The sequence below is a fragment of the Streptomyces sp. NPDC021115 genome (assembly GCF_044333065.1).
Classification (GTDB): Bacteria; Actinomycetota; Actinomycetes; order Streptomycetales; family Streptomycetaceae; genus Streptomyces.
In genome coordinates, this window is sequence record NZ_JBIRQF010000018.1 from 57,672 (window position 1) to 115,342 (window position 57,671).

General features: G+C 72.4%; 46 protein-coding genes (2 of these 46 cut by a window edge). 27 read left to right on the plus strand and 19 right to left on the minus strand.

The genetic code is table 11. From position 1 onward, the window contains the following. The 9 genes from ACH4TL_RS36165 to ACH4TL_RS36205 form a co-directional block, all read left to right on the plus strand. A protein-coding gene (locus ACH4TL_RS36165; RefSeq protein ID WP_398326566.1) for a type I polyketide synthase crosses the window boundary here: on the plus strand, window positions 1–3,415 show its 3' portion. It extends 2,639 nt beyond the left edge of the window; the window shows 3,415 of its 6,054 coding nt (coding positions 2,640–6,054); its start codon lies beyond the left edge, outside the window; the stop codon is at window positions 3,413–3,415. Beyond that, on the plus strand, window positions 3,415–4,713 hold the full coding sequence (locus ACH4TL_RS36170) for a cytochrome P450 (protein ID WP_398326569.1): 1,299 nt from the start codon (window positions 3,415–3,417) through the stop codon (window positions 4,711–4,713). Before ACH4TL_RS36165 ends, ACH4TL_RS36170 begins: the two co-directional genes overlap by 1 nt. Next, window positions 4,706–6,682, plus strand: a complete 1,977-nt coding sequence (locus ACH4TL_RS36175) for an amino acid adenylation domain-containing protein (RefSeq protein WP_398326572.1) — start codon at window positions 4,706–4,708, stop codon at window positions 6,680–6,682. Before ACH4TL_RS36170 ends, ACH4TL_RS36175 begins: the two co-directional genes overlap by 8 nt. Before the next feature lie 5 nt (window positions 6,683–6,687). Then, a complete protein-coding gene (locus ACH4TL_RS36180; protein ID WP_398326575.1) occupies window positions 6,688–7,905 on the plus strand; it encodes a cytochrome P450 in 1,218 nt (405 codons plus the stop codon). Between the two features lie 41 nt (window positions 7,906–7,946). Further along, window positions 7,947–8,771, plus strand: a complete 825-nt coding sequence (locus ACH4TL_RS36185; RefSeq protein ID WP_398326578.1) for a HipA family kinase — start codon at window positions 7,947–7,949, stop codon at window positions 8,769–8,771. Beyond that, window positions 8,744–9,163, plus strand: coding sequence for a DUF3037 domain-containing protein (locus tag ACH4TL_RS36190; protein WP_398326581.1), 420 nt, complete (start codon window positions 8,744–8,746; stop codon window positions 9,161–9,163). The genes ACH4TL_RS36185 and ACH4TL_RS36190 overlap by 28 nt, the downstream gene beginning before the upstream one ends. Window positions 9,164–9,312: 149 nt before the next feature. Beyond that, entirely contained in the window at window positions 9,313–10,074 is a 762-nt protein-coding gene (gene fabG, locus ACH4TL_RS36195) for a 3-oxoacyl-ACP reductase FabG (RefSeq protein ID WP_398326584.1), read from the plus strand. A gap of 19 nt (window positions 10,075–10,093) precedes the next feature. After that, window positions 10,094–10,858, plus strand: coding sequence for an SDR family oxidoreductase (locus ACH4TL_RS36200; RefSeq protein ID WP_398326587.1), 765 nt, complete (start codon window positions 10,094–10,096; stop codon window positions 10,856–10,858). A 102-nt stretch (window positions 10,859–10,960) separates the two neighbouring features. Then, window positions 10,961–11,686: a uracil-DNA glycosylase gene (locus ACH4TL_RS36205; protein ID WP_398326590.1), complete on the plus strand. Its 726-nt coding sequence runs from the start codon at window positions 10,961–10,963 to the stop codon at window positions 11,684–11,686. Here ACH4TL_RS36205 and ACH4TL_RS36210 read toward each other — a convergent pair. Then, window positions 11,671–12,078: a DUF3224 domain-containing protein gene (locus tag ACH4TL_RS36210; RefSeq protein WP_398326593.1), complete on the minus strand. Its 408-nt coding sequence runs from the start codon at window positions 12,076–12,078 to the stop codon at window positions 11,671–11,673. The two genes, ACH4TL_RS36205 and ACH4TL_RS36210, sit on opposite strands and share 16 nt — an antisense overlap. Before the next feature lie 128 nt (window positions 12,079–12,206). On the opposite strand from ACH4TL_RS36210, the gene ACH4TL_RS36215 reads away from it, so the two are divergent. Together ACH4TL_RS36215 and ACH4TL_RS36220 are read left to right on the plus strand one after the other, a co-directional pair. Next, window positions 12,207–13,178: a helix-turn-helix transcriptional regulator gene (locus ACH4TL_RS36215; protein WP_398326600.1), complete on the plus strand. Its 972-nt coding sequence runs from the start codon at window positions 12,207–12,209 to the stop codon at window positions 13,176–13,178. A gap of 128 nt (window positions 13,179–13,306) precedes the next feature. Then, window positions 13,307–13,768 (plus strand): hypothetical protein, encoded by a 462-nt coding sequence (locus tag ACH4TL_RS36220; protein ID WP_398326603.1) that lies wholly within the window; start codon window positions 13,307–13,309, stop codon window positions 13,766–13,768. A gap of 6 nt (window positions 13,769–13,774) precedes the next feature. Here ACH4TL_RS36220 and ACH4TL_RS36225 read toward each other — a convergent pair whose 3' ends face one another. Then, window positions 13,775–14,287, minus strand: coding sequence for a DinB family protein (locus ACH4TL_RS36225; protein ID WP_398326606.1), 513 nt, complete (start codon window positions 14,285–14,287; stop codon window positions 13,775–13,777). A 40-nt stretch (window positions 14,288–14,327) separates the two neighbouring features. Next, entirely contained in the window at window positions 14,328–14,972 is a 645-nt protein-coding gene (locus ACH4TL_RS36230) for a TetR/AcrR family transcriptional regulator (protein WP_398326608.1), read from the minus strand. Window positions 14,973–15,047: 75 nt separating this feature from the next. On the opposite strand from ACH4TL_RS36230, the gene ACH4TL_RS36235 reads away from it, so the two are divergent. After that, window positions 15,048–16,244 (plus strand): FAD-dependent monooxygenase, encoded by a 1,197-nt coding sequence (locus ACH4TL_RS36235; RefSeq protein ID WP_398326611.1) that lies wholly within the window; start codon window positions 15,048–15,050, stop codon window positions 16,242–16,244. A gap of 54 nt (window positions 16,245–16,298) precedes the next feature. Continuing rightward, window positions 16,299–17,216, plus strand: a complete 918-nt coding sequence (locus ACH4TL_RS36240; RefSeq protein ID WP_398326614.1) for a Gfo/Idh/MocA family protein — start codon at window positions 16,299–16,301, stop codon at window positions 17,214–17,216. Here ACH4TL_RS36240 and lnt read toward each other — a convergent pair. From lnt to ACH4TL_RS36270, 6 genes are all read right to left on the minus strand, one after another. Beyond that, window positions 17,176–18,810: an apolipoprotein N-acyltransferase gene (gene lnt, locus ACH4TL_RS36245; RefSeq protein ID WP_398326617.1), complete on the minus strand. Its 1,635-nt coding sequence runs from the start codon at window positions 18,808–18,810 to the stop codon at window positions 17,176–17,178. The two genes, ACH4TL_RS36240 and lnt, sit on opposite strands and share 41 nt — an antisense overlap. Next, window positions 18,807–21,248, minus strand: coding sequence for a SpoIIE family protein phosphatase (locus tag ACH4TL_RS36250; RefSeq protein ID WP_398326620.1), 2,442 nt, complete (start codon window positions 21,246–21,248; stop codon window positions 18,807–18,809). Before ACH4TL_RS36250 ends, lnt begins: the two co-directional genes overlap by 4 nt. 37 nt (window positions 21,249–21,285) lie before the next feature. Beyond that, window positions 21,286–22,293 (minus strand): ABC transporter permease, encoded by a 1,008-nt coding sequence (locus tag ACH4TL_RS36255; protein WP_398326862.1) that lies wholly within the window; start codon window positions 22,291–22,293, stop codon window positions 21,286–21,288. 17 nt (window positions 22,294–22,310) lie between these two features. After that, a complete protein-coding gene (locus tag ACH4TL_RS36260) occupies window positions 22,311–23,825 on the minus strand; it encodes a sugar ABC transporter ATP-binding protein (RefSeq protein ID WP_398326623.1) in 1,515 nt (504 codons plus the stop codon). Further along, the gene (locus ACH4TL_RS36265; protein WP_398326626.1) at window positions 23,822–24,847 is read right to left on the minus strand and encodes a sugar ABC transporter substrate-binding protein; all 1,026 of its coding nucleotides are present in this window, start codon (window positions 24,845–24,847) and stop codon (window positions 23,822–23,824) included. The genes ACH4TL_RS36260 and ACH4TL_RS36265 overlap by 4 nt, the downstream gene beginning before the upstream one ends. A 172-nt stretch (window positions 24,848–25,019) precedes the next feature. Beyond that, on the minus strand, window positions 25,020–26,321 hold the full coding sequence (locus ACH4TL_RS36270; protein WP_398326629.1) for an enolase C-terminal domain-like protein: 1,302 nt from the start codon (window positions 26,319–26,321) through the stop codon (window positions 25,020–25,022). A 272-nt stretch (window positions 26,322–26,593) separates the two neighbouring features. Between ACH4TL_RS36270 and ACH4TL_RS36275 the strand changes: the two genes are divergently transcribed. The 4 genes from ACH4TL_RS36275 to aspA are packed head-to-tail and all read left to right on the plus strand — an operon-like array spanning window position 26,594 to window position 31,274. After that, complete coding sequence (locus tag ACH4TL_RS36275) at window positions 26,594–27,253, plus strand: FadR/GntR family transcriptional regulator (protein ID WP_398326865.1); 660 nt, start codon at window positions 26,594–26,596, stop codon at window positions 27,251–27,253. A 29-nt stretch (window positions 27,254–27,282) separates the two neighbouring features. Continuing rightward, window positions 27,283–28,746, plus strand: a complete 1,464-nt coding sequence (locus tag ACH4TL_RS36280; RefSeq protein WP_398326632.1) for an amino acid permease — start codon at window positions 27,283–27,285, stop codon at window positions 28,744–28,746. Window positions 28,747–28,796: 50 nt separating this feature from the next. Beyond that, complete coding sequence (locus tag ACH4TL_RS36285) at window positions 28,797–29,831, plus strand: asparaginase (protein WP_398326634.1); 1,035 nt, start codon at window positions 28,797–28,799, stop codon at window positions 29,829–29,831. 39 nt (window positions 29,832–29,870) lie between these two features. Then, complete coding sequence (aspA, locus tag ACH4TL_RS36290; protein ID WP_398326637.1) at window positions 29,871–31,274, plus strand: aspartate ammonia-lyase; 1,404 nt, start codon at window positions 29,871–29,873, stop codon at window positions 31,272–31,274. A gap of 24 nt (window positions 31,275–31,298) precedes the next feature. On the opposite strand, the gene ACH4TL_RS36295 is transcribed toward aspA, so the two are convergent. Both ACH4TL_RS36295 and ACH4TL_RS36300 read right to left on the minus strand, forming a co-directional pair. Next, entirely contained in the window at window positions 31,299–32,615 is a 1,317-nt protein-coding gene (locus ACH4TL_RS36295) for a GAF domain-containing protein (protein WP_398326640.1), read from the minus strand. A 195-nt stretch (window positions 32,616–32,810) separates the two neighbouring features. After that, window positions 32,811–35,270 carry a SpoIIE family protein phosphatase gene (locus tag ACH4TL_RS36300; RefSeq protein WP_398326643.1) on the minus strand — a complete coding sequence of 820 codons (2,460 nt, stop codon included), beginning with the start codon at window positions 35,268–35,270 and terminating at the stop codon, window positions 32,811–32,813. A 333-nt stretch (window positions 35,271–35,603) separates the two neighbouring features. Here ACH4TL_RS36300 and ACH4TL_RS36305 point away from each other — a divergent pair, with 333 nt between their 5' ends. The 4 genes from ACH4TL_RS36305 to ACH4TL_RS36320 all read left to right on the plus strand — a co-directional run bounded on the left by ACH4TL_RS36305 (window position 35,604) and on the right by ACH4TL_RS36320 (window position 40,489). After that, a complete protein-coding gene (locus ACH4TL_RS36305; RefSeq protein WP_398326646.1) occupies window positions 35,604–37,973 on the plus strand; it encodes a molybdopterin-dependent oxidoreductase in 2,370 nt (789 codons plus the stop codon). 132 nt (window positions 37,974–38,105) lie between these two features. Beyond that, the gene (locus ACH4TL_RS36310) at window positions 38,106–39,089 is read left to right on the plus strand and encodes a trypsin-like peptidase domain-containing protein (protein WP_398326649.1); all 984 of its coding nucleotides are present in this window, start codon (window positions 38,106–38,108) and stop codon (window positions 39,087–39,089) included. 13 nt (window positions 39,090–39,102) lie between these two features. After that, window positions 39,103–39,987 carry a hypothetical protein gene (locus ACH4TL_RS36315; RefSeq protein ID WP_398326652.1) on the plus strand — a complete coding sequence of 295 codons (885 nt, stop codon included), beginning with the start codon at window positions 39,103–39,105 and terminating at the stop codon, window positions 39,985–39,987. Window positions 39,988–40,105: 118 nt separating this feature from the next. Next, complete coding sequence (locus ACH4TL_RS36320) at window positions 40,106–40,489, plus strand: hypothetical protein (RefSeq protein WP_398326655.1); 384 nt, start codon at window positions 40,106–40,108, stop codon at window positions 40,487–40,489. A gap of 12 nt (window positions 40,490–40,501) precedes the next feature. Here the strand turns inward: ACH4TL_RS36320 and ACH4TL_RS36325 are convergent, their stop codons facing one another. Further along, complete coding sequence (locus tag ACH4TL_RS36325) at window positions 40,502–41,824, minus strand: MFS transporter (RefSeq protein WP_398326658.1); 1,323 nt, start codon at window positions 41,822–41,824, stop codon at window positions 40,502–40,504. A gap of 31 nt (window positions 41,825–41,855) precedes the next feature. Beyond that, complete coding sequence (locus ACH4TL_RS36330; protein WP_398326661.1) at window positions 41,856–42,758, minus strand: type II CAAX prenyl endopeptidase Rce1 family protein; 903 nt, start codon at window positions 42,756–42,758, stop codon at window positions 41,856–41,858. A gap of 433 nt (window positions 42,759–43,191) precedes the next feature. On the opposite strand from ACH4TL_RS36330, the gene ACH4TL_RS36335 reads away from it, so the two are divergent. Next, window positions 43,192–44,661, plus strand: a complete 1,470-nt coding sequence (locus tag ACH4TL_RS36335) for an amino acid permease (RefSeq protein ID WP_398326664.1) — start codon at window positions 43,192–43,194, stop codon at window positions 44,659–44,661. 55 nt (window positions 44,662–44,716) lie between these two features. Continuing rightward, the gene (locus tag ACH4TL_RS36340) at window positions 44,717–46,333 is read left to right on the plus strand and encodes a GMC oxidoreductase (protein WP_398326667.1); all 1,617 of its coding nucleotides are present in this window, start codon (window positions 44,717–44,719) and stop codon (window positions 46,331–46,333) included. A gap of 71 nt (window positions 46,334–46,404) precedes the next feature. Here the strand turns inward: ACH4TL_RS36340 and ACH4TL_RS36345 are convergent, their stop codons facing one another. Together ACH4TL_RS36345 and ACH4TL_RS36350 are read right to left on the minus strand one after the other, a co-directional pair. Next, on the minus strand, window positions 46,405–46,632 hold the full coding sequence (locus ACH4TL_RS36345; RefSeq protein WP_398326670.1) for a DUF5133 domain-containing protein: 228 nt from the start codon (window positions 46,630–46,632) through the stop codon (window positions 46,405–46,407). Between the two features lie 56 nt (window positions 46,633–46,688). Beyond that, window positions 46,689–48,161, minus strand: coding sequence for an MFS transporter (locus ACH4TL_RS36350; protein ID WP_398326673.1), 1,473 nt, complete (start codon window positions 48,159–48,161; stop codon window positions 46,689–46,691). Window positions 48,162–48,397: 236 nt separating this feature from the next. Here ACH4TL_RS36350 and ACH4TL_RS36355 point away from each other — a divergent pair, with 236 nt between their 5' ends. Continuing rightward, window positions 48,398–49,591 carry a cytochrome P450 gene (locus tag ACH4TL_RS36355; protein WP_398326676.1) on the plus strand — a complete coding sequence of 398 codons (1,194 nt, stop codon included), beginning with the start codon at window positions 48,398–48,400 and terminating at the stop codon, window positions 49,589–49,591. A gap of 94 nt (window positions 49,592–49,685) precedes the next feature. On the opposite strand, the gene gcl is transcribed toward ACH4TL_RS36355, so the two are convergent. The 4 genes from gcl to ACH4TL_RS36375 form a co-directional block, all read right to left on the minus strand. Beyond that, window positions 49,686–51,464, minus strand: a complete 1,779-nt coding sequence (gene gcl, locus ACH4TL_RS36360; protein WP_398326679.1) for a glyoxylate carboligase — start codon at window positions 51,462–51,464, stop codon at window positions 49,686–49,688. A gap of 27 nt (window positions 51,465–51,491) precedes the next feature. After that, complete coding sequence (locus tag ACH4TL_RS36365) at window positions 51,492–52,388, minus strand: 2-hydroxy-3-oxopropionate reductase (protein ID WP_398326682.1); 897 nt, start codon at window positions 52,386–52,388, stop codon at window positions 51,492–51,494. A gap of 187 nt (window positions 52,389–52,575) precedes the next feature. After that, window positions 52,576–53,409, minus strand: coding sequence for a hydroxypyruvate isomerase family protein (locus ACH4TL_RS36370; protein ID WP_398326685.1), 834 nt, complete (start codon window positions 53,407–53,409; stop codon window positions 52,576–52,578). Between the two features lie 84 nt (window positions 53,410–53,493). Beyond that, window positions 53,494–54,876 (minus strand): NAD-dependent malic enzyme, encoded by a 1,383-nt coding sequence (locus tag ACH4TL_RS36375; RefSeq protein ID WP_398326688.1) that lies wholly within the window; start codon window positions 54,874–54,876, stop codon window positions 53,494–53,496. Between the two features lie 366 nt (window positions 54,877–55,242). On the opposite strand from ACH4TL_RS36375, the gene ACH4TL_RS36380 reads away from it, so the two are divergent. The 3 genes from ACH4TL_RS36380 to ACH4TL_RS36390 form a co-directional block, all read left to right on the plus strand. Continuing rightward, window positions 55,243–55,443: a DUF3311 domain-containing protein gene (locus tag ACH4TL_RS36380; protein ID WP_398326691.1), complete on the plus strand. Its 201-nt coding sequence runs from the start codon at window positions 55,243–55,245 to the stop codon at window positions 55,441–55,443. Beyond that, window positions 55,440–56,933: a sodium:solute symporter gene (locus tag ACH4TL_RS36385; protein WP_398326694.1), complete on the plus strand. Its 1,494-nt coding sequence runs from the start codon at window positions 55,440–55,442 to the stop codon at window positions 56,931–56,933. Before ACH4TL_RS36380 ends, ACH4TL_RS36385 begins: the two co-directional genes overlap by 4 nt. A 231-nt stretch (window positions 56,934–57,164) precedes the next feature. Then, window positions 57,165–57,671, plus strand: partial view of a polyprenyl synthetase family protein gene (locus ACH4TL_RS36390; RefSeq protein ID WP_398326697.1) — the beginning only. It continues 648 nt past the right edge of the window; 507 of the gene's 1,155 nt are visible here — the first part of the coding sequence; the start codon lies at window positions 57,165–57,167; the stop codon falls past the right edge of the window.

Consider the following 57,671-nt stretch of genomic DNA (forward strand, 5'->3'; position numbering starts at 1 on the left):
CGTCACCCCCGAAGGCCCCGGACACCCCGGCCCCGAGCACGTGTCCCCCGCCGCGGAGTCCCACCCGGCCCTGACCACGGACGCCTGGACATCGGTCTCCAGGCGGCTGTCCGCGAACGGCGCCGCGGCGATCGGCGAAACACTCGCCGCCGAACTGGGCCTGCCGGTCACGGACGACCGGCTCACCGGGCTCACCGCGCCCGTCGTCGTCGCCGAACTGCCGGACGACGACGACTGGACCGCGCCGACCGCACTCGCCGACCGGGCCCGTACCGCCGGAGTCCATCTGCTGCTGCTGGGCAGGGGAGTGTTCGACGTCCTGGACGACAGCACGGGACCGGCCGGCATCCGGTCGGCGGCCGCCGAATGGCTCGGTCACCGGGAGGCCGCCGGGGACCGGACCACGCTCCTGGACATCGGCCCCGCAGGCCGCCCGGACTGGCTCCCCGCCCCCCGGCCGGGGGCCACCCGCTACGCCTGGCGGGGCGGCGGCTGGTGGGCCCTGCTGTCCCAGCCGGTGCCCGTCGAACCGGTGACCGACACGCCCCGGGTGGCGCTGGTCACCGACGACCCCGACGCCACCGTGCTCGCAGCGGACCTCGCCTCGGCGGGGGTCAGGGTCGAAGCCCTGCTCGGCGGTGGGCCCCTGCCCGCGCGGCCGTCCCCCGGCGCGGTCGCGGCCGCGCAGACCTGGCGGCCCGGCACCGCCAGGCTCTCCCAGCGGCCCGAGCTGACGGCCGCGGTCGACCGCTACTGCGGCGGTCTCATCGCCCGTTTCGTCCTGGACCGCGCAGGACTGCGCGTGGGGGACCGGATCGCCGGTGCCGAACTGCGCCGTCGGCTCAACGCCGGTGAACGGCTGCCCCGTTTCATGGACTTCCTGCTGCGTTCCCTCGTCGAGGAAGACATCCTGCGGCCCGAACCGGCGGGCAGCGGCCAAGACGACGGCTACCGGGTCGTCACCGGTCCGCAGGAACTGCTGGCAGCGGGCGCCGGTCTCGGCGAGGTGGACGGTCTGCACCGGCTGCTCGAGCGCATCGCCGCCGAACTGCCCGCGGTCTTCGACGGCGAGAAGGAACCGGTCGCGGTGCTCTGGCCCGACGGTGACGACAGCATGCTGCGCTCCTGGCTGCCGGACAACCGGCTGGAGATCTACGACGGCGGGTTCTGCCTGAACGCCCTCCAGGAGACGATCCGTTCGCTCCACCGGACCTGGGGCGACCGCCCGCTGCGCATCCTGGAGGTCGGCGGCGGACACGGCCTGTTCACCTGGCAGCTGCTCGAAGGCTGGCAGGACCGGGACAACGTCGACTACCACTTCACCGACATCAGCACGCTGCTGGTGCGCAGGGCCGCCAACTACGCCCGTACCAACGGCATCGGCGGCATGCGCTTCTCCACCTACGACATGACCCGCGACCCGGTGGAACAGGGACTCGCCGCGGGCAGCTTCGACCTGATCATCGCGTACAACGTCATCCATGTCGCACCCTCGGTGCACACCGCCCTGGGACACCTGCGGAACCTGCTGTCACCGGCCGGTGCGCTCTCCCTCGTGGAGGTCACCGAGGTGACGCGCTGGAGCCATCTGCTGTGGGGACTGGCGCCGGGCTGGTGGGACTTCGACGACGACATGCGGAGCACCTCGATCGTCCTGGACCGGGCGACCTGGCAGCGGGCCCTCGCGGAGTCGGGGCTGTCGGAGATCACCGTGGTCCCGGACGGCACCCCCTCGGACCATACGCTGATGATCGCGGCGCCGTCCCCCACGGCGGACCAGGACCCCGCCACGCCGCCCGCCCCCGACGCGGACCTCGTGCTGTCCGTGCTGCGCTCGCCCGACGAGCGGGCGGCACTCGACGCCACCGCCCGCTGGAAGTCGCTGCGTTCCGAGGGACCGCTCGCGGCCACCCCGGGCGTGCTGCTGAGCACCGGCCCGCTGGACGGGGCGACCCGCGCCCTGCTGGACTCCCCGGCGGACGCGGACTGGACCCATCTGCATGCCGACCGGTTCGGCTCCGCGGTGCTCGGCGAGCTGCCCCGGACCCTGGGCCAGCCCTGGCTGCCGCGCACGGTCCGGTTGCGGCCACCGGAGCTTCCGGACGCCGTCCCGGCCTCCGCCACCCCGGCCATGGCCCCGACCGACGTACCGGAAGCCCTGCGGCCCGCGCCCCCGGCCCCGGCCGACACCCCCCGCCCGGAAGAGACCCCGCCGACGGCCCCGGCTCCCGAGGCGGCGGAGCCCGCCCCGGCGGACGACGGCCCGGGCGGGACCACCGCCGCGCTGGACGAGTTGTGGCGTCACGAACTGGGTGTGCCGCAGGCCCGGCCCGAGGACGACTTCTTCGCCCTCGGGGGCGAGTCGCTCGCCGCGGTCCATCTGCTGGCCCGGGTGCGGGACGTGTGCGGGGTCCAGGTGCCGATGTCCGACTTCACCCGCAACCCGACCTACGGATACCTCGCAGGCCTGGTCGGCTCCGTACCGGGCCCGCGGCCGGAACAGCACCGGCCGCCGCACCGGACACGGCAACCGAGCGCACCGCACCGGCCGGCTCCGGCCGCCACCACAGCGTCCGGCGCACCGAACCTCATGGTGCTGAACGACACAGGACAGGGCACCCCGCTCTTCTTCTCCGCCCCGGCCGCGGGCAGTGCGCTGTGCTACCGCGGACTCGCCGAACACGTCGGCGACCGCCCCTTCTACGGTCTGGAGACCCCAGGTCTGCACGACGGACGCGCGCCGCTGAGCCGACTGCGGGACATCGCGCACCACCATGTCGAGCTGATCCGGAGCATCCAGCCGGACGGCCCCTATCTGCTCGGCGGATGGTCGTTCGGCATGATGCTCAGCCACGAGATCGCCCGTCAGATCATCGCCGACGGCGGGGAAGTCGCCCTGCTGACCGGGGTGGACGGATACCTCCCGAACACCGGCGGAATGCCCATGGTCACCCGGCCCAGCTTCCTTCTCGGCGGCCTGGTCTACAAGACCCAGGCGGTGTTCGGGCTCGGCGGCGCGCAGCCGACGACGGGCACGAACGGCTCGGAGCCGGGCGACCGGATACTCCGTATCGCGGACGTGACCCGCTGGCGCAGGCAGCGGGCCAGGACCGGACGGCACGAGAAGACGGCCACCAACTTCGTCTCCGTGCACAACCGCAGCATCGACGCGATGTTCCGCTACGTCCCCCGACCGGTCCGCTGCCCCGCCGTCATCCTCAAGGCCGGGGTGAACGAGCGCACCCGCCTGCGGCTCCACCGTGACCTGAGCAGCCTCTACACCGCCGTGGAGGTGCGATCGGTCGCCGGTGACCACTGGACCGTGATGGACCGCCGCAACGCCCCGGACCTCGCCGGACATCTCAACCGGGCCCTGCGGCAGCACGACCCCCTGACGCGGAAAGAGAACCCCTGATGGTCACGATCGACCCGAAAACCTTCAACGACGACCCCTTCCCGCTGCTGCACCGCATGCGGGAGGAAGCCCCGGTCCAGCAGGCCGAGTTCCTCGACGGCCTGGGACGGCCACGCTGGCTGATCACCCGCTACGACGAGGCACTGGCGGCGCTGAACGACCTCCGGTTCAGCAACGACCTCTTCGCCGTCATGGGCCGGCGCGAGAACCCCCGGGGGCCGGACACCGGCCTGGTGGCCGAGGCGATCGAGCGAGCCGAGGCCGTACAGGGCCGGGCGATGGCCAACCTCGACCCGCCCGACCACACCCGGCTGCGCAAGCTGGTCGTCAGGGCGTTCAGCGCCAAGCGCATGGAGGCGCTGCGGCCCATGGTCCAGGACGTCACCGACACCCTGCTGGACGCGGTGGCCGGGCAGGACGAGTTCGACCTGCTGGAGGCGCTCGCCTACCCGCTCTCGATCCGCATGGTGTGCGCCCTGCTGGGTGTCCCGGCGGACGGCGTCGAGGTGTTCCGCGGCGCGGCCGCGGTGCTCGCGGGCTTCATGGACGACGACGACTGGGCCCGTGAGACCATCCGGAATCTGGAAGCCTTCGACGGCTATCTGCGGCAACTGCTGGCCGACAAGCGCGCGGATCCCCGCGACGACATGCTCAGCGATCTCATCCACTCCACCGAGGAGGGCGGCCGGCTCTCCGAGGAGGAACTGGTCGCGATGGCCGGTCTGATGATCTTCGCCGGGCACGAGACCACGGTTCAGTTGATCATCAACGCCGTCCTCGCCCTGCACCTGAACCCTGCGCAGATGACTGCCCTGCGCGCCGACCACGGGCTGCTGTCCGCCATGACGGACGAGGTGATGCGCTACGACGGGCCGATCAACCCGGGCATCAACAGGGTCGCCCTGGAGGACATCGAGATCGGCGGGGTGACCATCCCCAAGGGCTCGTCCGTCGTCATCGCCACCGCCGCCGCCAACCGCGACCCGCGGGCATTCAGCGACCCGGACCGCTTCGACATCACCCGGTCACCCGAAGCCACCCATCTGGGCTTCGGACACGGCATCCACTACTGCCTCGGAGCCAGGCTGGCCAAGATCGAGGCGGAGTGCGCCGTCGGAACCCTGCTGCGACGCTACGCAACGGTAGCCCTCGCCACGGAACCGGAGAACCTGCGGTGGCGCCCCGGATTCCTCCGTATGGCGGAGGAGTTCCGGATCCGGGTCGTCGACGCCCCGCCCCTGTCGGCGCACGTGCCGACGGTATCCCCCCACCGAGCAGGAGAGAACGCCCATGTCTGACAGCGGCGCCGCGAGCCACACGCTGGTCGAGAACACCGAGGGCGACCTCAGCGTCTGGCCCGTGACCCGGCCGGTCCCACGGGGCTGGCGGCCGGCCGGCCATCAGGGCAGCCACACCTCCTGCCTGTCGGAGGCCGACCGGCGCGGCCGCGAACGGCCCTCCGCAGCCCTCACACCGCCGGACGGCAACGAGGGCACCCTGCTGGAACTCTTCAGCCGTACGGTGCAACGCCATCCGGCCAGGCCCGCGGTCTCCGACGGCGAGCTCACCTACACCTACACCACCCTCCACCGGCACTCGGACGGGCTCGCCCAGGCGCTCCTCGCCCGCGGCGTCCGCCCCGGCGACCACATCGCCTACCTGCTGCCCCGTGGGGTCGCCCCCTTCGTCGTCCTGCTGGCCGCCCTCAAGACCGGGGCCGCGTATGTGCCGCTGGACCCGGCGGCTCCCGACGACCGGCTGCGGCTGCTGATCGACCGCAGCGGCGCCGCTGTGGTGATCACCGACCCGGAGATGGCGGACCGGCTGGACGGTCTGGCCACGGCACGGGTCATGACGTACTCGGCGGGCGACCACGCCGATCCGAAGCCCGGACCCGCCACCGCGGCCACCCCCCGGCAGGCCGCGAGTGTGCTGTTCACCTCCGGATCCACGGGAACGCCGAAGGCGGTGCTCCTGGAACACCGCAACCTGGTCCAGTTCGCCGAGAACCCGACGCTGCCCGCGCTCACTCCGCAGGACCGGGTCGGGCATGTCTCCAACCTCGCCTTCGACGCCTTCCACTGGGAGACCTGGTGCGCCTTCGCGGCAGGCGCCGAGGTGGTGACCCTGCCCACCGTGCCGGACCTGATCAGCGGTGACATGCGGCGCGCGCTGAAGCAGCGCCGGATCACCGCCATGCTCGTACCGACGCTGGCCTTCAACCACCTGGCCCATGAACAGCCGGAGACCTTCTCCTCGCTCCGGATACTCGCCACCGGCGGCGACGTGGTGTCGCCGGGCGCGTGCCGTGACCTGCTCGCGGCGGGCTTCACCGGGCAACTGGTCAATCTGTACGGCCCCACCGAGGCGGCCACCGCCTGCTCGGCCCACCCGGTCACCGACGCGGACCACGACGGCAGCGTGCCGATCGGCCGCGCGCTGGAAGGGATCGGCCTGTACGTCCTGGACGACGACCTGGACGAGGTGGCACCGGGTTCCGCCGGGCAACTCCACATCGGGGGGCCGGGCGTGGCCCGTGGCTACCACGGCCAGCCGGGACTGACGGCGGAGCGGTTCCTGCCCGATCCCCACGGCACTCCGGGCGGCCGGCTGTACGCCACCGGGGATCTGGCGGTACGCGGCGAGGACGGGCTGCTGCGCTATGTCGGCAGGACGGACGACCAGGTCAAGGTGCGCGGCTACCGGATCGAGCCGAGGGAGGTCGAACGCCAGCTGGCCCGCCATCACCAGGTGCGTGATGTGGCCGTGGTCGTGGGCGGAGAGGGCGTCGACCGCTATCTCGCCGCACTCGTGGTGCTGTACGGCGACAGTTCCTTCGCCGACCTGCGCGAAGCGGCCGCGTCCTCGATGCCCGAGTACATGGTTCCCAGCGCCTTCATCAGCATCCCGGAGATCCCCTCCAACGACCGCGGCAAGCGGGACCTGGGACGGCTGAGCGAGATCGTGACGGAACACCAGAAGCACCGCGCCGACCGGGTGGCACCGAGTGATCCGGTGGAGATCCGGCTCGCCGACCTCTGGAAGGACCTGATCTCGGTGGACGAGGTCGGCCTCACCGACGACTTCTTCGCCCTGGGCGGCAACTCCCTCCAGGCGTTCCGGCTCCGGCGGCGGATCGTCAAGGAACTGGGGGTGGAGGTGAGCAACCGGGAAATCCTGGTGACCAGTCAGCTGGGGGCGCTTGCCGATCTGGTCCGCTCCAAAGCCGGTCCCGTGCCGTCCGAGAAGGAGGACGATCTCGTATGACTCCCATGACGACTCCCACGATCGACCTCACCGACCCCGAACTGTTCCTCGGCGAGGACGCCTGGCCCCTGTTCCGGCGACTGCGGGAGAACGACCCGGTGCACTGGCACCCGCTCGCAGGCGGCGGTGGCTTCTGGGCGCTCACCAGGTACGCGGACGTCGAGGCGGCGTACAACGATCACACCTCGCTCAGCTCCGAGGGCGGACCCATGCTGGGCGGATCCTTCCGCAGCGCCGCCGACCCGTCCGCCGGCCGGATGCTCGTGGCCTCCGACCTCCCGCGTCAGCGCCACATCCGCCAGCAGATGCACCGTGCCTTCAGCAACGCGATGCTGCGACGGATCGCCCAACAGGTGACCACCCTGGTGGACACCGCGGTGCGCCGCGCCGTGGCCGACGGCGGCTGTGACTTCGCCACCGACATCGCCACCGAACTCCCGGCCGGAGCCATCATGGCCATGATGGGCGTCTCCCACACCGACGCCCATGAGCTCATCGGCATGACCCGCCGCATGATCGGCTTCCGGGACCCGGTCTTCGCCGACCCCGGGGAGGACGAACGGATCGGGCTCGCGGTGGTCCAGGCCGAAATCTTCGAATTCTTCGCGGAACTGCTGGCGGACCGCAGGAAGAACCCGAAGGACGACCTCGTCAGCATGCTCCTGCGAGCCCGGCGGAACGGACGCCCCTGGCCGGAGGAGGACATCCTCTTCAACTGCATGAACGTCGCCGTCGGCGGCAACGAGACCTCCTCGTACACCGCCTGCGCGGGCATTCACGCGCTGCACCTGAACCCTGAGCAGAAGGCACGTCTTCAAGCCGACCCGGAACTCGCGGACAGCGCGGTCAACGAGATGCTCCGCTGGAGTTCGACCAACGCCTACGTGATGCGCCAGGCCGTCCGCGAATTCAAGGTCGGCGACCGGCTGATCCAGGACGGCGACACCGTGACCCTGTGGAACGCCTCGGCGAACTTCGACGAGACCCGCTTCCCCGATCCGGACGTCTTCGACATCACCCGCACGCCGAACCGGCACCTGTCGTTCGGCGTCGGCATCCATCGCTGCATCGGTGCGATGCTGGCCCAGATCGAACTGGGCATCCTGGTACGGCACATGACCGACAGCCGGGTGTCCTTCACGGTCTCCGGCCCGGTACGGCGCCTGCGGTCGAACTTCATCCGGGGTACCACCAGCCTTCCCCTCACCATGAGCAGCCGATGAGCGCGCGGCCCGAGGCTCTTTCCGTTGGATAACCTGGGAAAATGCTGACCGAAGTCACGGCTACCCGCTATGTCACGCCCTTGCGTGAGGGCGGGTCGCTCCCCGGCATCGTCGAGGCCGACGATCTCGGCACATACGTCATGAAATTCATCGGCGCGGGCCAGGGCCGGAAGACCCTCGTCGCCGAGGTCATCTGCGGACAGCTGGCCCGCCGCCTCGGCTTGCGCGTCCCGGAGCTGGCGCGGATGTGGCTCGACCCGGTGATCGGCAAGGGCGAGCCGGACGAAGAAGTGCAGGAGCTGCTGAAGGCCAGCGGCGGGCTCAACCTGGGCATGGACTATCTGCCCGGATCGCTCGGCTTCGATCCGCTGGCCTTCGAAGTGGGCGCGGCGGAGGCCGGGCAGGTGGTGTGGTTCGACGCGCTCGTCGGCAACGTGGACCGGTCCTGGCGCAACCCCAACCTGCTGGTGTGGCACGGCAAACTGTGGCTCATCGACCACGGCGCCACGATGATCTGGCACCACAGCTGGCGCGGCCTGGACGCGGCCGCCACCAAGCCGTACGACGCCTCCGACCACGTCCTCGCCCCCTTCGCCCCCGATGTGGCCGCCGCCGCGGCGGCACTCGCGCCGCGGGTCACCGAGGAGCTGCTGACCGAGGTCACCGCCGATGTGCCCGATGAGTGGCTGACCGACGAGCCCGGCTTCGACAGCCCGGACGCGGTGCGCCGCGCCTATGTGCGCGTGCTGCTGGAGCGGGCCGCGGGCGTCGGTGAAAGGATCACGCTCGGGGAGCGTTCCGGTGACGGGCCGTCGAAGGCTCCTGACTGGCTGCGCGTATGGGTCGACGGAAAGGCAGCGACGTGAGCGGGCTGCACCATGGCCGGGATGTGTTCGAGTACGCCCTGGTGCGGGTCGTCCCCCGGGTGGAGCGGGGTGAGCTGATCAACGCGGGCGTCGTCGTCTACTGCCGCGCGACGTCCTTCGTGGCGGCCCGCACCCATCTGGACGAGACGCGGCTGCTCGCGCTCGACCCGTCGGCGGACGTAGCGGGCGTACGGGCCGCGCTGCACGCGGTGGAGGGCGTCTGCCGTGGGGGAGAGGGGGCCGGTCAGGCGGCTGGTGACGAGCCCGGGCGGCGGTTCCGCTGGCTGGTCGCGCCGCGCTCCACGGTCGTCCAGCCGGGGCCCGTGCACACCGGGCTGACCACGGACGCGGAGGCGGAGGTCGAGCGGCTGCTCGACCTGCTCGTGCGCTGACGGGCGAGGGTGAGCAAGGGCATCACAGCGGGTCGTTGACAGTGGGCGGCGGGCCTCATAGCGTCTCGTCCACTGAAGAGACTAAGCGGTTGCTCACCGGCCCCGGCCTCCGGAACGGTGAGCCGCCACCCGAGGCGAGGAGAACCCGCATGTCCACCAACGAGCAGCGCGTCGCCATCGTGACGGGCGGGGCCCGCGGCATCGGCGCGGCGACCGCCGTGCGACTGGCCGGGGAGGGCCGTGCCGTCGCCGTGCTCGACCTCGACGAGGCGTCCTGCGCGGACACCGTGGAGAAGATCACCGCGGCGGGAGGCAAGGCCGTCGCCGTGGGCTGCGACGTGTCCGACGCGGGGCAGGTGGAGGCCGCGGTCGGGCGGGTCGCCGAGGAGCTGGGCGCGCCGACGATCCTGGTGAACAACGCCGGTGTGCTCCGCGACAACCTCCTCTTCAAGATGAGCGAGTCCGACTGGGACACGGTCATGAACGTGCACCTTCGGGGCGCGTTCCTGATGTCGCGCGCCTGTCAGAAGCACATGGTGGACGCCGGGTTCGGACGCATCGTCAACCTCTCCAGCAGCTCGGCGCTGGGCAACCGCGGCCAGGTCAACTACTCCGCCGCCAAGGCTGGTATGCAGGGCTTCACCAAGACCCTCGCCATCGAGCTGGGCAAGTTCGGCGTCACCGCCAACGCCGTGGCGCCCGGCTTCATCGCCACCGACATGACCGCCGCGACCGCCGAGCGCGTCGGCATGGGCTTCGACGACTTCCAGAAGGCCGCCGCGAGCCAGATCCCGGTGCAGCGCGTCGGACAGCCGGACGACATCGCGAACGCCGTCGCCTTCTTCACCGGAGACGCGGCCGGGTTCGTCTCCGGCCAGGTGATGTACGTGGCCGGCGGCCCCCTCAACTGATCAGGAGCCCCAGAACCCCATGACCAAAGAGATCGCAGCGGACAGCGGCAAGGCCGCGCTCGTCACCGGCGCCAGCCGCGGCATCGGCTACGGCATAGCCGAGGCGATGGTGGCGCGCGGCGACCGGGTGTGCATCACCGGCCGCAACGAGGACGCCCTGAAGGAGGCCGTCGAACGGCTGGGCTCCGACCGGGTGATCGCCGTGCCCGGCAAGGCCCATGACGAGGCGCACCAGGCGGTCGCCGTCGAGCGGGCGATGGAGGCGTTCGGGCGTATCGACTACCTCGTCAACAACGCCGGTACGAATCCGGTCTACTCGCCCATCGCGGATCTCGACCTCGCGGTGATACGCAAGGTCTTCGAGACCAATGTCGTCTCGGCGCTCGGCTTCGCCCAGCAGACCTGGAAGGCGTGGCAGAAGGAGAACGGCGGCGCGATCGTCAACATAACCTCGGTCGCCGGGCTCAGCCCGTCGCCGTTCATCGCCGCGTACGGCGTGTCCAAGGCGGCGATGGTCAACCTCACGGTGCAGCTCGCCCACGAGTTCGCGCCGGGCGTGCGGGTCAACGCGATCGCGCCCGCCGTGGTGAAGACCAAGTTCGCCACCGCCCTGTACGAGGGGCGCGAGGAGGAGGCCGCCGCGGCGTATCCGCTCGGGCGGCTCGGCGTGCCGGAGGACATCGGGGGCGCGGCCGCGTTCCTCACCTCCGAGCAGGCCGCCTGGATCACCGGCCAGACGCTCGTCGTCGACGGCGGCATCTTCCTCAACGCGGGCACCGGCTGACCGGCCCCGCCCCATCCGTGGCCCGGCACCGCTCCCGGTGCCGGGCCCGTCTTCCCCACGCCGCGTGGGGCGTTGTCGGTGGTCGCCGGTAGGTTCGTGCCCGTGAACGGAACACGACCGGAGGTTGTTGACGTGCCCTACGAGCTGCCCGAGTCCTGGCGCGGCGTCCTCGGCGAGGAGCTGGAGAAGCCCTATTTCAAGGAGCTCACCGAGTTCGTCGAGGAGGAGCGGGCCAAGGGGCCGGTCCATCCGCCGCGCGATGAGGTCTTCGCCGCCCTGGAGGCCACGCCGTACGACCAGGTGAAGGTGCTGATCCTCGGGCAGGACCCGTACCACGGCGAGGGCCAGGGGCACGGGCTGTGCTTCTCGGTGCGGCCGGGCGTCAAGACCCCGCCGTCGCTGCGGAACATCTACAAGGAGATGAAGGAGGAGCTGGGCCACCCCGTCCCGGACAACGGCTATCTGATGCCGTGGGCCCGGCAGGGCGTCCTGCTGCTCAACGCGGTGCTGACGGTCCGCGGCGGCGAGGCCAACTCCCACAAGAGCAAGGGGTGGGAGAAGTTCACCGACGCGGTGATCCGCGCGGTGGCCGACCGCCCCGACCCGGCCGTGTTCGTCCTGTGGGGGAATTACGCCCAGAAGAAGCTGCCGCTGATCGACGGGGAGCGGCACGCGGTGGTGAAGGGGGCGCACCCCTCGCCGCTGTCGGCGAAGAAGTTCTTCGGCTCGCGCCCCTTCACCCAGATCGACGAGGCGGTGAAGGCCCAGGGCCACACGCCGATCGACTGGCGCATCCCCGACCTCGCGGCGGCTCAGCCCACCTCGTAGTCGAAGGAGTACGAGACGGCCTTGACGCCCGGCGGGGCGGTGAAGGAGCCCGCACCGGTGAGCCCTGCCAGCTCGCCGGTGCCGGAGCCCGGCACCACCTCGAAGGCGCACGCCACCGTTCCATCGGCGCCGAAGGTGCCGTGCTGGGCGAGGGCGAAGCTGCCCCGGCGCCCGTCGAGGTGTCCGTCCACCAGCTCATGGCCCGAGAAGCCACCGGTCTTGTCGGCGAGGTAGACGATGGCGTACTGACATGCCGTGCCGGACGCCGTGATCGCGCCCGAGTAGCCGTTGATCACGGTGGCGTGGGCGAGCTTCGCCCCGCCCTCGGCCTCCCCGACCGGCTTCTCCTGCCAGTCGGCGAAGGTGAACGTACCGGTGGCGTGCGTGGTCATGGCGGGTCCTTTCGATCTGGCCGGGCGCGCGTCCGGGCCCTGTTGCGGGCCGGGCGCCGCGCTGGTGAGGAGGACTCTGCCCGCCGTACCTGACACCTTCTGTCAGGTACGGGCGCACAATGGACCGCATGCGCGCCGACCGCCTGCTCTCGCTGCTCCTCCTGCTCCAGAACCGGGGCCGGATGACCGCTCCGGAGATCGCCGCGGAGCTGGAGGTGTCGGTCCGTACCGTCTACCGCGACATCGACGCGCTGAGCGCGTCCGGCGTGCCGGTGTACGCCGACCGCGGCCCGGCCGGCGGCTACCGGCTGCTGGACGGCTACCGCACCCGGCTGACCGGGCTCACCGGGGACGAGGCCGACTCGCTGTTCCTCGCCGGAATGCCGGGACCGGCCGCCGAACTGGGCCTCGGCGCGGACCTCACCACCGCGCAGCTGAAGCTGCGGGCCGCGCTGCCGTCCGAGCTGGACGAGCGGTCGCGCCGCATCCAGGAGCGCTTCCACCTCGACGCGCCCGGCTGGTTCCGGGACGCCGAGCCGGTGCCGCACCTCGCGGCGGCGGCCGAGGCCGTCTGGCGGTGCCGGGTGCTGAGGGTGCACTACCGGCGCTGGCGCGGCGAGGTGCACCGGGATCTGCACGCGCTCGGCCTCGTCCTCAAGGGCGGCATCTGGTACCTGGTGGCGCGGGTGGACGCGTCGATACGCAGCTACCGGGTGGCGCGGATCCTGGCCGCCGAGGTGCTCGACGACGTCTTCGAGCGCCCGGCCGGATTCGACCTCGCCGCCCACTGGCAGGAGTCGGCGAACGCCATGGAGGCCGCGCGCTTCCAGGGCGAGGCCGAACTGCAGCTGACCGAGCGGGGCCTGCGGCTGCTGCCGATGAAGTTCGGCGCGGTCGGCGCGGTGGCGGCCGCCGGGGCGGGCCCGCCGGACGACCGGGGGCGGGTGCGGGTGGTGCTGCCCGTGGAGTCGCTGCCCGTCGCGGTCGACGACATGCTGCGGCTGGGCACCGACGCCGAGGTGCTGGGGCCGCCCGGGCTGCGGACGGCCGTCGCCCGCGCCGTCACCGAACTGGCCGAGCGCTACGGGCCGCCGGACTGACCCGACCGGCCCGCCTGACGGGCGTCGTACGGCTCCCCGGCTAGCGTCGGCCACAGGCCACAGGCCACAGGCCACAGGCCACAGGCCACAGGCCAACGGGGACCGGCGGTGCGCGGCGGGAGGACCGGATGGGCGACGTACGGCGGGAGGCGCCGGAGGACGAGGCCGTGCTGACCCGGATCGGGCAGGCGGTCATGCTGCACCGGGGCGGCGACCGCGAGGAGGCGCGCAACCGGCTGGCCGCGCTGTGGCGGGAGATCGAGGGCGACGGCGACCCGTTCCACCGCTGCGCCCTCGCCCACTATCTGGCCGACACCCAGGACGATCCGGCCGACGAGCTGCTGTGGGACCTGCTGGCCCTGGCCGCCGCCGACCGGTCGGGCGCCCGCGCCACCACGCCCCGGCTCCGCGCCCTCTACCCGGCCCTCCACCTCAATCTGGCCGCCGACTACGCCGCGCTCGGCCAGGAGGCGGCGGCCCGCACCCAGCTGGCGCTGGCCCGGGAGCGCGCGGGCACCCTGGGCGACGATCCGTACGGGGACCGGGTGCGGGCCGCCATCGCCCGGCTGGCGCAGCGGCTCGCGACGTGAACCCCGTCAGTCGCCGGTGACGCCGTCGATGCGCTCGCGGATGAGGTCGGCGTGGCCGTTGTGGCGGGCGTACTCCTCGATCATGTGGAGGTAGATCCAGCGCAGGTTGTAGTCCTCGTGGTTGCGGTCGCGGCGGATGACGACGTCGTCCAGGGAGTGGCCCGCGGCGGCCGCGCGGGCCTCGGCGACCTCCTCCCGCCAGATCGCGAACGCGGCCTCGCCGGTGTCCCCCTCGGTGACCCGGAAATCGCCCTCCGGGTCCTCGTCGCTGTACCAGATGGGCGGCGCGTCCTGGCCGTCCAGCACCCGCCGGAACCAGCCGCGCTCGACCTCGGCCATGTGCCGTACGAGCCCGAGCAGGGTGAGCCCGGAAGGTGGCGCGGTGGCCTCGCGCAGCTGTTCGTCGTCGAGCCCTTCGCACTTGAGGGCCAGGGTCGCGCGGTGGAAGCCCAGCCACCCCTCCAGGCTGGTGCGTTCATCGGCGGTACGGGGCGCCTCGCGGCGTGCGGCAGTTGTCATGGCGAGCATCATCGGGCCCGGCTCACCGCCGCGCCACGGATTATCGGCCCAGCATCCCGCGCAGCAGCTCCTCGAACCCGGCGCGCAGCGCCGCGCGTTCGGGCACTGCTGCATGGTCGGCCCCGGCCGCGCAGCTGAACATCTGACCCTCGCACCAGGCGACCAGCGACTGCGCGTGCCGCCGTGGCGCGCCCGAGCCCACGGCGGTCATCAGCGCCTCCAGGGGCTCGCGAAAGCCACGTCCCGTCGCGTCGTAGAACTCCCGCAGTTCGGGGCGGCGGGTCGCCTCCAGTGCCAGTTCGTACCGTGCGATCAGCAGATCGGGCGCCTGTGTGAGCGAACGGTGCAGCGCGAGCGCGAGTGCGTCGGCCAGCGGCGGAACGGGGTCGACGGCCGCGTCGGCGAGCCCGCCCGGGCCGTCGCCCGGGTGGGGCATCTCGCCGGGCCCCAGCACCCGCGCCTCCCGCTCGGCCAGCCGCCGGACGGCCGCCTTGAGCAGCGCGGCGCGGGTGCGGGCGTGGTTCGACGTCGAACCCGGCGGGAGCCCGGCCGCCTCGTCCACCGCGCGGTGCGTCAGCCCGCGCATGCCGCGCTCGGCCAGCAGGGCGAGGGCGGCGTCGGCGATCAGCTCGGCGCGGGATCCGCCCGGTGGGGGAGTGCGGGCGGGGGTGCGATCAGCGGTCATACGGCCAACCTACCCTCCGCACTACAGGTGTAGTAACATCGGTGTTACTACACCTGTAGTGACCCGGAGGGAATCATGGAACAGCCCCGTGCCGTCGTCATCGGTGCCGGAGTCGGCGGGCTCACCGTCGCCGCGGCCCTGCACCGCCGCGGCTGGTCCGTCACCGTTCTGGAGCGTGCCGCCACCCTCGACCCCGTCGGCGCCGGAATCGCGCTGGCCCCCAACGCGCAGCGCGCCCTCGACGCCATCGGCCTCGGCGACGACATCCGCGCCCTGGCCGCCTGGCAGGGCGGCGGCGGGCTGCGCACCCCCGGCGGGCGCTGGCTCGCCCGGATAGACAGCGCGGCGGCGGCGAAGCGGTTCGGCGGGCCGGTGGTGCTGCTCCACCGCGCCACCCTCGTCGATCTGCTCACCTCTCGGTTGCCCGGGGGATGCGTACGCACCGGCGCCCCCGCCGCGCTGACCGACCCCGGCGACGTCCACCGCCCGGCCCGGGTGGCCACGGCGGACGGGGAGCGCGAGGCCGACCTCGTCGTCGGCGCCGACGGCGTCCACTCGGCGGTCCGCCGCGCCGTCTTCCCCGGCCACCCCGGGCCCCGCTACGCCGGATTCACCACCTGGCGCATCGTCGTCCCCGACCCCGGGCGCCCCTTCGCACCCCATGAGACCTGGGGCCGGGGGCGGCTGTGGGGCAGCCAGCCGCTGCGGGACGGCCGGGTGTACGCGTACGCGGCGGCCTTCACCCCGCCCGGCGGCCACGCCCCCGACGACGAGAAGGCCGAACTGCTCCGGCTCTTCGGCGACTGGCACCGGCCCGTTCCCGACCTCCTCGCGGCCACCGAACCCGGCGCCGTCCTGCGCCATGACGTCCTGGCCATGGCCGAACCGCTGCCCGCCTACCACCGCGGCCGGACCGCCCTCCTCGGCGACGCGGCCCACGCCATGGCCCCCACCCTGGGGCAGGGCGGCAACCAGGCGATCGAGGACGCCGTCGTCCTCGCCCACCAGCTGGCACCGCACACCGCCGACCTCACCCCGGCGCTCACCGCGTACAGCCGCGACCGGCTGCCGCGCACCAGGGGCGTCGTACGCCGCTCCGCGCGCGCCGCCCGCGCGATCTCCCTGACCAGCGCCCCCGCCGTGGCCCTCCGCGACGCCTCCGTCGCCGCCACCACCCGACTCGCCCCCGGGTTGCTGCTGCGCGGCTTCGACGGCATCGCCGACTGGCGCCCGCCCGGAACCCCGGCCCCGGCACCCCGGCGGCCGTCCTGAGTAGGGTGGACGCGGCCGCCGGACACCGCCGGACGTGACACACCAGGAGGCATCGTGAGGGTCGGCTGCATCGGTCTGGGCGACATCGCGCAGAAGGCCTACCTGCCCGTGCTCATGGCCCGGCCCGGTCTTGAGCCGCATCTGCACACCCGCACCCCCGCCACCCTCCAGCGGGTCGCCGACACCCACCGGGTGCCGGGCGCCCAGCGCCACACCACGCTCGACTCGCTGCTCGCGGCGGACCTGGACGCCGCGTTCGTGCACGCCCCGACCGCCGAGCACGCCGGGCTCGTCACCCGGCTCCTCGACGCCGGGGTGCCCACCTACGTCGACAAGCCGCTCGCTTACGAACTCGGGGAGAGCGAGCGGCTGGTCCGGCTGGCCGAGGACCGCGGCGTCGGCCTGATGGTGGGCTTCAACCGGCGCTACGCCCCCGGGTACGCGCAGTGCCTGGACCATCCGCGCGATCTGATCCTGATGCAGAAGAACCGCGTCGGGCTCCCCGAGGAGCCGCGCACCCTCGTCCTGGACGACTTCATCCATGTCGTCGACACCCTGCGGTTCCTCGCCCCCGGCCCGGTCGATCACATCGACGTGCGGACCAGGATGCGCGACGGGCTGCTGCACCACGTCGTGCTCCAGCTGTCCGGCGAGGGGTTCACCGCGATCGGCGTGATGAACCGGATGAGCGGTTCCACCGAGGAGGTCCTGGAGGTCTCGGGCCAGGACACCAAGCGGCAGGTGATCAACCTCGCCGAGGTCGTGGACCACAAGGGGCAGCCGAGCGTGCGCCGCCGCGGCGACTGGGTGCCGGTCGCCCGGCAGCGCGGCATCGAGCAGATCACCGACGCCTTCCTCGACGCCGTGCGCACCGGCAGGCGGCCCGGTGCCGAGGACGCGCTGCGCACCCATGAACTGTGCGAGCGGGTGATCAGGGACGCGGAAGGGTTCGGGAACCAGAGCGGCGCCTGACCACCCGTACGCCCTCCACGACCCCGTACGCGGCGAGCGCCGCCAGCGCCCCGTACACCGTCAGCGGCCCGGTCCGCACATACGGGCTGGTGCCCTTCGCCAGCGGCACCGAGTAGACCGCCGCCGCCGAGGCTTCGGTGCCCAGCCGCCCGCCCACCGGCTCGCCGCGCGGGCCGAAGACCGCGCTCTCGCCGGTCAGCGTCGCGTGCACCATCGGCCGCCAGGTCTCGGCCGAGCGCAGCGCGGCCAGCGTGGCGTGCTGCTCGGGCGCCCAGCTCTGCTGGAACGTCGAGGTCGCCGACTGGACGACCAGCACCTGCGCCCCGTGCCGCGCCAGATTGCGGCTCATGTCAGGGAACGCCGACTCGAAGCAGACCTCGGGGCCGATCCGCAGGCCGTCCGGCAGCCGCATCACCACCTGCTCCGTGCCGCGGTGCCGGTCCTCACCGGCCGCCTTGCCCACCGAGGTGGCCCAGCCCAGCAGCGGCCGGGCCGGGATGTACTCGCCGAACGGCACCAGCCGCATCTTGTCGTAGCGCTGCCCGGTCGGTCCTTTCGGCCCGATCAGCACCGAACTCTTGTAGATCCCCGGCCGGTCGCTGCGCCGCGCGTCCACGTTGACCAGCAGATCCGCGCCCACCGAACGGGACAGCGCGCCCAGCCGCTCCGCCAGCTCCGGCCGGGCGGCCAGATCCGTGCCGACGCTGCTCTCGCCCCACACCACGAGATCCGGATGACGGCCCGCCAGCTGCCGGGTCAGCGCGACACCGCGCTCAAGACGCGGCCCGGGCCCCTTGATCACACCGGGCTGCACCACCGCGATCCGCGCGGTCCCGGTCTGCTGCGGCACCGGCGCCCACGCCCACACCCCGGCCGCCGCCGCACCGCACGCGGTGAGCCCGGCCACCGCGACGGTACGGGCCCGGGGCAGCACGAACAGCTCGGTGACCGTGACGTTCACCACGACCACCAGGAAGCCGACCAGCCACACCCCGCCCACCGACGCCAGCCGCAGCGCGGGGGCCACCTGCCACTGGCTCGCCCCCAGCAGCGCCCAGGGCCCGCCGAGGTACTGCCAGGACCGTACGAGCTCGGCCAGCAGCCACGCCGACGGCAGCAGTACCAGCGCGGCGCCCGCCCGGCCGGGTCCGGGACGGCCGTGCAGCAGCCGGTGCGTCACGACGCCGAACGGCACCCACAGCAGCCCCAGCAGCAGCGCCAGCAGCACGATGAACACATGCAGGCTCGGGATCAGCCAGTGGTGCGCCGCGAGCAGGAACCCGGTCCCGCCCAGCCAGCCGTCGTACGCCGCCCGCCGCGGGGTGGGCGCCGTGCGCGTCAGCAACAGCCAGGGCACCAGGGCGACGTACGCGAACCACCACAGCGAGGGCGCGGGAAACGCCAGCGCGGGCAGCGCGCCCGCGCATACCGCGGCGCCGCCGCGCACCCACCGGGAGGCGAGCCACCGCCTCCGCCGGTCCCCGTCACCGAGCCCTTCGCGCACGCCGGATGCCCCCCTCCCGTTGGCACAGTGCCAGTGTGCGGGAGGAAACCGATCATGGATAGGGCGGGGACGCGCCGGAGCGTGCCTCATGCCGCTTCCGGAAGGTCTTGTTCGGCCCAGATGAGCTTGCCGCCCTCGGTGTAGCGGGTGCCCCAGCGGCGGGTCATCTGGGCGACGAGGAACAGCCCGCGGCCGCCCTCGTCGGTGGTACGGGCGTGGCGCAGCCGCGGGGAGGTGTTGCTGGCGTCCGACACCTCGCAGATCAGCACGTCATGCCGGATCAGCCGCAGCCGGATGGGGCCGGTGCCGTGCCGTATGGCGTTGGTGACCAGCTCGCTCACGATCAGCTCGGTGGTCATCACCAGCTCCTCCAGCCCCCATTCGGCGAGCTGGTGTACGGCGAGCGAGCGGGCGTTGGCGACCACCACCGGGTCCGATGGCAGGTCCCAGGAGACGACGTGCCCCGTGCCGAGGGCTTTGGTACGGGCCAGCAGCAGCGCCACGTCGTCCGACTGCGGGCGGGTCAGCAGGGTGTCGATCACCGTCGAGCACAGCTCCTCCAGCGGCAGCCCGGGCTGGGCCAGGGCGTTGCTCAGCCGGGCGAGCCCGACGTCGATGTCCTGGTCGCAGGTCTCGATGAGGCCGTCGGTGAACAGCGCGATCAGACTGCCCGCTGCCAGCTCCAGCTCCGCCGACTCGAACGGCAGCGAGCCAAGACCCAGCGGGGGACCGGCGGGCAGCGGCGGATAGGACACCGCGCCGCCGGGGTCCACCACCGCGGGCGTGGGATGGCCCGCCCTGGCCATCGTGCAGCGCCGGGTCACCGGGTCGTACACCGCGTACAGACACGTGGCGCCCAGCACCGCCGCGCCCACCCCCTCCTGGACGGGCTCCTCCTCGGTGAGCCGGATGACCAGGTCGTCCAGGTGGGCCAGCAGCTCCTCGGGCGGCAGGTCCATGTCGGCGAGCGTGTGCACGGCGGTGCGCAGCCGGCCCATGGTGGCCGCCGCGGTGATGCCGTGCCCCACCACGTCGCCGACCACCAGCGCCACCCGGGCCCCGGACAGCGGGATGACGTCGAACCAGTCGCCGCCGACCCCGTTGCGCGCGTCGGTCGGCAGATAGCGCGAGGCCACCTCCAGGGCCTGGCCGCCGGACAGGGCGTGCGGCAGCAGGCTGCGCTGGAGCGCGAGCGCCGCGGTGTGCTCCCGGCTGTAGCGGCGGGCGTTGTCCACGCACAGCGCGGCGCGCGTCACCAGCTCCTCGGCGAGCACCAGATCGTCGTCCTCGAAGGGGTCAGGATGCCGCGTGCGGACGAACGAGGCCACGCCCAGGATGGCGCCGCGCGCGCAGATCGGGACCACCATCAGGGAGCGCATCCCGAACTCGCGCACCTTCTGCGTCCGGGCCGGGTCGTCGCCTGCCCACGCGCCCAGCGAGGCGTCCAGCTCCGAGTCGAGGATGGCCTCCCCGTCCAGGAAGCTGCACGCGAACGGCGATGCCGGGGAGATGGCGACCGCGTCCCCCGGGGCCGCGATGGACTCCGGGCAGCCCTCGTGGATGGAAGCCTGGCCCGCCCGCCGGAACGGGGGCAGGTGCCGGGACCGCTGGGCCGAGGGCTCCTCGCCGCGCAGGACGGAGTCCAGCAGGTCGACGGTGACGAAGTCGGCGAGCCGGGGCACCGCGAACTCGGCCAGCTCCTGCGCGGTGCGCATCACGTCCAGGGTGCTGCCGATGTGCTCGCTGGCCTCGCTGAGCAGGGCCAGCCGCTCGCGGGCCCGCCAGCGGTCGGTGACGTCGATGCCCATGTAGCAGACGCCCACCGGATGGCCGTCCGCGTTGTCGAGGCGGAAGAACGACGTCGAGTACGCGTGCTCCTGGTGCGGCTCGGCCATGGTCCAGCCGCGGTACTCGTAGTCGATCACCGGGACGCCGGTCTCCAGCACCTGGCGCATCTTCCCCTCCAGTGCCTCGGTGTCCAGGCCCGGCAGCGAGTCCGCCATCCGGCGGCCCAGCCGCTGGTCGCGGGGGACGCCGCCGTAGCGCTCCAGGGTGTCGTTCATCCATACGTACCGCAGGTCAGGGCTGAGCACGGCCATGCCGATGGGGGAGCGGGTCAGGAACGCCTGGAGCAGCGATCCGCTGACCGCCCAGGTCGGGATCGTCGCCACGTCGATCGCCGAGATCAGCCAGCAGGTGCCGTCGCCGAGGCCGGTCACCGGGGAGACCCGCAGGCCCACCGCGAGCCGGTGCCCGGCCTGGTGCCGGACCTCCAGCAGCCCGCCCCAGCCTCCGTGCTCACCGCACTGTTCGGCGATGGACACCGCCTTCGCGGCGTCCTCCGGCGCAGCCAGCAGCATCGTGCCCGGCCGCTTCAGCACCTCCGGCGCCGGATAGCCGAGCAGCCGTTCCGCCGCCGTGGTCCAGCCGACAACGGTCCCCGTGGCATCGATCAGGGCCGTCGCCGCATCGGCCATGTCGAAGGGCACATGCGCCTCGGTCGGCGCCATTCCCTCGGGGATGGCCATCACACCCGTCCCATCTGCGGAGACATTTCCCTTAATACTATGACTCCTGGGCCTCCCCGGTCGTCAGTCGTGCGACGACCAGCGCGAGCAGGATGATCCCGCCGTAGATCGCCTGGATCCAGAAGGACGACACCTGGGCGAGGGTGAGCAGGTTCTCCAGCATGCCCAGCAGCAGGGTGCCCAGCAGCGCGCCCAGCAGGGAGCCCCGGCCGCCGCGCAGACTGATGCCGCCGATCACCGCGGCCGCGAACACCGTGAAGATCAGCCCGCTGCCCTGGTTGGCACCCACCGCGCCCACCCGCCCCGCGATGACCAGACCGGCCAGCCCTGCCAGCGCCCCGCCGACGATCAGCACCGCCCAGCCCACCCGCGCGGTACGGATGCCCGCCGCCCGGGCCGCCGGGGCGCTGCCGCCGATCGCGTACACCGCGCGGCCCAGCCGGTGGTAGCGCAAGGCGAACCCGGCCAGCGCGAAGCACAGCGCGGTCACCCACACCGAGACCGGTACCCCCAGCCACTCCTGCGAGCCCAGCACGAAGAACGCGTCAGGGGCGGCGAACAGCGTCTTGCCGGAGACCAGGCCGATCAGCACGCCGCGGAGCACGATGTTCATCGCGAGCGTCACGATGAACCCGTTGAGCCCGAGCCCCACGATCAGCGCCCCGTTGACCGCCCCCACGCCCGCGCCCGCCAGTGGGATCACCAGCAGCCCCACCCAGGTGGGCAGCTCGGTGCCGAAACCCGATGCGGACGCCGGGATGACGACCAGGAAGCCCAGGGCCGGGGCCAGGCCGGCGATCGACTCCAGGGAGAGATCCATCCTGCCGCTGATCAGGATCATCGCCTCGGCGAGCACCAGCAGTCCGAGCGCCGAGGACGCCCCCAGGATGTTCACCAGGTTGTCGCGGCTGAGGAAGTCGGGGTTGCCGATCGCGCCGATGACCAGCAGCAGCACCACCGCGGGCAGCAGCGCCAGATCGCGGATCCGGACCGGGACCAGACGCCGCCGGACGCGGCCCGCCCGCGGCGCGGCGAGGTCATCCATGGGGCTCACGAGTGCGGTCATTCATGGCCGAGGGCGACCCCTTCGATCGAGCCGACGAGTTCCCGGTCGGACCAGCCCGCCCGGTGGGTGACGGTGACGAACCCGCCCACCATCACCACCACCCGGTCACAGGCCCGCAGATCCTCCAGCTGATCGGAGACGATCAGCACCGCCCGCCCCTCGGCCCGGGCCCGCAGCGCGGTCTCCAGCAGATCGCGCTGGGACCGTACGTCCACCCCCGCCGTCGGATCGATCAGCACCAGCACCCGGGGATCCGTGGCCAGCGCCCGGGCCATGACGACCTTCTGCTGATTGCCGCCGGACAGCGCGGTCACCGGCTGGGCCGGGCTCCGGGTGGTGATGCCGAGCCGTTCGATGGCGTCGCGGGCCACCGCGTCCCGGGCGGACGGCCGGATCAGCCCCCGCGGCCCGAGCCGGTCGCCGATGGGCAGCGTGATGTTGTCGGCCACCGACAGCTGAGGGATCAGTCCCTGCACCCGCCGGTCGCGCGGCACACAGCCGACCCCGGCGGCGAGCGCCGCGGTCACGCTGCCCGTGCGCAGCGGACGGCCGAAGATCTCGATCCGCCCGGAGGTCGGCTGGTGCAGCCCGGCCAGCGCCTCGCCGAGCTGATGGCTCCCGGAGCCCGCGAGCCCGGCCAGCCCCACCACCTCACCGGCCCCGAGCGTGAGGTCGACATCGTGGAAGGACGCGCCGCTGAGCCCCGCCACGCGCACTGCCACCGGCCCGGCGGGGGCCGCCCGGGGCGGTGCGCCGGGCCGGGCGGGGGCGGCCGGTTCGCCCGTCATCTCCTCGATCAGCGCCCGGGTGGGCAGCTCGCCCACCGGCGCGGTGACGATCTTGCGGGCGTCCCGGAAGACGGTGACGGTCTGGCAGACCTCGTACACCTCGCGCAGATGGTGTGAGATGTGCAGGAACGTGACCCCGGAGTCCCGGAGCCGCCGCATGTGCGCGAACAGCCGCGCCGTCGCCCGGCTGTCGAGCTGTGCCGTGGGCTCGTCCAGGATGACGAAGCGGGTGCCCAGTGAGAGCGCCCGCGCGATCTCCACCATCTTGGCGTCCTCGACGCTCAGATCCCCGGCCAGCGCGCCCTCGTGCACGGGGACGCCCCAGGCGTCCAGCAGCGCGCGGGCCCGGCGGCGGGTCCGCCGCCAGCTGATCACCGAGGTGCGGGGGAGGACCGGCTGACGGCCCAGGAACAGGTTCTCCGCCACCGTCAGCTCGCCGATGACCGTGGACTGCTGGTAGACGCAGGCCACCCGGCGCTGCCAGGCCGCCCGGTCCGCGGCGGCGGGCGCGGGCTCCCCCTCGAACCACACCGTGCCCGCGTCCGGCCGCACCAGCCCCGTGACCACGGCCACCAGCGTGGACTTGCCCGCGCCGTTGCGGCCGACCAGGGCGTGGGTCTCGCCCGCCCGCACCGTGATCCCCGCGTCCCGCAGGGCCACCGTCGGCCCGTACCGCTTGGTGATCCCGCGCGCCTCGCACAGCGGCGGCCGCCCGGTCGTCATCGGCGATTGCCCCACAGCGCCGGGTCGTTCACATTGGCCCGCGTCACCAGCGGAGCCGGAAGCTGATCCTCCAGGATGCCGGGGCGCACCTCGACGATGCGGCTGCCGTGACGGGTGCGGCCCGTGTGGAACGGCCTCCCGGCCATGGCCTGCTTGATGTACACCATCGCGTACCGGGCGTACAGATCGGTCGGCTGCGAGACGGTCGCGTCGATCCACCCCTTGCGGATCGCGTCCAGCTCCTGCGGGATCCCGTCGTTGGAGACGATCGCGATATGGCCGCGGTGACCCCGTGGGTGCAGCGCCCCGTGCCGCTGGAGCGTGCGCAGCGTCGGCGCCAGATACACGCCACCGGCCTGAAGATAGATCCCCTTGATGTCCGGATGGGCGCTGTACAGCGCCTCCAGCCCGGCCGCCGCGTTGTCCGCCTGCCACCCGGCGGGGATATCGAGCACCCTGATGCGCGGGAAGCGGCGCCGCATGCACTCGCTGAACGCGGCGGTCCGATCCCGCCCGTTGACCGACGCCAGATCGCCCTCGATCTGCACCACCTTTCCGCTGCGCACGGCCCGCCCCAGGCTCCGGCACGCCTTCTCCCCGTACGCCCGGTTGTCGGCCCGCACCACGATGGCCACCTTGCCCCGGTCGGGCGCCACGTCGACCGCCACCACCGGAACCCGCCGCTGCTGCGCGGCCCGCAGCCCGGTGACGATCGCGGCGGAGTCGATGGGGGAGACGACCAGCCCGTCGATGTTCTGGGCGAGCAGATTGCGGATGTCGCCGATCTGTCGGCTGGCGTCGTTCTCGGAGTTCACGATGGGCAGCACGTGGACGCCGACCTCGGCCGCCTGGCGCGGGATGTCGCGGTCGTACGCCTCCCAGAACGGCGAGGTCAGGAACGGCACCACCACCCCCACCCGCCGCCCGCCCCTGGGTCCCTCGGAGCAGCCCGCGGCGGCCGGGCCGCAGACCAGCACGAGGACCGCGGCGGCGGTGGCGAGGCGGTGGCGCAGCGTGCGCATCGTGCTCCCGGCTCCAGGTCACGGACGGCTGTGGCGACCATAAGCCCGCCCACCCGCCGTCTGATCGGGGCACGCCGCGAGGCCCCCGGCAGGGGGCTCTTTTCCCCTACCAGCACCCTGGTTCGGGAAGGGGCGGGTAGGGGAAAAGCCACCGCGGAGCCAGACCCGCGCCCTAAGCCCACGCCGCCCCGTCCGGGTACGCGTACGTCCGCAGCGCCTCCGGCCGAAGGGCCGAGCTGAAGCCGGGGGCGGTGGGGACGCGGTAGCGGCCGTCGGTGACGATCGCCGGATCAACAAAGTGCTCGTGCAAATGGTCGGTGTACTCGACCCCCCGGTCCCGCCGGGTACCCGAGACCGCGACGTAGTCGAACATCGCCAGATGCCGGACCAGTTCACTCAGCCCCGCACCGCCCGCATGCGGCCACACCGGAACCCCGAACTCGGCGGCCAGCAGCAGGATCGCGAGGTTTTCGTTGACACCGCCGACGCGGCACGCGTCCAGCTGGAGCACATCGAGCGCGCCCGCTTGCAGCAGCTGCTTGAAGACGACGCGGTTCGCGGTGTGCTCACCCGCCGCGACCTTCACGGGTGCGACGGCGCGACGGATCGCGGCGAGCCCGATGATCTCGTCAGGGCTGGTCGGCTCCTCGATCCAGTACGGGTCGAACCGGGCCAGCGCCCGGGTCCGCTCGACCGCCTCGCCGACCTCCCAGCGCTGGTTGGCGTCGAGCGCGAGCCGGATGTCCGGTCCGATGGCCTCGCGGGCGATCCGGCAGCGCCGGATGTCGTCGCCGAGGTCGGCGCCGACCTTGAGCTTGATCTGGGTGAAGCCGTCGGCGACGGCGGCCCGCGCGGCCCGGGCGAGCCGTTCGTCGTCGTAGCCGAGCCAGCCGCAGGAGGTCAGGTACGCCGGGTAGCCCTCGGCCCGCAGCCGGGCCTCGCGCCCGGCCTTGCCGGGCTCGGTGCGACGGAGGATCCGCAGGGCGTCGTCGGGGGTCAGCGCGTCGGTGAGGTAGCGGAAGTCGGTGAGCGCGACCAGCTCCTCCGGGGCCAGGTCGGACAGCAGCTTCCACAGCGGCTTTCCGGCCCGCTTGGCGGTGAGGTCCCACAGCGCGTTCATGACCGCGGCGACGGCCATGTGGGTGACGCCCTTCTCGGGGCCCAGCCAGCGCAGCTGCCCGTCGTCGGCGAAGGCCCGGTAGAGGGCGGCGAGACCGCCGGGCAGACCGGGCAGCTCGGCGCCGACCAGCCGGGGGCGCAGCGCGTCGATGGCGGCGATCTCGACCTCGTTGCCGCGGCCGATGGTGAAGCAGAAGCCGTGGCCCTCCAGGCCGTCCCCGGCGTCGGTGCGGACGATCACGTACGCGGCCGAGTAGTCCGGGTCGGGATGGGTGGCGTCCGAGCCATGGAGCCAGCGGGAGGTGGGGAAGCGGATGTCATGGGTGTCGAGCGCGGTGATCCGCGGCCTCGCCATCCTCATCGGACTCGTCGCAGAGCGTCGTACGGTCGCCATCGTGCGTCACACCCGTCCCTTTCGCCCCCTCAATCGCAGTCTCCGGCGCGAGGGATGAAAAGTCCATATATCAATAAAACGGGCGCAAGGTGGCTGAAAATCTTCGTCGCGCGGCCGGATCATTCGCCGCATCAGAACCCTTGACAACGCTTTGGCGCACGGCTCACGATCCTCGGGTGAACTTGTCAGACAGCCAGACAGGCGCTGAATCGTTTCCTCGCCGCGTGAGCGCCATGGAAGCGGTCCTCAGCCACCTCCGGGGCGCCATCGAGCGGGGCGACTACGCGGTGGGGGACAAACTCCCCTCCGAGGCCGAGCTGTGCCGTCGCCTGGAGGTGAGCCGACCGGTGCTCCGCGAGGCCCTGCGGGCCTTGCAGACCATGGGGCTGACCGCCTCGCGCACCGGCAAGGGCACCTTCGTCATCTCCAGCGGTCCGGTGGAGGACCCCACCTTCGGCGACTACGCCGCGAGTGACCTGCTGGAGGTGCGGCGGCACATCGAGATCCCCGTGGCGGGGTACGCGGCTCTGCGCCGGTCCGCCGAGGATCTCGACCACCTGGCCCATCTGCTGGACCGGATGGAGCGGGAGACCGACACCACCGCATGGGTGGCGCTGGACACCACGTTCCATCTCGCCGTCGCCCAGGCGGCGCAGAACCCGGTCTTCCGGAAGGTCATCGAGGAGATCCGCGACGCCCTGGCACGGCAGTCGGCGTTTCTCAACGAACTCGGTGGCCGCCGGGAGCAGTCGAACCGAGAACACCGGGCGATCGTCGAGGCGCTCGCCGACGGGTCCGAACACGACGCGGTGGCGGCGATGACCCACCACCTCGAACGAGTCGAGACCACCCTGACCTCCATCGTGCGCCCCGCTTCGGCGGACGGCGTGTGACACGTACGAACGGAAGGCGGACAGCAGGCGTGAGCGAGCAGTCCCTCCGGCAGGAAGAACGTCCCGACCACGGGCCCGACCAGCCCCAGCATGTCGACGCCGGTGACGCCGGCTACAGCAAGTCCCTCAAGGCCCGGCACGTCAACATGATCGCCATCGGCGGTGCCATCGGCACCGGCCTGTTCCTCGGCGCCGGCGGCCGTCTGAAGGACGCCGGGCCCTCGCTGGCCGTGGCGTACGCGGTCTGCGGCCTCTTCGCCTTCCTGGTGGTGCGGGCCCTCGGCGAGCTGGTGCTGCACCGGCCGTCCTCGGGCGCGTTCGTCTCTTACGCCCGCGAGTTCCTCGGCGAGAAGGGCGCCTACGCCGCCGGGTGGATGTACTTCCTCAACTGGTCGACCACCGGCATCGCCGACATCACCGCCGTCGCGACGTACACCCACTACTGGGGCATGTTCACCGACGTACCGCAGTGGGTGATCGCGCTGATCGCGCTCGCCATCGTGCTCGCCGTGAACCTCATCTCCGTGAAGATCTTCGGTGAGATGGAGTTCTGGTTCGCCATCATCAAGGTCAGCGCGCTCGTCGTCTTCATGGCGATCGGCATCTTCCTGCTGGTCAGCCGCCAGCCGGTGGACGGCCACACCACCGGACCGAGCCTGATCACCGACCACGGCGGCCTGTTCCCGCACGGCGCGCTGCCCATGCTGCTGGTCATCCAGGGCGTCGTCTTCGCCTACGCCTCCGTCGAACTCGTCGGCGTCACCGCGGGCGAGACCCTGGAGCCGGAGAAGATCATGCCCAAGGCGATCAACTCCATCATGTGGCGCGTCGCCGTCTTCTACGTCGGCTCCGTGGTGCTGCTCTCCATGCTGATGCCGTCCGACTCCTACTCCGGCGACCAGAGCCCGTTCGTCACCGTGCTGTCCAAGCTCGGCGTGCCGGCGGCGGGCGGCGTGATGAACCTCGTCGTCCTCACCGCCGCGATGTCCAGCCTCAACTCCGGCCTCTACTCGACCGGCCGGATCCTGCGCTCGATGGCCATGGCGGGCTCCGCGCCCAAGTTCACCGGCGCGATGAGCCGCACCCAGGTCCCCTACGGCGGCATCCTGCTGACGTCGGGCGTCTGTGTGCTGGGCGTCGGCCTCAACTACGTCGTGCCCAGCGACGCGTTCGAGATCGTGCTCAACTTCGCGGCGCTCGGCATCCTCTCCACCTGGGCGATCATCATGCTCTGTCACCTGGTCTTCTGGCGCCGCGCCGAGGCCGGACACCTCACCCGGCCCGGCTACCGGCTGCCCGGCTCGCCGTACACCGAAATCGTCACCCTCGGCTTCCTCGCCTCCGTCGTGGTCCTGATGTGGGCCGACGGCGGAGCCAGCCGGCTCACCGTGATGTCGTTCCCGCTGATCGCGCTGGCGCTGGTCATCGGCTGGTTCTGCATCCGGGGCCGGACGGCGGGACGGGGCGACGCGGCGCCGGCCGGACGACAGTGAACCGCCCCCACGCACCGAACAACCCCGACGACCGGAGCATCACCACCACCATGAACACCACCACCGGGCAGCACACCGACGACGCTCGCCGCACCCTGGCCGAGTCGCCCGTCATCCGCGAACCCCGCCATGTGCCGCTCGCCCATGTCGTACGCGCCGGTGTGATCGAGGGCGTGCACCACGGCTCGGCGGTCGTCCTGGCCGCCGACGGCCGGGTCGCGTTCCAGGCCGGTGACATCGACGCGGCGTTCTACCCGCGGTCCGCGATCAAGCCCGTACAGGCCGTCGCGCTGCTGCGCGCCGGGCTGCCGCTGGACGGCGAACTGCTCTCGCTCACCGCCGCCAGCCACTCCGGCGAGGACCGCCATCTGGCCGGTTCGCGGCGCATCCTGGAGCAGGCCGGGCTCACCGAGGACGAGCTGCGCAACACCCCCGACCTGCCGTACGGCTCCGCCATGCGCGAGGCGTGGCTGCGCGCCGACCGGCAGCCCTCCCGGCTCGCGCAGAACTGCTCCGGCAAGCACGCCGCGATGCTGTACGCCGCGAAGCTGCGCGGCTGGTCGCTGGAGGACTACCTCGACCCGGCCCATCCGCTCCAGCAGCTGATAGCCGAGACGGTGGAGGAGCTGACCGGACAGCGCGTCGCCCAGGTCACCGTCGACGGCTGCGGCGCGCCGCTGTTCTCCGTCTCCCCGCTGGGCCTCGCCCGCGCCGCCGCCGCCATCGCCTCGGCCGCCCCTGACACCCCCGAGGGCCGGGTCGCTGACGCCATGCGTACCTACCCCGAGATGGCGTCCGGCGAGGGCCGGGACGTCGCCCGGCTGATGCGGCGGGTCCCCGGGCTGCTCGCCAAGGACGGCTTCGAGGGCGTCCAGCTGGTGGGACTGTCCGACGGCCGGGCCGTCGTCGTCAAGATCGCCGACGGAGCCGACCGCGCCCGGATGCCGGTGACCGCGGCCGCCCTCGCGCACTGCGGCATCGACTCCGACGTCCTCGCCGAGTTCGCCACCACCCCGGTCCACGGCGGCGGTCTCACGGTCGGCGCTCTGCACGCCACCGACGCCCTCGCCCCGCCCGCCGTCTGATCCGCCCATCCACCGTGACCCGAGGAATTCCGCACAGTCATGACCGCTGACTCCGGCTACCGCCGCGAACACGACCTGCTCGGCGACCGCGACGTACCCGCCGACGCGTACTGGGGCGTCCACACCCTGCGCGCGTCCGAGAACTTCCCCATCACCGGCACCTCCATCGCCGCCTACCCGCACCTCATCAACGCGCTCGCCGCCGTCAAGGAGGCGGCGGCCCGCGCGAACGAGGACCTGGGCCTGCTGTCCTCCCTCAAGGCCGACGCCATCGCCGCGGCCTGCCAGGAGATACGCCGTGGTGAACTGCACGACCAGTTCACCGTGGACGTGATCCAGGGCGGCGCCGGGACCTCGACCAACATGAACGCCAACGAGGTCATCGCCAACCGGGCCCTGGAGATCCTGGGCCACGAGAAGGGCGAGTACGGCATCCTCCACCCCAACGAGGACGTCAACCTCAGCCAGTCCACCAACGACGTCTACCCGACCGCCGTCAACGTCTCCACGATCATCGCCGTCCGTGAGCTGCACGGGGCCATGGAGACGCTGCGGCTGGCCTTCGCCGCCAAGGCCGAGGAGTTCCGCGAGATCCTGAAGATGGGCCGCACCCAGCTCCAGGACGCGGTGCCCATGACCCTCGGCCAGGAGTTCTCCTCGTACGCCGTGATGCTGGAGGAGGACCAGAGCCGACTGCTGGAGGCATCCGGCCTCGTCCACGAGATCAACCTCGGGGCGACCGCGATCGGGACCGGCCTCAACGCCCCGAAGGGCTACGCCGAGGCCGCCCGCGGGCATCTGGAGGACATCACCGGGCTGCCCCTGATCACCGCGGCCAATCTGGTGGAGGCGACGCAGGACTGTGGCGCGTTCGTCCATCTGTCGGGTGTGCTGAAGCGGATCGCGGTCAAGCTCTCCAAGAGCTGCAACGATCTGCGGCTGCTGTCCTCCGGGCCGCGCGCGGGGCTGAACGAGATCAACCTGCCGCCGGTGCAGGCGGGTTCGAGCATCATGCCGGGCAAGGTCAATCCGGTCATCCCCGAGGTCGTCAACCAGGTGGCCTTCGAGGTGATCGGCAACGACGTGGCCATCACCATGGCCGCCGAGGCCGGACAGCTCCAGCTCAACGCCTTCGAGCCGATCATCCTCCACTCCCTCTCGGAGAGCGTGACCCATCTGCGGGCCGCCTGCCTGGTGCTGGCCGACCGGTGCGTCGCGGGCATCACCGCCAACGCCGAGGAACTGCGCGCCACCGTCGAGAACTCCATCGGCCTGGTCACCGCCCTCAACCCGTACATCGGCTACAGCGCGGCCACCAGCATCGCCAAGGAGGCCCTGGCCACCGGGCGCGGCGTCGCCGAACTCGTCCTGGAGAAGGGGCTGCTGCCCGCCGAACGCCTCGCCGAGGTGCTCAGCCCGGAGGAGGTCGCGGGCACGCGCTAGAAGGCGCACCCGCGCCGGGAAAGTCTAGAAGAGGGGGTCGGCCCGTAACCGGGTGACGGCCGGGGCCACGCTGTACGGCAGGAGGTCCTGCCGTCGCTCAGGACCCCGCACCTCGACGCGGATCCGGTCCGCGAACCGGTAGGGGCGGTGCGTGAGCACCGCCCCCAGCCGTGCGCGCAGCCGGGACATCGCCGCCCGCACGGTCACCGTCCGCGTCGGGTCGCCGAACAGGTCGTGGGCGAGCTGCGCCGCGGTGCGCCCCTCGGGATGCGCGGCGAGCACCAGCAGCAGCTCGGCATGGCGCGCGCTCAGCCCGTGCGTCCAGGTGCCCGACGGGCCCGAGAAGGTCAGCGACCAGTGGTGCGGATGCGTGACGTCCAGTACCAGATGTCCTGGCCCGGCGGGTGCCGCCGGGTCGCCGTCCTCGCCGTCGAGCACCCGCAGCAGATGGCCGCCGGGCAGCGGCTCCACCGCGCAGGCGCCGAGCGAGGGCAGCCAGACCGGCCCGTACGGTGCCTTCCGCGCCGCCTTCGGCAGCGGCAGCCGGTGGTCCTGCGGGCTGATGCCGGTGACGGCGGCGACCCAGCCGTGCCGGTCCACCACGGCGGCCTTTCCCGGGATGCGCGCGAGGACGGGCGCGGCGAGTGCGCGCAGCGCGTCCAGTTCGCGGCTGTGGGCCAGCCGCAGCTCGCCCTCGGCCCACCGGGCGGTGGCCGTGACCAGGGACAGCACGGTGGGGTGCGCGGTGGGCGCGGGGCCGCTGATGTCGATGACGCCGAGCAGCTGCCCGTCCCGGGGGTCGCGCACCGGCGCGGCGGCGCAGCTCCAGGTGTGGAACGCGCGGACGAAGTGCTCCGCCGAGTGCACCCGCACGGGCGCCCGGACCGCGAGCGCGGTGCCGATGCCGCTGGTCCCGGCCGTCTCCTCGGCCCAGTGCGCGCCCTCGGTGAGGGCGATGCCCTCCGCGTGACGGCGGATGCCGCGATGGCCGTCGATCCAGAGAACCCGGCCGTCGGCATCCGCGATGATCATGATGTGACGGGCCGCCTCCGCCGCCTCCAGCAGCCCGCTGTGCAGGGTGGGCAGCACATCGGCCAGCCGGGTCGCCTGCCGTCGCCGCTCCAGCTCGTCCAGGCTGAGCAGCCCCCGGTCATGGCCGCGGTCCGGGTCGAGGCCGAGCCGCAGCATCCGGTCCCAGGACTGGCCGATCACCGGGCGCGCGGGCAGCGGGAGCCGCCCGTGACTCAGCGCGGCCTCCCGCATCACCGCCATCAGCCGGGCCGACTCGGCGGGGCTCAGCGACGCCAGGGAGTCGGCGGGGCGCGTGGCTTCAGTTCGCATGGAGTGCGGCCTTTCGTTCCGCCGCGGGGCCCGCCGGGGCGGCGGGCAGCGGCGTCCGCCTGACGCCGAATGCCATGGTGCAGCCTCAAGTCCGCTACGAACAGGGCTTCTCGCCGCCGATTGTAGTGAAGGCGGCCGCCCCTCACGGACCCGAGGCGGGGCGGACGGGGTTAGGTCCTGTCCGGCGGACAGGAACTAGCCGTCGGCGGGGGACAGGGACTGCTCCGCCCAGATCGTCTTGCCGGTGCCGGTCTGCCGGGTGCCCCAGCTCTGCGTCAGCTGGGCCACCAGCAGCAGCCCGCGGCCGCCCTCGTCGAAGGTGCGGGCCCGGCGCAGATGCGGGGCGGTGCCGCTGCCGTCGGACACCTCGCAGATGAGGGTGCGGTCGTGGATCAGCCGCAGCTGGATGGGGCCCTTGGCATGCCGGATGGCGTTGGTGATCAGCTCGCTGACCACCAGCTCGGTGGTGAAGACGGCCTCGTCCAGACCCCACGCCTCCAGCTGCGCGGAGACGTCCCGGCGGGCCCGCGCCACCACGGACGGGTCGGCCGGGAGGTCCCAGCTGGCGACGTGGTCGGCGTCCAGGGCCCGGGTGCGGGCGAGCAGCAGCGCCACGTCGTCCTCCGGGCGGCTGGGCAGCATCTTGCTGATCACCACGTCGCAGATGGCCTCCAGCGACTCCGCGGGCTGGACCAGCGCGGAGCGCAGCGTGTCCAGCGCCCGGTCCACGTCCTGGTCCCGGGACTCGATCAGCCCGTCGGTGTACAGCGCCAGCAGACTGCCCTCCGCCAGCTCCACCTCGACCGTCTCGAACGGCAGACTGCCCAGCCCCAGGGGCGGGCCGCCGGGCAGGTCGAGCAGGTCGACCGAGCCGTCGGGGGACACCACCGCGGGCGGCGGATGCCCCGCCCTGGCGATCGAACAGCGCCGCGAGACCGGGTCGTAGACCGCGTACAGACAGGTGGCGCCGATGTCCCCGCTGGTGGCCGCCGGACCCGCCGGGCCCTGCGCGCTCTCCGCCTCCGCCGACAGATGGTTGACCATGTCGTCGAGGTGGGTCAGCAGCTCATCGGGGGCCAGGTCGACATCGGCGAGGGTACGGACCGCCGTGCGCAGCCGCCCCATGGTCGCCGACGCCTGCACCCCGTGGCCGACCACATCGCCCACCACCAGCGCGACCCGTGCCCCGGACAGCGGGATCACATCGAACCAGTCGCCGCCCACCCCGGCCTGCGGGCCCGCGGGCAGATAGCGGGAGGCGACGTCGACGGCCGCGCTGTGCGGCAGGGTCCGCGGCAGCAGGCTGCGCTGGAGGGCCAGCGCGGTGTTCCGCTCCCGGGTGTAGCGGCGGGCGTTGTCGATGCAGACCGCCGCCCGGGCCGTCATCTCCTCGGCGAGCAGGAGATCGTCCTCCTCGAACGGCTCGGGCCGCTGGTGCCGGGAGAACGTCGCCACGCCCAGGGTGGTGCCGCGGGCGCGCAGCGGGATCGCCATCGTGGAGTGGAAGCCGAACTGGTGGATCGACGCGGCCCGGTCCGGGGCCTCGTCCGCCCACCGGGACACCGCCGGGTCCGTCACCCGGTTCAGCAGCCCCCGCTCCAGCTTCAGGCATTCGGCGGCGGGGGAGAAGTCGGGGTACGCGGCCACCTTCCCCACCTCCACCACGGCCTCCGGGGTGCCCGCGAAGACCGACCGGGCGGCGACCCGCCGCAGCATGACATGGCCGCTGAGGGGGCCCGGGCGCGGTTCGCTGCCGCCGTGCACCGAGGGCAGCAGATCGAGGGTCACGAAGTCGGCCAGCTCCGGCACCGCCACATCGGCCAGCTCCTGCGCGGTCCGGTCGACGTCCAGGGTGGAGCCGATCCGGATGCTCGCCTCGTTGAGCAGCAGCAGCCGTCGCCGGGCAGTGTGCTGCGGGGTCCGGTCGTGCGCGGACAGCATCACGGCCGCCACCCGGCCCTCGGCGTCCCGCAGCGGGGCCAGCGAGGTCGACCAGGCGACCGGGCGGTCGTACCCGGGCATCCGCAGGAACAGCTCCAGGTACTGCTCCTCTCCGCTCTCCAGCACCCGGAGCATCCGCTGCTCGGTCTCCTCCGCCTCGGGCCCGGGGGTGATCTCCGGTACCCGCAGCCCGCGGATCTCCTCCTGGGTGAGGCCCAGCACCCGCTCCATGTCCTGGTTGGCCCACCGCAGCCGCAGCCCGGTGTCGTACACCGCCATCGTGCACGGCCCCTGGGTGAAGCAGCGCTTCAGCAACTCCTCGTCCGCCAGCGGCCGTTCGGGCCGGGGCAGCGGGGAGACGACGAGCCATTCGACGGCGCCGTCCGGCGCGGTGAGGCGGTGCGCCAGCAGCCCGGCGGTGACCTCGGAGCCGTCGCGGTGCAGCAGTGCCACCCGGCCGCGGAACCGGTCGGACGGGTTCAGGGTGCGCAGGGTTTCGGCCACCGACCGCGGATTCGCCTCGTCGGCGAGCAGCCCGGCGGCCGATCTGCCCACGATCTCCTCGGGCCGGTATCCGAGCAGCCCTTCGGCCCCCTCGTTCCACTGGGTGACGATGCCGTGCTCGTCGACAGTGGCCCTGGCTGTGGACGCCTCGTCGATGAGGTCGTCCGACCGGACGGGCTGCTCGTGCGGCGGCGTGTCCGGTCGCGTCATGTGGTCATCTCACCCTTGCCCTCGGACTTCCGCCATGGGCAGGTGACGGCCTCCACCGCCGCGGCCCTGGCGGGGAGTGAACCCATTTGGTCGCGCGTTCAAGTATGCCATCGGTGGCCGAATATCGGCATACGCGGAACGGGATCGACGATAACGCTCAGCAGTCGACGTGCCCCTCCCGTACCGACCGCTCCGATCTCACGGACCGTTCCGATGGGCCGACCGGCTGATGCCGGGCAGCCAGCCTAGCCCCCGACCGGCGGAAGGGGAGTGAGCATGGCGCAGAGAGGAACTGGAGAAAGGGTAGAGACCGACGAAAGGCGAGACCACCGCATGAGCAGGGCAGCGAGCAACGGAGCCGGCGACCCGGCCCACGACGACGCCACGGCCCACCACCGAGACCCGTCCCCCGACGACACCACCCCCCACGGCCGGCCCCACAGCTCGCACTGGGGCGCCTTCGAGGCCGCCGTCCGCCCCGACGGCGGCCTCGACGTCACCCCCGACCCCCGCGACCCCCACCCCGCCGCGCTGCTGCGCAACGTGCCCGCCGCGCTCGGCCCCCGCGACCGGGTGCTCACCCCGTACGTCCGCCGCGGCTGGCTGGAACACGGCCCAGGGCCCGACCCGGCCCGCGGTACGGACGGCCACGTGCCCGTCCCCTGGGACGAGCTGATCCCGCTGCTTGCCCGCGAACTGGACCGGGTCCGCGCCGCCCACGGAAACCGGGCGATCTTCGGCGGATCGTACGGCTGGGGCAGCGCGGGCCGCTTCCACCACGCGCAGAGCCAGATCCACCGCTTCCTCAACTGCCTCGGCGGCTACACCCGCTCCGTCAACTCCTACAGCCTCGGCGCCGCCACCACCCTGCTGCGCCACGTCGTCGGCGACGACGCCCCGATCAGCAACCCCACCCCGCTGTCCGTGCTGGCCGAGCACACCGGCCTCTTCCTCTGCTTCGGCGGGATGCCCGCCAAGAACACGCAGGTCAACGCGGGCGGCATCAGCCGCCACAGAGCCGCTGGGCTGCTGCGCGCGGCCCGCCGCCGGGGCGCCCGCTTCATCCTGGTCAGCCCCCTGCGCGACGACCTCGCCGCCGAGCTGGACGCCGAGTGGCTGGCCCCCGTCCCCGGCACCGACACCGCGCTGATGCTGGCGCTGTGCCACGTACTGATCGAGGAGGGCCGGTACGACGCGGACTTCTGCCGCCGCCACTGCGCGGGCTTCGACGCCTTCGCCGCCCACGTCCTCGGCCGGGACGGCTCCGCCGCCAAGACCCCGCACTGGGCCGAGGAGATCTGCGGCATCCCGGCCGCCCGCATCGCGGCGCTCGCCCGGGAGCTGACCGCACACCGCACCATGGTCTCCCTCAGCTGGTCGCTCCAGCGCGCCCACCGCGGCGAGCAGCCGCTGTGGGCGGGCATCGCGCTGGCCTGTCTGCTCGGCCAGATCGGGCTGCCGGGCGGCGGCTTCGGCCACGGATACGGCGCCACCGGGGGCACCGGCGCCGGGACGCTCCCGTACAAGCTGCCCACTCTCGACCAGGGCACCAATACGGTCGCCGACTTCATCCCCGTCGCCCGGATCGCCGATCTGCTGCTGCACCCGGGGGAGGAGTTCGCGTACGACGGCGGGCGCCACACCTATCCCGACATCCGGCTCGTCCACTGGGCGGGTGGCAACCCCTTCCACCACCACCAGGACCTCGGCAGACTGCGCCGGGCCTTCGCCCGCCCCGACACGGTCGTGGTCCACGAGCCGCACTGGACGGCCACCGCCCGCCACGCCGACATCGTGCTGCCCGCCACCACCACCCTGGAGCGCGACGACATCGGCGGCGCCAAACAGGACACCGCCCTCATCGCCATGCACCGCGTCGCCGACCCGGTCGGCGAGGCCCGCGACGACTACCGCATCCTCAGCGACCTGGCCGCCGAACTCGGCATCGGCCACGCCTTCACCCAGGGCCGCGACGCGACCGGCTGGCTGGAACACCTCTACGAGAGCTGGCGGCAGGGGCTGCCGCCGGAGTACGCGCCCGAGGAGGACTTCAAGACCTTCTGGCGCGCGGGCCGCGTCCCGCTGCGGGCCCTGCGCGAACAGCGCACCCTGTACGCCGGGTTCCGCGCCGACCCCGCCGCCGCGCCGCTGGCCACGCCGAGCGGCCGCATCGAGCTGTACTCGGCCACCATCGCCTCCTACGGCTACGACGACTGCCCCGGCCACCCGGCCTGGCTGCCGCCGGAACCACCCGACCCGGCCGATCCGGGCGCGTACCCCCTGCACCTGATCGCCAACAACCCGCCCACCCGGCTGCACAGCCAGCTCGACCAGGGCGAACTCAGCGCCTCCTCCAAGGTCCAGGGCCGCGAACCGGCCCGGATGCACCCGCGCGACGCCGCGGCGCGCGGCGTGCGCGACGGCGACGTCGTGCGCATCCGCTCCACCGTGGGCAGCTGCCTGGCCGGGGCCGTGCTCAGCGACGCGGTACGGCCCGGCGTGGTCCAACTCGCCACCGGCGCCTGGTTCGACCCCTCGGCCCCCGAGGTGGCCACCTGCGTCCACGGCAACCCCAACGCGGTGACCCGCGACTTCGGCACCTCCCGGCTCGCCCAGGGCTGCACCGGCCAGCTCGCCCGGATCGAGGTCGAGCGCTACGACGGACCGCTGCCCGCCGTCCGGGCCCACGGGCTGTCACATTGAGGACAGGGACGAAGCCCTCCCAGGGGAGCGGAGCGGGTCGGGATGCCATCTTGTGGACAAACGGAATATCGGTGCCCATGCGGCGCTAAGCTGTCCGATCATCGGGCGGAGGGCGGATCGCGGGAGGTCCTGATGGCACAAGGGGGGCCCGACCGGGCCACGTTGATCGCCCGGCTGGCGAAGCTGTACCCAGAGGCCAGATCCGTACGGCGGCTCATGGAGACCGCCGGAATCCCCACCGACATGGTGGACTTCGGCGGAGGCGCGCGGGACGTGTGGCACTCCGCGCTGCGCGAGGCCGACAACCGGGGCAAGCGGGCGGCCCTGCTGACCAGCGCGGTCGGCGAGTTCCCGGAGGACGAGGAGCTGCGCCGGGCCCTGTCCCAGGCGCTCGCCCTCGCGGCCGAGCCCGGCATCGCCCTTCCGGCCGGGACCATCGGCACGGTGTCCGTCGCGGGCGCCGAGAAGCTGATGGGAGCTCAGAGTACGCTGCTGCCACTGGCGTTCCTGGAGGGCGGGCTGCGGGCGGCGCGCGCCGTGGGGCTGTTGCGGGACGATGTGGCGGCCCTGGGCACCGGCTTCCTGGTGGCGGGCGACATCGTCGTCACCGCGGGCCATGTCCTCCCCGACAAGGCGGCCGCGGAGGGCGCCCGGCTGCTCCTCGGCTACCAGGAGGGGGCGGACGGCGAGATCCAGGGCGGGACGTCGTACGCGCTCGCCCCGGATCTCGGCTTCGCCACCTCCGAGCGCCATGACCTCACCGTCGTCCGCGCCCGGGAGCCGCTGACCGAGGAGTGGGGCGCGCTCACCCTCGCCCCGCCCCGATCGCCGGGGCTCCAGCGGGTCAACATCGTCCAGCATCCGGGCGGCGGTCCCAAGAAGATCGCGCTCTACCACAACGTGGTCACCCACGCCGACGAGCACCGGATGCTCTACCTCACCGACACCCTCCCCGGCTCCTCCGGCTCCCCGGCCTTCGACGACCGGTGGCGGGTCGCCGCCGTGCACCGCGCGGGCGGCAACCTCCCCGCCCCGGACGGCGCCGGGCACGTGTACAGCAACGAGGGCGTCCCGGTGCGATGGCTGGCCGAGCTGCTGGCCACCCTCACCCCCTGAGGGCACGGTGAGCGTGGCACCTCCCATCGAGCCGGACAGCGGGCCGGGTATCGGGTCGGGCATCGGACCGGACATCGGGCCGGAGCGGGCGATCCTGGCCGAGCGGGCGCGCCTGGCATGGTGCCCGGGCTTCGTGGCGGAGCTGGCCCGCCGCCTGGGGACCGCCGACCGCGCCCAGCTCCTGCTGGCCCGCGCGGGGATCGACGTCGAATGGCCCGCGGACCGCGGCGACGCGCTGGGGCCGCTGCTCTACCGCGTGTTCCAGCACCGGGTGCACCGGCCCGAGGTCATGGGGAGGCTGTTCGACGCGCTGGAGGCGGAGTACGAGGCACAGCCCTGGACGACCGGTCTGCGGCACGGCTACGAGGCCCTCCCGGGCGGCGACCCGGCCCCGCTTCCCGCCGTCGCCCCCGGGCTGCTCGACACCGACGAGCGCCGGCACCTCGACGTGCTGCTGGCCGACCCCCGCTGCCCCACCGAACCGGACCGGCTGTGCGAGGTGCTGTGGGCCGCGGCCTCGTCCCTCGGGCTCCTGGTGGCCAAGGACGGCCTGCTCGCCGCCGAACGGGCCGCCAGTGTGACCGCCCTGGTCGACGACCTGGACGCGCGCAACAGCCCCGACACCCGGGTGCCGCCGCTGCTGGTCTTCCTGGAGCACCTCGCCGCCCGTGCCGAGGACCCCGTACGCGATGAACTGCGGGACTGGATCGACACCGCGGCCCACCGCCTGGCCGGTCGACGAGTGGAATCTGCGGGGCGGCAGCGAGCTGGCCGTACCCCGCCCGATCGGCCGCTGCGGACCTGTCGTCGTCCGCTCCCTGGACCGGCTGCGGGACGGCTGGTCCACCGCCCAGTGGCTGGCCCGCTGGGAGCGGCTGGGCGAGCCGCCTGCCGGTGAGGGCCCGCCGCCCGGACCGCACTGGCTGCACGGCGACGGCACCCCGGCCGGGGAGCCCGGACCCGTCCCAGCCGCCCCGGAGCGGGAGCTCGTCGTCGCGGACGACTCCGCACTCCAAGTGCTCGCCGGGCGGCTGGCCCTCCCCCGCCCGGCCGCCCGCAGGCGCGCCTCCGGATCCGCCACCGGGCGACCGCCCCGCGCCGCCGCCCGGGCCACCGGCCCCGCCACCACCCGCCGAGCAGCCACCCGGCGAGCCAGCCGCCGCACCGGAGCCGCACCGGCCGCCACCGGCCCCGCGGGTCCCGCTCCACAGCCCCGACGCCACCCCGGCGGGCGGCGCCGGAAACGGCGGGAGCACCCCCGGCGGACCCACCACGCCCGGTACGGGCCGGGGCTGGACACCGTCCGCACCCAGGGTTACGGCTATCTGCACAGCGTCGAGCTGGCCACCGCCCTCTCCCACCACTTGGGCGACGGCGACGATCGCGCACGGGAAAAATAATGTGCCAAGCGGTCAGCCCGCCGTATCGGCGGCATCGACGCGTCCCGCGACGTCCGGCACCGGCCGGGCCTGGTGCGCGTGCGGCAGGTCGCGGCGCCCCCGCATCGGCCCCAGCGCCAGGATCAGCCAGCAGGACGCCACCAGACCCGTCATGATCCACATGGTGGGGCGCAGCCCCAGGGCCTCGCCGAGGAGCCCGCCGAGCAGCGAACCGAGCGGGATGGTGCTGTGGTTGAGCATCATCGTCGTCGCGACCACCCGGCCCAGCAGTTCGGGCGGGCAGTACCGTTGCCGGAAGCTGCCCACCACCACGTTGCACATCGCGACGCCCGTTCCCACCATGAACGCGCCGACCGCGAACAGCAGCAGCCCGGCGCCGGGCGTGGCCAGCGGCATGAGCAGCGCGAACGGGCTGGTGACCGCCTGGAGTACGAGCATCCCGCGCGCGGAGCCGAAGCGGCGGGAGGCGGCGGTGGCCAGCAGGGCGCCGAGCACGCCACCGAGGCTGCCGGTCATGATCAGCACACCGACCGTCGCCTCGGACACGTCCACCGTGCGGACCAGGAACACGATCTGCACCGCCTGATAGCCCATCAGCGCCATGTTGAGCACGGCCCCGTACGTCACCATCGGCCGCAGATAGGGGTCATGGCGTACGAAGCGCAGCCCCTCGCCGATCCGGCGGCGCAGCGTGGCCGTCGCGTCGGGGACCGCCGGGGCCGGCTCCCCGACCCGGATCATCAGCAGGCACACCGCCGAGACCACGAAGGTCAGGGCGTCGATCAGCAGCCCGGCGACCGCGCCGAACGCCTGGGCGACCAGCCCGGCGGTTCCGCGGCCGAGCACGCGCGTACCGGCCTCGCTGCCCTGGAGCTTGGCGTTCCCCTCCAGCAGATCGCGCTCGTCCAGCACCGCGGGGATGTACGCGTGGTACGCGGTGCCGAAGAACACCGCCGACACACCGCACATCAGCGCCACCACGAGCAGTTGAGTCAGCGTCAGCACATCGCACCAGGCCGCCACCGGGACACTCGTGTACAGCACCGCCGACACGAGGTCGCAGGCGATCAGCAGCGGGCGCCGCCGGACCCGGTCCACCCAGGCCCCCGCGGGCAGCCCGATCACCAGCCACGGCAGCCACACCGCGGCGGTGAGCAGGCCGACGGCGAAGGTGTCGGCCCGCAGTTCCACCACCGCGACCAGGGGCAGGGCCACCGTGGTGATGCTGGCGCCCAGCCCGCTGGTGGTCTCGCCCAGCCAGAGCAGCCGGAAGTCCCGTTGCCGCAGCACCCCGAGGCGTGATCGGGTGCCCGGGGAATCACTCGTCGTGTTCATGCCTCATTGATACGGGCCCGGGCAGGGCTCGTCACTCCGTTTTGCCCGTCGTGGCACGGGCCCAACTGCCCTGCCCGGCCCACCGGCAGAGCGCGAACCCGGCAACGGCCACCACGAGATACGCGGGCACCAGCAGCACCGCGTCCGGTGTCGTCGCCTCGACGGGCCACCCGGTGTGGCGCCGGTCGCCGTCCAGCGCGATCCGGTTGACGGTCAGAAAGGTGAGATGGGTGCCCACGGCGGCCCACAGGGGGGCCTGCCGTACCGCCGTCCTCGCCGCGACCAGCGTCAGCCCGAAGACGGTCAGCAGGATCAGGTAGTCCACCGGGTTCTGCCCCTCCGGCGCCCAGCCGACCGGTCCGGGTTCGCCGCCGAGGAGCCGTACGGTCGCTGCCTCCGCCGCCGTGGAGGCGCCCGGCACCAGCAGGAACACGCCCGTCGTGCCGAGTGCCGCCCCCGTACCGCCGAACCGCTGCCGCAGCGAGGACCAGGCGTAGCCGCGCAGCGTCGTCTCCTCCGGCAGCGCTTCGAGCAGCAGCGCCACCACCGCGTTGGAGATGAGGAACCGGGCGAGGCCGAGGGGCTCGGCCGCTGACCACCGCAGCATGCCCGCCGCCGTCCCCGCCCCCAGTGCCAGGGCGGCCGCCCCGGCCGTCACCCCCGCCCCGGTCAGGAACGCACCGGCGCTCGCCCGCGCCCCGCCGAACCCCAGCGATGCTGCCATCGGCCGCCCCGACCGGCGCGTCAGCAGCCACACCGCGGGCAGGGCCGCACCGCTCACCAGCGCGGCCACCGTGAGATTGCCGAGCCCGACCGCCGTGTCCAGCCCGGTCCCCACCCCGAGGGCCACGGCCATCACCAGCCCGCCGAGGAGGGCCCGGCCGAGGGCGACGGCGGCTGAGGGGGCGGGCGGGGCGGGGTGAAGCCGGGGCATACGGAGATCCTCAAGAGCTGCGGCGAGCCGTGGGCGATGTACCCGCCATCCTCATGTCCCGCGCCGCCCCGGGCCTCATGATCGATGATGAAAGCCCGGTACATCCTTCGATGGAGGAAGTGGTCGGTCGCGCACTCCTTTCAGGGGGTGGCGGTCCTCGGAAGCGACCCCCCTCGCTTTATTACACCTGTATGAAAGCGAGGGGGGCGATGCGTGACGTCTGTCGATGGCCGGGGTCGGACGTGACACCTAGATTCCACTGAACCGCAACCCGCCCCACACCCGCCTTCACCGGGCTTCGGTCCTGCTCGGGGCCCCCTTTTCGTGTCACCGATCGGGGACACGGCTCACCGCCGGTGACGCTCCCCGCACGCCCCCACAGGGGTGTCCGTGCGCGCCGGCTCCCGCCGTCATTCAGAGACGAGGAACGATCATGAGCGCCCAGAAGCCGATCACCACGGACGCCCGCGCCCCCGGTGGCAACGAGTCGCCGCCGGGCGTATCCCCATCCGGGGGTTCCGGTACCGACGAGGGTCTGAAGGCCGGGCTCAAGAACCGCCATCTGTCGATGATCGCCATCGGCGGGGTGATCGGGGCCGGGCTGTTCGTCGGTTCCGGTGCGGGGATCGCCGCGGCGGGGCCCGCCATCCTGCTCTCGTACGCGCTGGTGGGCACCCTGGTCGTGCTGGTGATGCGGATGCTCGGCGAGATGGCCGCCGCCGACCCGGTCTCCGGTTCGTTCTCCTCGTACGCGGACCGGGCGCTCGGCCGCTGGGCGGGGTTCACGATCGGCTGGCTGTACTGGTTCTTCTGGGTCGTGGTGCTGGCGGTGGAGGCCACCGCGGGTGCCGCCATCCTCACCGGATGGGTGCCCGCCGTGCCGCAGTGGGCATGGGCGCTCATCGTGATGGTGGTGCTGACCGCGACGAACCTGGCGTCCGTGGGCTCCTACGGCGAGTTCGAGTTCTGGTTCGCGGGCATCAAGGTGGTCGCGATCGCGGCGTTCATCGTGATCGGCGGGCTGGCGGTGTTCGGTGTGCTGCCGGGCGCCTCCGACAGCGCGGTCGGCACCGCGAATCTGACCGGCCACGGCGGTTTCCTGCCGAACGGTCCCGGTGCCGTGCTCACCGGGGTGCTGCTGGTCGTGTTCTCCTTCATGGGCAGTGAGATCGTCACGCTCGCGGCGGGGGAGTCCGCCAATCCGCGCAAGGCGGTCGCCCGCGCCACCAACAGTGTCATCTGGCGGATCGCGGTCTTCTACCTCGGTTCGATCGCCATCGTGGTGACCCTGCTGCCATGGAATTCCCCCGAGGTGAAGAAGAGCCCGTACGTGGCCGTGCTCGACCACATCGGCATTCCCCACGCCGGTCCGGTGATGGACGTGGTCGTGCTGACCGCCGTGCTCTCCTGTCTCAACTCCGGCCTGTACACGGCCTCCCGGATGGCGTTCTCGCTCGGCGGGCGCGGGGACGCGCCGAAGGCGTTCAGCCGCACCACCGGGCGCGGCGTCCCGGCCACGGCGATCCTCGCCTCGGTCGTCTTCGGTTTCGTGGCGGTCTTCTTCAACTACGCCTACCCCGACACCGTGTTCCAGTTCCTGCTGAACTCCTCCGGCGCGGTGGCGCTCTTCGTCTGGCTGGTGATCTGTTTCTCGCAGCTGCGGATGCGGCGCGTCCTGGAGCGCGAGTCCCCGGAGCGGCTGACGGTGAAGATGTGGGCGTACCCGTATCTGACCTGGGTCACCATCGGCATGATCGTCTTCGTCGTGGGCTACATGTTCACCGACCCGACCGGCCGTGAGCAGATGATGCTGTCGCTGCTCGCCGCGGCCGTCGTGCTCGGTGTCGCCCTGGTGCGCGAGGTGCGGCGGAAGCGGACCGAAAAGGAGCTGGCGCAGCGGTAAAAGACCATGTGCGCGCAGGATGGGCGGAGTGTTTCATTCCGCCCATGATGCGCCCATGGAAGTGAAACTGACGCGTCGTCACTTTTTAGGTGTCGCGGCCCTGCAGACGGCCGCCGCCCTCGGACTCACCCGCATCGGACTCACTCCGGCGGCCGCCGCCGGGAGTACCGACTACGCCCCCGCCCTCGTCATCGGATCCGGCTACGGCGCGGCGGTCGCCGCGCTCCGGCTGGGCGAGGCGGGCATCCGCACCCTCGTCGTCGAGATGGGCCGCCTCTGGGAGGCCCCGGGCCCGGACGGGGCGGTGTTCTGCTCGATGACCGCCCCCGACCAGCGCTCCATGTGGTTCAAGCGCAGAACCGAGGCGCCACTGTCCACGTTCCTGTGGCTGGACGTCATCAACAAGGACATCACGCCCTACCCCGGTGTGCTGGACCGGATCCGGCACCCGAACATGTCCGTCTACGTCGGGCGCGGGGTCGGCGGCGGATCGCTGGTCAACGGCGGTATCGCGGTCACCCCGCGCCGCGCGTACTTCGAGGAGGTGCTGCCGGGTGTCGACGCGGACGCGATGTACGGCACGTACTTCCCGCGCGCCAACCGCATGCTCGGCACCGCCACCGTCCCCTCCGACTGGTTCGAGAGCACGGAGTGGTACCAGTACGCCCGGGTCGCCCGTGCCCAGGCGAGTGCGGCGGGGCTGAAGACCGTCTTCGTGCCCAGCTCTTACGACTTCGACTACATGGAGCGCGAGGCCGCGGGGACGGCCACCAAGTCAGCGCTCGCACAGGAGGTCATCTACGGCAACAACCACGGCAAACGCAGCCTCGACAAGACCTATCTCGCGGCCGCCATCGGCACCGGGAACGTCACCATCGACACGCTCAGCCGCGCCCGCGCGGTGCGGCGGGCCGCCGACGGTACGTACGTCGTCACCGTCGACCGCATGGACACCACCGGCGCGGTCACCGCGACTGACGAGATCGGCTGCCGTGCCCTGTTCCTCGGCGCGGGCAGCCTGGGCACGACCGAACTCCTGCTGCGCGCCCGCGAGACCGGCACGCTGCCCGCCCTGAACGCGGAGATCGGCCGCGGCTGGGGCGGCAACGGCAACGTCATGCTGGGCCGCGCCAACCACATCTGGAACCCCACCGGGGCCCATCAGTCCACGATCCCGGTGACGGCCATCGACGACTGGTCCAACGCGGCCAACCCGGTCTTCGCCGAGGTGGCCCCGCTGCCCGCCGGGACCGAGACCTGGGCCAGCCTCTACCTGGCGATCACCAAGAACCCCGAGCGCGGCACCTTCACCTACGACGCCGCCAAGGACGCCGCCGTACTGAACTGGACCGCGGGGCAGAGCGCCCCGGCCATCGCGGCCGCGAAGTCCCTGTTCGACCGGGTCAACGCGGCCAACGTCACCATCTACCGCTACGACCTCTTCGGCGACACCCGCGCCTTCGCCGCCGACTTCTGCTACCACCCGCTGGGCGGCTGCGTACTGGGCCGGGCCACGGACGCGTACGGCCGGGTCGCCGGTTACCAGCGGCTCTATGTGACCGACGGATCCCTCGTCCCGGGCTCCCTCGGCGTCAACCCCTTCGTGACCATCACGGCCCTGGCGGAACGCACCATGGCCCGGGTCCTCACCGAGGACGGCCTGGGCCGCTGACGGCCCCCATCGCACCACGACGCCGGGACGCTCCGCATCGCGCCCCGGCGCCACCTGACCCCGACTCGGCGTCAGGTACTCAGCACGGAGTCGTCCTGGACGCGGGCCCCCGGGAGCTGATGGCGGGCGGCGATCAGGGCGGTGTCCACGTCCCGCGTCCCGGTGGAGACGCACAGGGTGTACGCGATGTCGTCCATGCGCTGCCGCACCTCAGGGCCGCCCACGTCGGCGTGCAGGGCGTGCAGGGTCTCGTACTGCTCGACGAGATTGCGCAACACGGCGGGGTGGGCCATCAGCATGGGGGCTCTCCTCGGGGTGATGGGACTGCCGGACATCGAACGGAACCGGCATCCGTCTACCCGGCGCGCGAGGCTCCATGCACGGGCGTCGCGCCCGCGGCCGCCGCGGCGGGTGCGGGGCGCTGCCGGGGGAGGAAGGCGGCGAGGGCGAAGGCCAGCAGAGCGGCCCCGGCGCCGATGGCCATGACCACCCGGAAGCCGTTCTGGGCGGGGAGGGTGACGGAGCCGAGGGTGAGGGTCATCTCGGCCAGCACGACGCCCGCCACCGCGCTCGATATCGAGGTGCCGATGGACCGCATCAGGGTGTTGAGGCTGTTCGCGGCGGCCGTCTCCGACACCGGTACGGCCGCCATGACGAGCGCGGGCATGGCCCCGTAGGCGAGCCCGACACCGGCCCCGATGACGCAGGAGACGAGGACTAGGTGCCAGATGGCGGACATCAGCGCGATGTTCAGGCCATAACCGGCGGCGACCACGACGGCGCCGAGCATCAGCGTCACCTTGGGGCCCTGGTTCTTGGAGATGCGGGCGGACAGCGGCGCCATGGCCATCATCACCAGACCCGACGGCGCCATGACCAGGCCCACGGTCAGCATCGTCTCCCCGAGGCCGTAACCGGTGGCCTCCGGCAGCTGGAGCAGCTGCGGCATCAGCAGGGACATCGCGAACATGGAGAAGCCGAACGACGCGGAGGCGAGGTTGGTGAGCAGCACCTGACGCCGTGCGGTGGTGCGCAGATCCACCAGCGGCCGCGCGGAGCGCAGCTCCCACCGGCCCCACAGCGCCAGCGTGACCACCGAGGCGAGGAACAGCCCGCCGGTGAGCCCGCTGGTCCAGCCCCAGGTGGCGCCCTTGGAGATGGCCAGCAGCAGGCACACCAGCGCGATCGACAGACCGGCCGCCCCCGCCACGTCGAAACGCCCGCCGCTGCGCACCGCGGATTCGGGAACGAGCTTCGCCACGAGCGCGGTGGCGAGCACGCCGAGCCCGGCCGCGGTCCAGAACAGCACGTGCCAGTCGGCGCGTTCGGCCAGCAGCGCGGCGGCGGGCAGCCCCAGGGCGCCGCCGACCCCGAGCGAGGCGCTCATCAGCGCGGTGGCCGCGCCGAGCCGCTCCGGGGGCAGTTCGTCGCGCATGATGCTGATGCCGAGCGGGATCACCCCGGCCGCCAGGCCCTGGAGGGCCCGTCCGACGACCATCGGGGCCAGGGAGTCGCTGAGGGCGCCGACGGCCGACCCGGTGACCAGCAGGGACAGGCTGATCAGCAGCATGCGCCGCTTGCCGTACATGTCTCCCAGCCGTCCCACCACCGGTGTCGCGACGGCGCCCGCCAGCAGGGTGGCGGTGATGGCCCAGGTGGTGTCCGCGGCCGAGGCGTGCAGCAGGGTGGGCAGCTCGGGGATCAGCGGGATCACCAGGGTCTGCATCAGCGAGACCACGATCCCGGACAGGGCCAGGACTGCCACGACGGTGTTCGTGCGCGGCGGGCCGGAGGCCCCGGCGGCGGGTCTGGGCGGGGTGTCGGACATGGCGGGGCCTCCGTGTGGGCGTGCGAGGGGTGGTGCGGATGAGCGCTTCGGGCCAAATTTAAATCAGCTGCTTGACTTAAGGTACCGGATCCGATTGCCTGATCACCCGATGACGCCCGGATCGAGCGCATGACGAGGCTGCGGCGGCGACCGGGACAGGTTCGCCTGGTCCGACGCGCTGCTCAGCGAGCTGATCGCGGCGACGGGTGGCGGACCCGGCAGAGGAAGGAACAGGCATGACGCTTGCGGAGTTTCCGATGGCCAGGGCGGCGGGCTGCCCGTTCGACCCGCCGCCCGCGCTGCGGGAGAAGACCGGGGAGGGGCCGCTCGCCAGGGTCCGGCTGTGGGACGGCAGCACACCGTGGCTGGTGACCCGGCACGCCGAACAGAAGGCCCTGCTGGGCGATTCCAGGGTCAGCGCCGATGTCACCCGGCCCGGATATCCGAGCCAGGCCCCGCTGCCCAAGGACCGGTTCGGCATCAGCTTCATCCTGATGGACGACCCCGAACACGCCCGGCTCCGGCGCATGGTCACGGCGCCGTTCGCCATCAAGCGGGTGGCGGCCATGCGTCCGGCCGTGCAGAGGATCGTGGACGACCTCATCGACGAGATGCTGGCCGGTCCCACCCCGGTCGACCTGGTGCAGGCGTTCGCCCTGCCGGTGCCCTCGCTGGTGATCTGCGAGCTGCTGGGGGTGCCGTACGCCGACCACGACTTCTTCCAGGAGAACAGCAAGGTCCTCATCAACCGTGAGGTGACGCCCGAACAGCGGCTGGCCGCCCATGGAGCGCTGCTCGGCTACCTGGACGGCCTGATGGGGGAGAAGATCGCCCACCCCGTGGACGATCTGCTGTCGGGTCTCGCCCGGCGGATCACGGTGGGCGAGCTGGCCCGCGAGGACGCGGCCCAGATGGGCGTACTGCTCCTGCTGGCGGGCCATGAGACCACCGCGAACATGATCGCGCTGGGCACCCTCGCCCTGCTGGAGAACCCCGGCCAGCTCGCGCTGCTGCGCGAGAGCGACGATCCGAAGCTGGTCGCCTCGGCGGTGGAGGAGCTGCTGCGCTACCTCAACATCACCCACAGCGGGCGGCGCCGGGTGGCTCTCGCGGACATCGAGGTCGCGGGCCAGGTCATCCGGGCCGGTGAGGGGATCATCCTGGCCAACGACATCGCCAACCGGGACCCCGAGGTCTTCGCCGACCCCGACCGCCTCGACCTGCGGCGCGACGCCCGCCGCCATGTGGCGTTCGGCTTCGGGGTGCATCAGTGCCTGGGCCAGCCGCTGGCCCGGATGGAGCTCCAGGTCGTCTACAGCACCCTCTACCGCCGCATCCCCACCCTGCGGCTGGCCACCGATCTGGAGAAGGTCCCCTTCAAGCACGACGGATCGGTCTACGGCGTCTACGAACTGCCCGTGGCCTGGTGACCTCGCGCTGACCCCACGGTGACCCCTCGGCTGAGCCTCCCGGCGGCGCGGCTTCGACCGCGTGGATCACGCCGCCGGGAGGAGCTGTGGGGTGTCAGCCGATGGCGGTACGGACCGCCGTCGGGGCGTGCTCGGGGCTGGTGGCCAGCTCCTCGAACTCGTTGATGTTGTCGAGCTCGGTGCCCATGGACACGTTGGTGATGCGCTCCAGGATGATCTCGACGACGACCGGGACCCGGAATTCGGCCATGAGCTTCTTGGCCTCCTCCAGCGCGGGCGCGATGCGGTCCGGCTCGAAGACCCGGATGGCCTTGCAGCCGAGCCCCTCGGCGACCTTGACGTGGTCGACGCCGTAGCCGCCGACCTCGGGCGCGTTGACGTTGTCGAAGGACAGCTGGACGCAGTAGTCCATGTCGAAACCGCGCTGGGCCTGGCGGATCAGCCCCAGATAGGCGTTGTTGACCACGACATGGAGGTACGGGATCTGGAACTGGGCCCCGACCGCAAGCTCTTCGATCATGAACTGGAAGTCGTAGTCGCCGGAGAGGGCGACCACGGGGGCGTCCGGATCGGCGGTCGCCACACCCAGCGCGGCCGGGACGGTCCAGCCCAGCGGCCCCGCCTGACCGGCGTTGATCCAGTGCCGGGGGCGGTAGACGTGCAGCATCTGGGCGGCCTGGATCTGGGAGAGGCCGATCGTGGAGACATAGCGGGTGTCCGGTCCGAACGCCCGGTTCATCTCCTCGTAGACCCGCTGCGGCTTCACCGGCACCTGGTCGAAGTGGGTCTTGCGCAGCAGCGAGCCCTTGCGGTGGCGGCAGCTGTCGGCCCAGTCGGCGCGGTCCGGCAGCCGCCCGGCCGCCTTGAGTTCGTGTGCGGCCTCGACGAACAGCTCCAGCGCGGCCCGGGCGTCGGAGACGATGCCGTAGTCGGGCGCGAACACCCGCCCGATCTGGGTGGGCTCGATGTCCACGTGGACGAACGTACGGCCCTTGGTGTAGGTGTCGACGCCGCCGGTGTGGCGGTTGGCCCAGCGGTTGCCGACGCCGAGGACGAAGTCCGACTCCAGCAGGGTGGCGTTGCCGTAGCGGTGGGCGGTCTGGAGGCCGACCATGCCCGCCATCAGCGGGTGGTCGTCGGGGATGGTGCCCCAGCCCATCAGGGTGGGCACGACCGGCACCCCGGTCAGCTCGGCGAACTCCACCAGCAGATCGGCCGCGTCGGCGTTGATGATGCCGCCGCCCGCGACCAGCAGCGGCCGCTCGGCCGCCTCGAGCAGGCTCATCGCCTTGTCGATCTGCGCCCGGGTCGCGGCAGGCTTGTGGATCGGCAGCGGCTCGTAGGTGTCCGGGTCGAACTCGATCTCGGCCATCTGCACGTCGATGGGCAGGTCGATCAGGACCGGCCCGGGGCGGCCGGACCGCATCAGGTGGAACGCCTGCTGGAACGCGCCCGGCACCTGGGCGGGCTCCAGGACCGTCATGGCCATCTTGGTCAGCGGCGCCGCGATCGAGGCGATGTCGACCGCCTGGAAGTCCTCCTTGTGCAGCTTGGACACGGCCGCCTGGCCGGTGATGCACAGGATCGGGATCGAATCGGCGCTCGCCGAGTACAGACCGGTGATCATGTCGGTGCCCGCGGGGCCGCTGGTGCCCACACAGACGCCGATGTTCCCGGCCTCGGCCCGGGTGTAGCCCTCGGCCATGTGCGAGGCGCCCTCGACATGCCGGGCCAGGACGTGGGTGAGGCCGCCGTTGCTGCGCATCGCGGCGTAGAAGGGGTTGATCGCCGCGCCGGGGAGACCGAAGACGTGAGTGGTGCCCTCACGCTTCAGGATCTCCACCGCCGCCTGAGCCGCTGTCATACGCGCCATGGGGTTCTCCTGTGGTTCCGGGGGTGTTCAGTGGTTGTCGCGGCCGGCCAGGCGCTCGACGCCGCGCAGCAGCGCGGAGTGGTCGAGGTCGCCGTCGCCGCAGGCGCGGGCGGAGGCGACCAGCTGGGCGACGACGGAGCCGACGGGCAGCGGTGCGCCGACCGCCCGGGCGGCGTCGGTGACGATGCCCATGTCCTTGTGGTGCAGGTCGATGCGGAAACCGGGCTGGAACGAACGGCTCAGCACCGCGTCCCGCTTGCGGGCCAGCACGGTCGAACCGGCCAGGCCGCCGCCCAGGACCTCCAGCGCCGCCTTGAGGTCGACCCCGGCGTTCTCGAGGAACACCACGGCCTCGGCCAGCGCCTCGAGGTGGACGGCCACCATCAGCTGGTTGGCGGCCTTGACCGTCTGCCCGGCGCCGTGCGGGCCGACGTGCACGATCGTGGTGCCCAGCGCCTCGAACACCGGCCCCGCGTCGGCGAAGTCGTCCGGCTCGCCGCCGACCATGATGGACAGGACGCCCTCGATCGCGCCCGCCTCGCCGCCGGACACCGGGGCGTCCAGCGTGCGGACGCCCTTGGGCTGCGCGGCCGCCTCGACCTCCAGGGAGGTCTGCGGGGTGATGCTGCTCATGTCGATCAGCAGGGTGCCCGGCGCGGCGTGTTCCAGGACGCCGCCCTCGCCGAGGACGACCTCCTTCACCTGCGGGTCGGCCGGGACCATGGTGATGACGACCTCGGCGTCGCGCACCGCGTCGGCGATGCTGTCCGCGCCGCGGCCGCCCGCGGCGACCAGCTTGTCGACGGCCGCGCGGCTGCGGTTGTAGCCGGTGACGGTGTGCCCGGCCTTGACCAGGTTGGCGGCCATCGGGCCGCCCATGATGCCGAGGCCGATGAAGGCGATCTTCCGTGGCGTAGCGGTCACTGTCGTGCTCCTTTTTTCTGGGGCTCGGTTCGCCTCCGGGGCGCCGCAGCCGGTGTCGACGGTCGACCGTGCTCGACTCCTCGCGCGGCGGAGCCGCACATCGATACGAGTCCGAGGAGTCTCCGCGCGCTCTCCCTTTCGACACCGACGCGCCCCTTCGGCTCACTCGCCGGTTGGGTGGGTCGGTTCAGGCGTGGGCGGTGCTGCCGCGCCGCTCGCGCGGGAGCCAGTCGAAGCTGTCGGCGCTCGGGCCCCCGGCCTTGTACTCCAGGCCCACCCAGCCGTCGTAGCCCGTCGTCTCGATCCTGGTGAGCAGCCCGTCGAGGTCCAGCTCGCCGCTGCCCGGCGCACCCCGGCCGGGGGCGTCCGCGATCTGTACGTGGCCGATGCGCTCGGCGTGGGCGGCGATCACATCGGCCACGTCGTCGCCGTTCACGGCCAGGTGGTAGAGGTCGGCGAGGAAGCGCACGTTGCGGGCGCCGGACGCGCGCTCCACCCGGTCGATGACGCCGATCGCGTCCGCCGCGGTGAGCAGGGGGTACGCGGGGGCGCCGCTGACCGGCTCCACCAGCACGGTGCCGCCGATGCGCTGCGCCGCCTCGGCCGCCAGCGCCAGGTTCTCGGCGCCCAGGGCGTCCTGCTCCGCCGGGTCGGTGCCCTCGACGCGGTTGCCGTACAGGGCGTTGAACGCGCGGCAGCCCAGCTGTTCGCCGATCCCCACGGTCACGTCGATGTTGTCGCGGAACTCCGCGCTGCGGGCGGGCCACGACACCAGGCCGCGGTCGCCGCCCGGCATGTCCCCGGCGAAGAAGTTCAGCCCGGTCAGCTGGACCCCGGCATCGCGGACGGCCCGGACGAAGGCGTCGACGTCCTTGTCGTCCGGCACCGCCACGGTGTGGGGCCACCAGAACTCGACCGCGTCGAACCCGGCGGCCTTCGCCGCGGCGGGGCGCTCCAGCAGCGGCAGTTCGGTGAAGAGGATCGACAGGTTGACCGTGTAGGGGAGACGGTGGGCGCTCATTTCTCACATCCCGGGAGGTGGTTGTTCGGGTCGTATTCGTGCGTATGCGTACATTCGGGGGGTATGCGATACGGCGGAGACAGGTCAGCCGCAGCTCGCGTCCCGGACAGCCGCGGCGACCGCGGGCGCGACGTCCGGGTCGAAGACGCTGGGGACGATGTGTCCGGCGTGCAGGGCGTCGGCCGCCACCGTGTCGGCGATGGCGCGGGCCGCGGCGATGAGCATCGGGTCGGTGATCTCCCGGGCGCCCGCGTCGAGGAGTCCGCGGAAGATCCCGGGGAAGGCCAGGACGTTGTTGATCTGGTTGGGGTAGTCGCTGCGGCCGGTCGCGACGACGGCGGCGTGGCGCCCCGCCTGGACCGGATCGACCTCGGGGTCGGGGTTGGCCAGGGCGAAGACGATCGCGTCGTCCGTCATCGCCGCCACGTCGTCGCCGGTGAGGATGTCGGGCGCGGAGACGCCGATGAAGACGTCCGCGCCGCGCAGGGCGTCCGCCACGCTGCCGGAGCGGTTTCCGGCGTTGGTGCGCTCCGCGAGCGCGCGGCGGGAGGCGTCCAGGCCCTCCCGGTCGCGGTGGACGACGCCGTGCCGGTCGCAGGCCACGATGTCACCGGCGCCCTCGGCGGCCAGCAGCCGGATGATGGCGGTCCCCGCGGCGCCCACCCCGCTCACCACGATCGTCGTGTCGGCGAGCTTCTTGCCGACGACGCGCAGGGCGTTGGTGAGGGCGGCGAGGACGACGACCGCCGTGCCGTGCTGGTCGTCGTGGAAGACGGGGATGTCCAGCTTCTCGCGCAGTCGCCGTTCGATCTCGAAGCAGCGGGGTGCGGCGATGTCCTCGAGGTTGACGCCCCCGTACACCGGGGCGAGCAGCTCCACGGCCCGGACGATCTCGTCGGTGTCCTGGGTGTCCAGGCACACCGGCCACGCGTCCACGTCGGCGAACCGCTTGAACAGGGCGGCCTTGCCCTCCATGACGGGCAGGGCCGCCGCGGGGCCCAGGTTGCCCAGCCCGAGCACGGCGGAGCCGTCGGTCACGACCGCGACGGTGTTGCGCTTCACGGTGAGGCGGCGGGCCTCTTCGGGGTCGTCGGCGATGGCCCGGCAGACCCGGGCGACGCCCGGGGTGTAGGCGCGGGAGAGGTCGTCGCGGTCGCGCAGCTCGACCCGCGGGTTGACCTCCAGCTTGCCGCCGATGTGCATGACGAACGTGGCGTCGCCGACCGTGCGCACCCCGACCCCGTCGAGCGCCGCCACCGCGTCGGCGATCACCTGGATGTGGTCGCTGTCGACGGCGTCGCAGGTGAGGTCGACGACGATGCGGTCGTGGCCGGTCTCGACGACGTCGAGCGCGGTGAGCACACCCCCGGCGTCGCCCACCGCCGCGGCCAGCCGCCGGGTGGAGGCGGCGTCGGCGGGGGCCTCCGCGCGCAGAGTGAGGGCGAATCCGGGACTCGGTGTGGGCATGAGCTCTACTTCCACGATGCGGATACTGATTTTTGCTTAGTGGAATAACAACTCTTGTGGAGCGTCGGCGTCAAGCCCCCGGCGACGGTTGATGGTGATGGGTCCGCTTCAACAAAATGTTTGATCAACCCGCTGGGTGCGAAGCGTTGACATGGCTTCGCGGCCGACCTATACATCTCCCAAGTTGAAAAAAGTTTTCCGCGAAGTGGAATGGCCCGGAGCGGGGAGAGGTGACCACCCCCTCCTCCAGAGAACCGAGCCGTCCCCCGGTGGCATCGCTCCGGCGGGACCGTCCCACGCTCGTGTCATCCCCAGAGGAGCCCCGCCCCGTCTGTGGAGTGCGGCCCGCCCCAGGAGGTTCAAGACGTGAAACCCATCCATCTGCTCGGCGCGATCCCGTTTCTCGGGATCCTCGGGGGGATCTTCTTCGTGAACCGGGTGACGCCCTACGTCCTCGGCATGCCGTTCATCCTCTTCTGGCTGGTCCTGTGGGTCGTCCTGATCTCGGCGACCATGGCCGTCATCTACCTGCTCGACCCCGCCAACCGTGAGGAGACCACCTCGTGATCGCCCTCGCCGTGATCTTCCTGTTCCTCGCCGCATCGCTGCTGCTGGGGCTGCGCGCCCGCCGCGGAAGGGACATGGACCTGGAGCAGTGGTCGGTCGGTGGCCGCGGCTTCGGCTCGATCTTCGTCTTCCTGCTGCTGGCCGGGGAGATCTACACGACCTTCACCTTCCTCGGCGCCTCCGGCTGGGCGTACGGCAAGGGCGCACCGGCGTACTACATCCTCTGTTACGCCTCGCTCGCCTATGTGCTGTCCTACTGGCTGCTCCCCGCCGTCTGGCGGTACGCCAAGCAGCACCGGCTCATCTCGCAGTCCGACTTCTTCGTCGCCAAGTTCGAAAGCCCGCTGCTCGGCGCGCTCGTGGCCCTCGTCGGCGTCATCGCGATGGTCCCGTACCTCGTCCTTCAGCTGAAGGGTCTCGGGATCATCGTGTCCGTCTCCTCCGACGGCCGGATCCCCTCCCACTGGGCCATCGTCATCGGCACCGTCGCCCTGACCGTCTACGTCACCATCTCGGGCATCCACGGCTCCGCGTGGACCGCCGTCATGAAGGACGTCACCATCCTCGCGGTCGTCCTGATCCTCGGCATCTACCTGCCGATCCACTACTTCGGCGGCTTCGAGGACATGTTCCAGGCGGTCGACAAGCACCAGGCGGGCTTCCTCACCTTGCCCTCCAGCGGCATGAGCACCTCGTGGTTCGCCTCCACCGTGCTGCTCTCGGCCCTCGGCTTCTACATGTGGCCGCACACGTTCAGCGCCTCCTACAGCGCCCAGAACGAGCGTGTGTTCCGCCGCAACGCCATCTTCATGCCGCTCTACCAGCTCATCCTGCTCTTCGTCTTCTTCGCCGGGTTCACCGCCATCCTCGTCGTGCCCGGCCTCAAGGGCGCCGACGCGGACCTGTCGCTGCTGCGCATCACCACCGCCACGTTCCCGTCGTGGTTCGTGGGCATCGTCGGCGGCGCGGGGCTGCTCACCGCGCTGGTCCCCGGGTCGCTGCTGCTGATGACCTCCGCGACCTGTCTGGCGAAGAACGTCTACCGCCTCGCCCGCCCGCAGAGCAGCGACCGGCAGGTGACCCGCCTGGCCCAGTGGCTGGTCCCCGCCCTCGCGCTGGTCTCCCTCTACTTCACCTTCAACGGCGGCAGCTCCATCGTGTCCCTGCTGCTCATGGGCTACGCCCTGGTGACCCAGCTCTTCCCCGCCCTGCTCGCGAGCCTGGGCAAGCGTCAGCTGGTCAGCAAGCAGGGGGCGGCCGCTGGCATCGTCGTCGGCGTGGTCACGGTCGCCGCCGTCACCCTCTCCGGTGCCACGGTCGGCAGCCTGCTGCCGGGCTTCCCGCAGAGCATCAAGGACCTGAACGTGGGTGTCATCGCGCTGGTCCTCAACGCCGTGGTGATGGTGGCCGTTTCCGCCGCCACCCGCACGGCGGGGCGCCCCAGCCCCGCCCCGCGGGTCCAGCCCGAGGCCACGGCGGGCGCCGGCTGAGCAGTCCGCGCGTGCCACACGCCGCCGCCCCCGGCCTCGGCCGGGGGCGGCGGCGTGTGCGCGACCACGAAGGCGCCCCCCCGCGCGGTCGAATTCTTTCGGCCGTACGGCCTCTCGCGCGCGTGGGCGGCCCGGACGTCAGAAGACTGAAACCAGGCACCCGCCGACGAGAGGACACCTGATGCGCCCCACCCGACACCCCGCCGCCGTACCGCCCCCACGGGCCGACGTGTGACGACCCCCGTCCGCACCGCACGCGTCGGCGTCGGTGCGGATCCGTGCGCCGACACCGACCGGGACGTGTCCGCCGCGGTGGACCGGGCGCTGCGCGATGTGTTCCGCACGCGACGTGGCGAGGCGCTGACCGTCGACACGGTCTTCGCCGAGCACGTGGTGCGGGCGCTCACCGAGTTCGCGCTCGCGGGCTGCTCCCGCAGGCGGGCCGCACTGCTGTGGTGGGGGTGGCGGGTCTGCGGCGGGCAACGAGGGGAGGAAAGTCCGCGGGCGGTACTGGACGTCGCGGCGGCGCTGGAGCTCATCCAGTGCTGTGCGCTCGTCCACGACGACGTCATGGACGGCTCCGCCCTGCGCCGCGGACGGCCCGCCGTCCACGTCGACCGCTACGGCGGCGGACAGCCGCCGGACCCGCGCGGTGCGGCGCCGTTCGGCTGGTCCGCCGCGGTGCTCCTCGGTGACCTCGCCCTGGTCTGGGCCGACGACCTGGTCGCCGGAGCCACC

Excerpts from the sequence above, each read along its gene's own strand:
- ACH4TL_RS36215 (WP_398326600.1), top strand. The coding sequence starts at position 12,207 with ATGCGCGCCGACCGCCTGCTCTCGCTGCTCCTCCTGCTCCAGAACCGG.
- ACH4TL_RS36265 (WP_398326626.1), bottom strand. The coding sequence starts at position 24,847 with ATGCGCACGCTGCGCCACCGCCTCGCCACCGCCGCCGCGGTCCTCGTG.
- lnt (WP_398326617.1), bottom strand. The coding sequence starts at position 18,810 with ATGAGGCACGCTCCGGCGCGTCCCCGCCCTATCCATGATCGGTTTCCT.
- ACH4TL_RS36255 (WP_398326862.1), bottom strand. The coding sequence starts at position 22,293 with ATGGATGACCTCGCCGCGCCGCGGGCGGGCCGCGTCCGGCGGCGTCTG.
- fabG (WP_398326584.1), top strand. The coding sequence starts at position 9,313 with ATGTCCACCAACGAGCAGCGCGTCGCCATCGTGACGGGCGGGGCCCGC.
- aspA (WP_398326637.1), top strand. The coding sequence starts at position 29,871 with ATGACCGCTGACTCCGGCTACCGCCGCGAACACGACCTGCTCGGCGAC.
- ACH4TL_RS36375 (WP_398326688.1), bottom strand. The coding sequence starts at position 54,876 with ATGCCCACACCGAGTCCCGGATTCGCCCTCACTCTGCGCGCGGAGGCC.
- ACH4TL_RS36285 (WP_398326634.1), top strand. The coding sequence starts at position 28,797 with ATGAACACCACCACCGGGCAGCACACCGACGACGCTCGCCGCACCCTG.
- ACH4TL_RS36180 (WP_398326575.1), top strand. The coding sequence starts at position 6,688 with ATGACGACTCCCACGATCGACCTCACCGACCCCGAACTGTTCCTCGGC.
- ACH4TL_RS36345 (WP_398326670.1), bottom strand. The coding sequence starts at position 46,632 with ATGCTGATGGCCCACCCCGCCGTGTTGCGCAATCTCGTCGAGCAGTAC.
- ACH4TL_RS36235 (WP_398326611.1), top strand. The coding sequence starts at position 15,048 with ATGGAACAGCCCCGTGCCGTCGTCATCGGTGCCGGAGTCGGCGGGCTC.
- ACH4TL_RS36335 (WP_398326664.1), top strand. The coding sequence starts at position 43,192 with ATGAGCGCCCAGAAGCCGATCACCACGGACGCCCGCGCCCCCGGTGGC.
- ACH4TL_RS36220 (WP_398326603.1), top strand. The coding sequence starts at position 13,307 with ATGGGCGACGTACGGCGGGAGGCGCCGGAGGACGAGGCCGTGCTGACC.
- ACH4TL_RS36330 (WP_398326661.1), bottom strand. The coding sequence starts at position 42,758 with ATGCCCCGGCTTCACCCCGCCCCGCCCGCCCCCTCAGCCGCCGTCGCC.
- ACH4TL_RS36250 (WP_398326620.1), bottom strand. The coding sequence starts at position 21,248 with ATGGCCATCCCCGAGGGAATGGCGCCGACCGAGGCGCATGTGCCCTTC.
- ACH4TL_RS36200 (WP_398326587.1), top strand. The coding sequence starts at position 10,094 with ATGACCAAAGAGATCGCAGCGGACAGCGGCAAGGCCGCGCTCGTCACC.
- ACH4TL_RS36185 (WP_398326578.1), top strand. The coding sequence starts at position 7,947 with ATGCTGACCGAAGTCACGGCTACCCGCTATGTCACGCCCTTGCGTGAG.
- ACH4TL_RS36355 (WP_398326676.1), top strand. The coding sequence starts at position 48,398 with ATGACGCTTGCGGAGTTTCCGATGGCCAGGGCGGCGGGCTGCCCGTTC.
- ACH4TL_RS36295 (WP_398326640.1), bottom strand. The coding sequence starts at position 32,615 with ATGCGAACTGAAGCCACGCGCCCCGCCGACTCCCTGGCGTCGCTGAGC.
- ACH4TL_RS36310 (WP_398326649.1), top strand. The coding sequence starts at position 38,106 with ATGGCACAAGGGGGGCCCGACCGGGCCACGTTGATCGCCCGGCTGGCG.
- ACH4TL_RS36210 (WP_398326593.1), bottom strand. The coding sequence starts at position 12,078 with ATGACCACGCACGCCACCGGTACGTTCACCTTCGCCGACTGGCAGGAG.
- ACH4TL_RS36190 (WP_398326581.1), top strand. The coding sequence starts at position 8,744 with ATGGGTCGACGGAAAGGCAGCGACGTGAGCGGGCTGCACCATGGCCGG.
- ACH4TL_RS36175 (WP_398326572.1), top strand. The coding sequence starts at position 4,706 with ATGTCTGACAGCGGCGCCGCGAGCCACACGCTGGTCGAGAACACCGAG.
- ACH4TL_RS36275 (WP_398326865.1), top strand. The coding sequence starts at position 26,594 with ATGGAAGCGGTCCTCAGCCACCTCCGGGGCGCCATCGAGCGGGGCGAC.
- ACH4TL_RS36305 (WP_398326646.1), top strand. The coding sequence starts at position 35,604 with ATGAGCAGGGCAGCGAGCAACGGAGCCGGCGACCCGGCCCACGACGAC.
- ACH4TL_RS36300 (WP_398326643.1), bottom strand. The coding sequence starts at position 35,270 with ATGACGCGACCGGACACGCCGCCGCACGAGCAGCCCGTCCGGTCGGAC.
- ACH4TL_RS36325 (WP_398326658.1), bottom strand. The coding sequence starts at position 41,824 with ATGAACACGACGAGTGATTCCCCGGGCACCCGATCACGCCTCGGGGTG.
- ACH4TL_RS36350 (WP_398326673.1), bottom strand. The coding sequence starts at position 48,161 with ATGTCCGACACCCCGCCCAGACCCGCCGCCGGGGCCTCCGGCCCGCCG.
- ACH4TL_RS36170 (WP_398326569.1), top strand. The coding sequence starts at position 3,415 with ATGGTCACGATCGACCCGAAAACCTTCAACGACGACCCCTTCCCGCTG.
- ACH4TL_RS36340 (WP_398326667.1), top strand. The coding sequence starts at position 44,717 with ATGGAAGTGAAACTGACGCGTCGTCACTTTTTAGGTGTCGCGGCCCTG.
- gcl (WP_398326679.1), bottom strand. The coding sequence starts at position 51,464 with ATGGCGCGTATGACAGCGGCTCAGGCGGCGGTGGAGATCCTGAAGCGT.
- ACH4TL_RS36260 (WP_398326623.1), bottom strand. The coding sequence starts at position 23,825 with ATGACGACCGGGCGGCCGCCGCTGTGCGAGGCGCGCGGGATCACCAAG.
- ACH4TL_RS36370 (WP_398326685.1), bottom strand. The coding sequence starts at position 53,409 with ATGAGCGCCCACCGTCTCCCCTACACGGTCAACCTGTCGATCCTCTTC.
- ACH4TL_RS36230 (WP_398326608.1), bottom strand. The coding sequence starts at position 14,972 with ATGACCGCTGATCGCACCCCCGCCCGCACTCCCCCACCGGGCGGATCC.
- ACH4TL_RS36270 (WP_398326629.1), bottom strand. The coding sequence starts at position 26,321 with ATGGCGAGGCCGCGGATCACCGCGCTCGACACCCATGACATCCGCTTC.
- ACH4TL_RS36225 (WP_398326606.1), bottom strand. The coding sequence starts at position 14,287 with ATGACAACTGCCGCACGCCGCGAGGCGCCCCGTACCGCCGATGAACGC.